Annotated in this window: 54 protein-coding genes (1 of these 54 only partly in view); 17 read left to right on the top strand and 37 right to left on the bottom strand. The window is 71.2% G+C overall.

Annotation, left to right across the window (positions count from 1 at the left end; translation table 11 throughout):
• The 7 genes from AB0F70_RS19925 to AB0F70_RS19895 all read right to left on the bottom strand — a co-directional run.
• On the bottom strand, positions 1-383 hold a 383-nt coding region (locus AB0F70_RS19925; protein WP_357452094.1), incomplete at its 3' end, for a hypothetical protein.
• Between the two features lie 279 nt (positions 384-662).
• Entirely contained in the window at positions 663-1,424 is a 762-nt protein-coding gene (locus AB0F70_RS19920; RefSeq protein ID WP_357452091.1) for an ABC transporter permease, read from the bottom strand.
• Positions 1,425-1,435: 11 nt separating this feature from the next.
• Positions 1,436-2,272: an ATP-binding cassette domain-containing protein gene (locus AB0F70_RS19915; protein ID WP_357452088.1), complete on the bottom strand. Its 837-nt coding sequence runs from the start codon at positions 2,270-2,272 to the stop codon at positions 1,436-1,438.
• Positions 2,273-2,429: 157 nt separating this feature from the next.
• Entirely contained in the window at positions 2,430-3,272 is an 843-nt protein-coding gene (locus AB0F70_RS19910) for a DUF4097 family beta strand repeat-containing protein (RefSeq protein ID WP_357452085.1), read from the bottom strand.
• Positions 3,273-3,375: 103 nt separating this feature from the next.
• Positions 3,376-3,948, bottom strand: a complete 573-nt coding sequence (locus AB0F70_RS19905) for a histidine kinase (RefSeq protein ID WP_357452082.1) — start codon at positions 3,946-3,948, stop codon at positions 3,376-3,378.
• A gap of 117 nt (positions 3,949-4,065) precedes the next feature.
• Positions 4,066-4,734: a response regulator transcription factor gene (locus tag AB0F70_RS19900; protein ID WP_357452079.1), complete on the bottom strand. Its 669-nt coding sequence runs from the start codon at positions 4,732-4,734 to the stop codon at positions 4,066-4,068.
• Positions 4,731-5,921 carry a histidine kinase gene (locus AB0F70_RS19895; protein WP_357452076.1) on the bottom strand — a complete coding sequence of 397 codons (1,191 nt, stop codon included), beginning with the start codon at positions 5,919-5,921 and terminating at the stop codon, positions 4,731-4,733. Before AB0F70_RS19895 ends, AB0F70_RS19900 begins: the two co-directional genes overlap by 4 nt.
• A gap of 168 nt (positions 5,922-6,089) precedes the next feature.
• Between AB0F70_RS19895 and AB0F70_RS19890 the strand changes: the two genes are divergently transcribed.
• The 8 genes from AB0F70_RS19890 (at position 6,090) to AB0F70_RS19855 (ending at position 17,818) form a co-directional block, all read left to right on the top strand.
• Positions 6,090-6,785, top strand: a complete 696-nt coding sequence (locus AB0F70_RS19890) for an ABC transporter ATP-binding protein (RefSeq protein ID WP_357452073.1) — start codon at positions 6,090-6,092, stop codon at positions 6,783-6,785.
• Positions 6,782-8,065 carry an ABC transporter permease gene (locus AB0F70_RS19885; protein WP_357452070.1) on the top strand — a complete coding sequence of 428 codons (1,284 nt, stop codon included), beginning with the start codon at positions 6,782-6,784 and terminating at the stop codon, positions 8,063-8,065. Before AB0F70_RS19890 ends, AB0F70_RS19885 begins: the two co-directional genes overlap by 4 nt.
• Positions 8,066-8,215: 150 nt before the next feature.
• On the top strand, positions 8,216-9,406 hold the full coding sequence (locus AB0F70_RS19880; protein ID WP_357452067.1) for a zinc-dependent alcohol dehydrogenase: 1,191 nt from the start codon (positions 8,216-8,218) through the stop codon (positions 9,404-9,406).
• 174 nt (positions 9,407-9,580) lie between these two features.
• Positions 9,581-11,002 carry a BadF/BadG/BcrA/BcrD ATPase family protein gene (locus tag AB0F70_RS19875; protein ID WP_357452064.1) on the top strand — a complete coding sequence of 474 codons (1,422 nt, stop codon included), beginning with the start codon at positions 9,581-9,583 and terminating at the stop codon, positions 11,000-11,002.
• A 73-nt stretch (positions 11,003-11,075) separates the two neighbouring features.
• Positions 11,076-12,104 carry a DUF4037 domain-containing protein gene (locus AB0F70_RS19870; RefSeq protein WP_357452061.1) on the top strand — a complete coding sequence of 343 codons (1,029 nt, stop codon included), beginning with the start codon at positions 11,076-11,078 and terminating at the stop codon, positions 12,102-12,104.
• A gap of 74 nt (positions 12,105-12,178) precedes the next feature.
• Positions 12,179-13,756 (top strand): DUF3375 domain-containing protein, encoded by a 1,578-nt coding sequence (locus AB0F70_RS19865; RefSeq protein WP_357452058.1) that lies wholly within the window; start codon positions 12,179-12,181, stop codon positions 13,754-13,756.
• Positions 13,749-14,453 carry a DUF4194 domain-containing protein gene (locus AB0F70_RS19860; RefSeq protein WP_357452055.1) on the top strand — a complete coding sequence of 235 codons (705 nt, stop codon included), beginning with the start codon at positions 13,749-13,751 and terminating at the stop codon, positions 14,451-14,453. The genes AB0F70_RS19865 and AB0F70_RS19860 overlap by 8 nt, the downstream gene beginning before the upstream one ends.
• Positions 14,450-17,818: an SbcC/MukB-like Walker B domain-containing protein gene (locus AB0F70_RS19855; RefSeq protein WP_357452052.1), complete on the top strand. Its 3,369-nt coding sequence runs from the start codon at positions 14,450-14,452 to the stop codon at positions 17,816-17,818. Before AB0F70_RS19860 ends, AB0F70_RS19855 begins: the two co-directional genes overlap by 4 nt.
• A gap of 29 nt (positions 17,819-17,847) precedes the next feature.
• On the opposite strand, the gene AB0F70_RS19850 is transcribed toward AB0F70_RS19855, so the two are convergent.
• From AB0F70_RS19850 to AB0F70_RS19830, 5 genes are all read right to left on the bottom strand, one after another.
• Positions 17,848-18,543: a M15 family metallopeptidase gene (locus AB0F70_RS19850; RefSeq protein ID WP_357452050.1), complete on the bottom strand. Its 696-nt coding sequence runs from the start codon at positions 18,541-18,543 to the stop codon at positions 17,848-17,850.
• A gap of 84 nt (positions 18,544-18,627) precedes the next feature.
• The gene (locus tag AB0F70_RS19845) at positions 18,628-19,734 is read right to left on the bottom strand and encodes a HAMP domain-containing sensor histidine kinase (RefSeq protein ID WP_357452047.1); all 1,107 of its coding nucleotides are present in this window, start codon (positions 19,732-19,734) and stop codon (positions 18,628-18,630) included.
• Positions 19,735-19,759: 25 nt separating this feature from the next.
• On the bottom strand, positions 19,760-20,440 hold the full coding sequence (locus AB0F70_RS19840) for a response regulator transcription factor (RefSeq protein ID WP_357452044.1): 681 nt from the start codon (positions 20,438-20,440) through the stop codon (positions 19,760-19,762).
• A gap of 103 nt (positions 20,441-20,543) precedes the next feature.
• The gene (locus AB0F70_RS19835; RefSeq protein ID WP_357452041.1) at positions 20,544-21,251 is read right to left on the bottom strand and encodes an SDR family oxidoreductase; all 708 of its coding nucleotides are present in this window, start codon (positions 21,249-21,251) and stop codon (positions 20,544-20,546) included.
• Positions 21,248-22,471, bottom strand: a complete 1,224-nt coding sequence (locus tag AB0F70_RS19830) for an MFS transporter (protein ID WP_357452038.1) — start codon at positions 22,469-22,471, stop codon at positions 21,248-21,250. The genes AB0F70_RS19835 and AB0F70_RS19830 overlap by 4 nt, the downstream gene beginning before the upstream one ends.
• A 131-nt stretch (positions 22,472-22,602) precedes the next feature.
• Here AB0F70_RS19830 and AB0F70_RS19825 point away from each other — a divergent pair, with 131 nt between their 5' ends.
• Complete coding sequence (locus tag AB0F70_RS19825; RefSeq protein WP_357452035.1) at positions 22,603-23,073, top strand: helix-turn-helix domain-containing protein; 471 nt, start codon at positions 22,603-22,605, stop codon at positions 23,071-23,073.
• An 8-nt stretch (positions 23,074-23,081) separates the two neighbouring features.
• Here AB0F70_RS19825 and AB0F70_RS19820 read toward each other — a convergent pair whose 3' ends face one another.
• The 9 genes from AB0F70_RS19820 to AB0F70_RS19780 all read right to left on the bottom strand — a co-directional run bounded on the left by AB0F70_RS19820 (position 23,082) and on the right by AB0F70_RS19780 (position 33,916).
• Complete coding sequence (locus tag AB0F70_RS19820) at positions 23,082-23,729, bottom strand: GntR family transcriptional regulator (protein WP_357452032.1); 648 nt, start codon at positions 23,727-23,729, stop codon at positions 23,082-23,084.
• A gap of 75 nt (positions 23,730-23,804) precedes the next feature.
• Positions 23,805-25,574, bottom strand: coding sequence for an ABC transporter ATP-binding protein (locus AB0F70_RS19815; RefSeq protein WP_357452029.1), 1,770 nt, complete (start codon positions 25,572-25,574; stop codon positions 23,805-23,807).
• Positions 25,575-25,683: 109 nt separating this feature from the next.
• Positions 25,684-28,029: a PQQ-dependent sugar dehydrogenase gene (locus AB0F70_RS19810; protein WP_357452026.1), complete on the bottom strand. Its 2,346-nt coding sequence runs from the start codon at positions 28,027-28,029 to the stop codon at positions 25,684-25,686.
• Between the two features lie 63 nt (positions 28,030-28,092).
• Complete coding sequence (locus AB0F70_RS19805; protein WP_357452023.1) at positions 28,093-29,106, bottom strand: ThuA domain-containing protein; 1,014 nt, start codon at positions 29,104-29,106, stop codon at positions 28,093-28,095.
• Positions 29,107-29,213: 107 nt separating this feature from the next.
• Entirely contained in the window at positions 29,214-30,020 is an 807-nt protein-coding gene (locus AB0F70_RS19800) for an ABC transporter ATP-binding protein (protein ID WP_357452021.1), read from the bottom strand.
• Entirely contained in the window at positions 30,010-30,753 is a 744-nt protein-coding gene (locus tag AB0F70_RS19795) for an ABC transporter ATP-binding protein (RefSeq protein ID WP_357452018.1), read from the bottom strand. The genes AB0F70_RS19800 and AB0F70_RS19795 overlap by 11 nt, the downstream gene beginning before the upstream one ends.
• A complete protein-coding gene (locus AB0F70_RS19790) occupies positions 30,750-31,802 on the bottom strand; it encodes a branched-chain amino acid ABC transporter permease (RefSeq protein ID WP_357452015.1) in 1,053 nt (350 codons plus the stop codon). Before AB0F70_RS19790 ends, AB0F70_RS19795 begins: the two co-directional genes overlap by 4 nt.
• Positions 31,786-32,670, bottom strand: coding sequence for a branched-chain amino acid ABC transporter permease (locus AB0F70_RS19785; protein WP_357452012.1), 885 nt, complete (start codon positions 32,668-32,670; stop codon positions 31,786-31,788). Before AB0F70_RS19785 ends, AB0F70_RS19790 begins: the two co-directional genes overlap by 17 nt.
• A gap of 4 nt (positions 32,671-32,674) precedes the next feature.
• Positions 32,675-33,916, bottom strand: coding sequence for an amino acid ABC transporter substrate-binding protein (locus tag AB0F70_RS19780; RefSeq protein WP_357452009.1), 1,242 nt, complete (start codon positions 33,914-33,916; stop codon positions 32,675-32,677).
• 126 nt (positions 33,917-34,042) lie between these two features.
• Between AB0F70_RS19780 and AB0F70_RS19775 the strand changes: the two genes are divergently transcribed.
• Positions 34,043-35,143, top strand: a complete 1,101-nt coding sequence (locus AB0F70_RS19775) for a LacI family DNA-binding transcriptional regulator (RefSeq protein ID WP_357452006.1) — start codon at positions 34,043-34,045, stop codon at positions 35,141-35,143.
• Here the strand turns inward: AB0F70_RS19775 and AB0F70_RS19770 are convergent.
• The 4 genes from AB0F70_RS19770 to AB0F70_RS19755 form a co-directional block, all read right to left on the bottom strand.
• Positions 35,080-36,417 (bottom strand): sialidase family protein, encoded by a 1,338-nt coding sequence (locus AB0F70_RS19770; RefSeq protein WP_357452003.1) that lies wholly within the window; start codon positions 36,415-36,417, stop codon positions 35,080-35,082. The two genes, AB0F70_RS19775 and AB0F70_RS19770, sit on opposite strands and share 64 nt — an antisense overlap.
• An 86-nt stretch (positions 36,418-36,503) precedes the next feature.
• The gene (locus tag AB0F70_RS19765; RefSeq protein ID WP_357452000.1) at positions 36,504-37,295 is read right to left on the bottom strand and encodes an alpha/beta hydrolase; all 792 of its coding nucleotides are present in this window, start codon (positions 37,293-37,295) and stop codon (positions 36,504-36,506) included.
• A complete protein-coding gene (locus tag AB0F70_RS19760; RefSeq protein WP_357451997.1) occupies positions 37,292-37,804 on the bottom strand; it encodes a PadR family transcriptional regulator in 513 nt (170 codons plus the stop codon). Before AB0F70_RS19760 ends, AB0F70_RS19765 begins: the two co-directional genes overlap by 4 nt.
• Positions 37,805-37,880: 76 nt before the next feature.
• Complete coding sequence (locus tag AB0F70_RS19755) at positions 37,881-39,257, bottom strand: serine hydrolase domain-containing protein (RefSeq protein WP_357451994.1); 1,377 nt, start codon at positions 39,255-39,257, stop codon at positions 37,881-37,883.
• Between the two features lie 133 nt (positions 39,258-39,390).
• On the opposite strand from AB0F70_RS19755, the gene AB0F70_RS19750 reads away from it, so the two are divergent.
• From AB0F70_RS19750 to AB0F70_RS19740, 3 genes are all read left to right on the top strand, one after another.
• The gene (locus tag AB0F70_RS19750; protein ID WP_357451991.1) at positions 39,391-40,116 is read left to right on the top strand and encodes a TetR/AcrR family transcriptional regulator; all 726 of its coding nucleotides are present in this window, start codon (positions 39,391-39,393) and stop codon (positions 40,114-40,116) included.
• Positions 40,117-40,562: 446 nt separating this feature from the next.
• A complete protein-coding gene (locus tag AB0F70_RS19745; RefSeq protein ID WP_357451988.1) occupies positions 40,563-40,895 on the top strand; it encodes a hypothetical protein in 333 nt (110 codons plus the stop codon).
• Between the two features lie 263 nt (positions 40,896-41,158).
• Positions 41,159-42,430 carry an ATP-grasp domain-containing protein gene (locus AB0F70_RS19740; RefSeq protein ID WP_357451985.1) on the top strand — a complete coding sequence of 424 codons (1,272 nt, stop codon included), beginning with the start codon at positions 41,159-41,161 and terminating at the stop codon, positions 42,428-42,430.
• Between the two features lie 86 nt (positions 42,431-42,516).
• Here the strand turns inward: AB0F70_RS19740 and rpmF are convergent, their stop codons facing one another.
• The 6 genes from rpmF to rpmB all read right to left on the bottom strand — a co-directional run bounded on the left by rpmF (position 42,517) and on the right by rpmB (position 43,936).
• Positions 42,517-42,687, bottom strand: a complete 171-nt coding sequence (rpmF, locus tag AB0F70_RS19735) for a 50S ribosomal protein L32 (protein WP_116674867.1) — start codon at positions 42,685-42,687, stop codon at positions 42,517-42,519.
• Between the two features lie 16 nt (positions 42,688-42,703).
• Positions 42,704-42,871, bottom strand: coding sequence for a 50S ribosomal protein L33 (gene rpmG, locus AB0F70_RS19730; protein WP_357451982.1), 168 nt, complete (start codon positions 42,869-42,871; stop codon positions 42,704-42,706).
• Positions 42,871-43,188, bottom strand: coding sequence for a type B 50S ribosomal protein L31 (locus tag AB0F70_RS19725; protein ID WP_357451978.1), 318 nt, complete (start codon positions 43,186-43,188; stop codon positions 42,871-42,873). The genes rpmG and AB0F70_RS19725 overlap by 1 nt, the downstream gene beginning before the upstream one ends.
• 16 nt (positions 43,189-43,204) lie before the next feature.
• Positions 43,205-43,327: a type B 50S ribosomal protein L36 gene (gene ykgO / locus AB0F70_RS19720; RefSeq protein WP_189671490.1), complete on the bottom strand. Its 123-nt coding sequence runs from the start codon at positions 43,325-43,327 to the stop codon at positions 43,205-43,207.
• Between the two features lie 67 nt (positions 43,328-43,394).
• Entirely contained in the window at positions 43,395-43,700 is a 306-nt protein-coding gene (gene rpsN / locus AB0F70_RS19715) for a 30S ribosomal protein S14 (RefSeq protein WP_357451973.1), read from the bottom strand.
• Positions 43,700-43,936 (bottom strand): 50S ribosomal protein L28, encoded by a 237-nt coding sequence (rpmB, locus tag AB0F70_RS19710; RefSeq protein ID WP_129787203.1) that lies wholly within the window; start codon positions 43,934-43,936, stop codon positions 43,700-43,702. The genes rpsN and rpmB overlap by 1 nt, the downstream gene beginning before the upstream one ends.
• Positions 43,937-44,065: 129 nt before the next feature.
• On the opposite strand from rpmB, the gene AB0F70_RS19705 reads away from it, so the two are divergent.
• Positions 44,066-45,352 carry a GTP-binding protein gene (locus AB0F70_RS19705; RefSeq protein WP_357451966.1) on the top strand — a complete coding sequence of 429 codons (1,287 nt, stop codon included), beginning with the start codon at positions 44,066-44,068 and terminating at the stop codon, positions 45,350-45,352.
• 73 nt (positions 45,353-45,425) lie between these two features.
• Here AB0F70_RS19705 and AB0F70_RS19700 read toward each other — a convergent pair whose 3' ends face one another.
• The 4 genes from AB0F70_RS19700 to AB0F70_RS19685 form a co-directional block, all read right to left on the bottom strand.
• Positions 45,426-45,941: a GNAT family N-acetyltransferase gene (locus tag AB0F70_RS19700; protein ID WP_357451963.1), complete on the bottom strand. Its 516-nt coding sequence runs from the start codon at positions 45,939-45,941 to the stop codon at positions 45,426-45,428.
• A gap of 62 nt (positions 45,942-46,003) precedes the next feature.
• A complete protein-coding gene (locus AB0F70_RS19695) occupies positions 46,004-46,648 on the bottom strand; it encodes a hypothetical protein (protein WP_357451960.1) in 645 nt (214 codons plus the stop codon).
• 40 nt (positions 46,649-46,688) lie between these two features.
• The gene (locus AB0F70_RS19690) at positions 46,689-47,348 is read right to left on the bottom strand and encodes a hypothetical protein (protein WP_357451957.1); all 660 of its coding nucleotides are present in this window, start codon (positions 47,346-47,348) and stop codon (positions 46,689-46,691) included.
• Positions 47,349-47,403: 55 nt separating this feature from the next.
• Entirely contained in the window at positions 47,404-48,312 is a 909-nt protein-coding gene (locus AB0F70_RS19685; RefSeq protein ID WP_357451954.1) for a YtxH domain-containing protein, read from the bottom strand.
• Between the two features lie 302 nt (positions 48,313-48,614).
• Here AB0F70_RS19685 and AB0F70_RS19680 point away from each other — a divergent pair, with 302 nt between their 5' ends.
• Complete coding sequence (locus tag AB0F70_RS19680) at positions 48,615-48,956, top strand: hypothetical protein (protein ID WP_357451951.1); 342 nt, start codon at positions 48,615-48,617, stop codon at positions 48,954-48,956.
• A gap of 91 nt (positions 48,957-49,047) precedes the next feature.
• Positions 49,048-49,767 (top strand): ASCH domain-containing protein, encoded by a 720-nt coding sequence (locus tag AB0F70_RS19675; RefSeq protein ID WP_357451949.1) that lies wholly within the window; start codon positions 49,048-49,050, stop codon positions 49,765-49,767.
• 21 nt (positions 49,768-49,788) lie between these two features.
• Here the strand turns inward: AB0F70_RS19675 and AB0F70_RS19670 are convergent, their stop codons facing one another.
• Together AB0F70_RS19670 and AB0F70_RS19665 are read right to left on the bottom strand one after the other, a co-directional pair.
• Positions 49,789-50,451, bottom strand: a complete 663-nt coding sequence (locus AB0F70_RS19670) for a DUF998 domain-containing protein (RefSeq protein WP_357451945.1) — start codon at positions 50,449-50,451, stop codon at positions 49,789-49,791.
• A gap of 85 nt (positions 50,452-50,536) precedes the next feature.
• The gene (locus AB0F70_RS19665; RefSeq protein ID WP_357451942.1) at positions 50,537-51,145 is read right to left on the bottom strand and encodes a TetR family transcriptional regulator; all 609 of its coding nucleotides are present in this window, start codon (positions 51,143-51,145) and stop codon (positions 50,537-50,539) included.
• A 92-nt stretch (positions 51,146-51,237) separates the two neighbouring features.
• On the opposite strand from AB0F70_RS19665, the gene AB0F70_RS19660 reads away from it, so the two are divergent.
• Positions 51,238-51,648: the 5' portion of an aldo/keto reductase gene (locus AB0F70_RS19660; protein WP_357451939.1), read on the top strand. 528 nt of this gene lie beyond the right edge of the window; 411 of the gene's 939 nt are visible here — the first part of the coding sequence; its start codon is at positions 51,238-51,240; its stop codon lies beyond the right edge, outside the window.

Raw genomic sequence — 51,648 nt, 5'->3', positions numbered from 1 at the left:
TCCCTGGTGACGGGAAGTGCGGTCGCCAGGCGGCGCGCGATCGTCATGTCCTTACTCGCCGTAGACGCAGAGATGCCTTCACGGACGCGGAGCCAAGACGTGAACGTACGAGCCATGCCACCGGACCGCCAGGAACCTTCATTCTCGATGCGGGGTAGCAGGGTGTAGCGGACACCGTCCAGGCGGCCCGTGACCCGCCGGATACGCGTGTGCGCGTCAACCAGGCGGCCGATGCTCGGGGCGTCCCACCCGGTCAGTGTCTCGGGATCGGTCAGAGCAGTCAGTTGCGCGGTCGCGGCCTCGATCAGGGCCACCACGTCCTCGATCGAGGCCGCACCGGGCAGGCCGCTGGCGGGTCCGCCGTTCGTCGTCTGATCCACCATGCCCACCACCGCCCATCTCGATCGCTCGCCTCTAGTACTCACTCCCTTAGCGCATCCATTATCTCGAACACTCGTACGCTCCGCACGACGGATTTGAGATCTGTGGATAACTCTCCGGGGCCCAGTGATGCCCGCGACCGTTCCGGAAGTCCGCCACGCAAGGCCCCCGGCCGAGTCCCCAAAAACGAGCGCCTCCCGCGTCCCGTAATAAAAACGGTCCCCGACCGCACACCATCCGGTGCGCGGTCGGGGACCGTGGTCGAGCCCGTACCTACGCCGTCAGGAGATCTTGCGGCGGTACGCGGCGGTGGCGAGGACGAAGGCGACGGCGAGGATGCCGACGCACCACCCCAGTGCCACCCAGATGTCGGCGCCGACCGGCTGCTGGGCGAGCAGGGCGCGGATCGTGTCGACGATCGACGTCACCGGCTGGTTCTCGGCGAACCAGCGCACCGGCCCGGGCATGGTTTCGGTCGGGACGAAGGCCGAGCTGATGAAGGGCAGGAAGATCAGCGGGTAGGAGAAGGCGCTCGCGCCGTCCACGGTCTTGGCGGACAGTCCGGCGATGACCGCGAGCCACGTCAGGGCCAGCGTGAAGAGAGTCAGGATGCCCGCGACGCCGAGCCAAGCCAGCACCCCTGCTCCCGAGCGGAAGCCCATGAGCAGGGCCACGAGCACGACGATGGCCACCGAGACCAGGTTGGCGACCAGCGACGTCAGCACGTGTCCCCAGAGCACCGCCGACCGGGCGATGGGCATGGACTGGAACCGCTCGAAGATGCCGCCCTGCATGTCCAGGAACAGGCGGTAGGCCGTGTACGCGATACCCGACGCGATGGTGATGAGCAGGATGCCGGGCAGCAGGTAGTTCACATAGCTGCCAGTGCCGGTGTTGATCGCGCCGCCGAAGACGTAGACGAACATCAGCATCATCGCGATCGGCGTGACCGCCGTCGTGATGATCGTGTCCGGGCTGCGCAGGATGTGGCTCAGGGACCGCCCGGTCAGGACGGCGGTGTCGCTGAAGAAGTGCTTGCTCATGGTCTCGTTCCTCACTTGTCCGCGCTGACGGGGCTGCTGGTCGGGCCGCCGGCGCTGCCCGCACTGGTGCCGGAAGCGCTGTCGCCGACGACGGCGAAGAACACGTCCTCGAGGGTGGGCTGCTTCTCTACGTACTCGACCTTGGCCGGGGGCAGCAGGGCCTTGAGCTCGGCCAGGGTGCCGTCGACGATGATGCGGCCCTGGTGCAGGATCGCTATCCGGTCGGCGAGCTGCTCGGCCTCGTCGAGGTACTGCGTGGTCAGCAGCACCGTCGTGCCGTTCCGGGCGAGCTCCTTGACGGCTTCCCACACCTCGATGCGGGCCTGCGGGTCGAGGCCGGTGGTCGGCTCGTCGAGGAAGATGATCGGCGGGTTGCCGATCAGGCTCATCGAGATGTCCAGCCGGCGCCGCATGCCACCCGAGTAGGTGGCGGCCTTGCGCCCGCCGGCCTCTGTGAGCGAGAACCGGGCCAGGAGGTCGTCGGCGATCTTGCCGGGGTTGGCCAGGTGCCGCAGCTTGGCGACCAGGACCAGGTTCTCCCGGCCGGTCAGGATCTCGTCGACCGCGGCGAACTGGCCGGTCAGGCTGATCGACTCCCGCACCTCGGCGGCCTGTGTGGCGACGTCGTACCCGTTCACGCTCGCGCTGCCGCCGTCGGCCTTGAGCAGGGTCGACAGGATCTTGATGACCGTGGTCTTACCTGCGCCGTTGGAGCCGAGCAGCGCGAAGATGCTGCCACGCTCGACCTGGAAGTCCACGCCCTTCAGGACGTGCAGGTCCTTGTACGACTTCTCGACGTTCTGCACGCGGATCGCGGGCTCGCGGCTCCGCTCGCTGTTCGTGCTCATGTTCTTCCCTTTCTGGGCGGGGTTCTGGGGATCGATTTTTGGGTAGGGGGTAGCCAGGGAGGTGGTTCGGGTTCTTTCTCGGGCCGACGACGCCGGTCCGGGCTTCAGGTCAGGCGGGGCTCACGCGCGCCCGGTGCTCAACGAAGTTCGGGGAACCTCAGGGCCGCCGGACGATGACGTCGCCCCAGCCCGTGCTGGCGTGGATCTCCGCGGTGGCCTCGTTCTCGACGGGGCCGTCCGTGGGGGTGAGCTGGTTGCGGACGGTCCCGTGCTCGGAGGCGATGTCGAGCCAGGCGGCGGTGCCCTCTGGCACGTCGACCTCGATCGAGCCGTAGGACGTCGTGAGCGTGACGCTGCCCGACTCGACGCGGTCGACGCGGATGCCTGCATGCGCCGACTTCACGGTGAGGGCGCCGTGGACGCGGCCCACGGTGATCTCGGAGTGCGCCCCGACGACGTCCAGCGTTCCCGTCACGGACCCGACGGTCGTCGTCCCGTTGCTGGCGCGGACGGTGCCCTCGCCGGAGAACTCGTTGATCCGGACGCCGCCGGCGCTCACCTTCATGGAGGTGGGTCCGGTGGCCCGGCCGACGACGACGGACCCGGCGGAGACCTTGAGGTCGAGCCGGGCTGCCTCGTCGATCCGGACGTCGCCGCCGTTGAGGGTGAGGTCGACGTTGCCGAGCCGGCCCTCGGCGTACAGGGAGCCGGCCTTGCCGCTGAGGTGCGAGCCGATCGGCAGCTCGATGTTGACCTTCGCGCCGCCGGCTGCGAACGGAAGGACGTACTGCTTCCAGGAAGACGGGTAGATGATCGTGACGGCGTCACCGTCACGCCCGACACGGGTCTCCTCGGCGGCGCGCACCGAACCCGACTTGGCGGGGTCGGCGGGCTCGACGGTCACGACGACGTCGTCGCGCTCCGAGGCGATCACGTGCAGGTTGCCGAAGGGCACGTCCACGATGACCGGGACGGGGCTGGCGGCGGGGAAAGTGGGCATGACGGCTCCAGGTGAGGACAAGGGCGGGAACGCGAGGGGGCAGCGGACGGGCTGCGAAGATGCGGCGAGAGGAGTGGTGTCGGAGTGGTGTCGCGACGGCGGGTCAGCGCACCCAGCCGGTGAGGCGGTTCCCGCTCGGCAGCCCGGGGCCGGGCTGCGGGGCGGGGCGCCCGGTGGGCTGGTCGAGCGCGGCGGCGACCGCGCGCACCAGCCAGGTGTTGACCGAGACGCCGTCGCGGGCGGCGGCGGCCTCGGCCTGCGTCTTGAGGTGGTCGGGCAGGCGCAGGGTGGTGCGCGTGGTGGCGCCCGCGTCGGCGTCGGCGGACGCGATGCCTGCGGACCCGGCGAGGGCGGACGACGGTGCCGACGTCGCAGCGTGCTCGGCGACGGCGGTGGGCCCGGTGGTGGGCACGGCAGCCGCGGGTGCGGCAGCCGCGGGTGCGGCGACGACGAACTCGGGCTCGCCGCCGCGCAGCCGCACGTCGACCGAGCCGGGTGCGAGCTCCGCGGAGATCTCGCCGGCCGCGGCGGACAGGGCCTCGAGCAGCACGAGCCGTGCGGCGGCGTCCAGCGGGGCGGTCAGCCGGCCGGCGATCTCGCGCACCTCTTCCCCGCCCGCGGCGGCCGCGGTGGAGAGCTGGCGCTGCAGCTCGTCGACATATCTCGTGAGGTCCATGACCCCACTATGACACCACTCGTGGTGTCAGTGCAAGAGTCGTGACGTCATTCGCGACACCAAAGCGGCGCCACGTGGTGTCACAGAGATAGAACCGCAGGTCAGCGGCGTGCCGCCTCAGCGACCACCCGGCTGGACGAGCCCGTTCTCGTACGCGGCGATGACGAGCTGCGCGCGGTCGTGCGCGTTCAGCTTCGTCATGACCCGGTTCACGTGCGTCTTGGCGGTGTGCGGAGAGATCGCCAGCAGCTCCGCGATATCGGCGTTGGAGCGGCCGGTGCCGACGAGCGCCAGCACCTCCGACTCGCGTTCGGTCAGGTCGTGCAGCGCCCGCGACGGCTCGCTGGTGTGCAGCCGCTCGGACCGCACGTACCTGTCGATCAGCGTCCGGGTGGCGACGGGGGAGAGCAGGGCATCACCCCGGTGGACCGCCCGGATCGCGGCGGCGATGTCGTCCCGCTCCGCCCCCTTGCCGATGAAGCCGCTCGCACCGGCACGCAGCGCGCCGACTATGTACTCGTCCTCCTCGAACGTCGTCAGCACGAGCACCCGGACCGCCGCGAGGTCCGGGTCCGCGCAGATCTCGCGCGTCGCGGCGATGCCGTCCAGGCCGGGCATCCGGATGTCCATCAGCACGAGGTCCGGACGGCGCTCGCGGGCCAGCGCGATCGCCTCGTACCCGTCCGCCGCCTCCCCGGCGATGGTCAGACCGTCGCTGTGCGTGATCAGGTCGGCGATCGCCGAGCGGATCAGCGCCTGGTCGTCGGCGATGAGCACGGAGATCACGGGCGGCTCCCTCGTCCGGGGGTGGGCAGGGCTACGGGGGTGGGCAGGTCCGCGTCCAGCGCCCACGAGCCGACGCCGGCCCGGCCGTGGGTGAGCGTGCCGCGGACTGCCTCGACGCGCTCGCGCGCCCCGACGAGGCCGTGCCCTGCGGCGGCACCCGTGACCCGAGTGGGCACGGGGTTGACCACGGTGAGGTGCAGCCGGTCGGGCAGGTACTCGAGCACGACGTGCGCACGGTGCTCGACGCCGTGCTTGTGGGCGTTGGTGAGCGCCTCCTGGATGACCCGCAGCGCGACGACGTCTACCGCGGCGGGCAGCTCGCGCGCCTCGCCGAGCCTGCGCACCGTGACGTCGAGGCCGTGCCCGCGGAACTGCCGCAGGATGTCGTCGAGCTGGGCCAGGCCGACCGGTACAACGCCCGGCCCAGTACTCGGCGAGCCGGGGTCGCGCAGCGTGGCGAGCAGGTCGCCGGTCTGGGTGAGCACGGTCCGCGAGGCCTGGCGGATGACGGCGAGCGAGTGCTCGGCGTCGTCGGGCCGCTCGCGCAGGGCGGAGCCTGCGACGCCCGCGTGCAGGTTGATGACGGCGATCTGGTGCGCGACGGCGTCGTGCAGGTCGCGGGCGATCGCTAGCCGGTCCTCCGCGACGCGCTGGTTGGCGAGGGCCTCCCGCGTCGCCTCGGCGCGCTCCGCGCGTTCCGTGATCGCCACGAACTGTTCGTGCTGCACGCGGACCAGGTCGCCCAGCGCGCCGAACAGCAGGATGAACAGCAGGTACTGCATGCCGCCGCGGCCGACGGCCACGGCTCCCGCTATCGCGACGAGGACGGCGGTGGGGATGGTCAGCCACAGGGCCTGCCGCCGGGTCAGCGCGCGGCTTGCGGTGAACGTGGCGATCGCGGCGGCGAGGACGACGCCGGGGTTGAACAGCTCGAGCGGCACGGCGACCCAGACGATGCCGACGGCAGCCGCGACGGTCGCGACGGGCAGCCGGCGGCGGAGGAGGAGCAGCGCCGCGGACACCACGGCGATGATCGCGAGACTGCTCTGCCAGTCCGGGGACTGGTCCTCCCGGACGGGGAGCGCGCTGGCGCAGACGACGGCGACCGTGGCGACCGCATGGCCGGCCCACGCGGGGGCGCGGTGGTGGAGCGGAGGGCCGAACGGCACGTCATCGCCTCGTGGCATCTGCCAAGCATCTCGCACGCCTTCTCCGGGCGCGTCCCGCTCAGGGGGTATCCCGGAGTACCACCACGGCGGTACACGAGAGTCACCGCAGGGCCGATTCGCGCGGCGTCGTCGTCGCCGAGAGTTGGTCACGTCAACAACTCCGGCACCACGAGAGAGGCGGCCGACGTGGTCTCCCCACTGCTCTCCGTCAGCAACCTGCACAAGACATACGGCTCCGGCCCCAGCGCCTTCGAGGCGCTCAGGGGCCTGGACCTGGACATCGCCGAGGGCGAGTCCCTGGCGATCATCGGCAGGAGCGGCTCGGGCAAGTCGACGCTCATGCACCTGCTCGCGCTGCTCGACCGGCCGACGTCGGGCAGCATCACGCTCGACGGGACGGACACGTCGAAGCTCTCCGCCAAGCAGCTCAACCAGACCCGCAACAGCGCCTTCGGGTTCGTGTTCCAGCAGTTCTTCCTCAATGCCCAGGCGAGCGTGCTGGACAACGTGACCCTGCCGCTGAAGATCGCCGGCGTGGCCCGCCGCGAGCGCCTCGCCCGCGGGATGGCGGCCCTGGCGCAGCTCGAGCTGGACGACAAGGCCGACAACAAGGCGAACGACCTGTCCGGCGGCCAGAAGCAGCGCGTGGTCATCGCGCGGGCGCTGATCAACGAGCCGCGCGTGATCTTCGCGGACGAGCCGACCGGGAACCTGGACACCGCTACGGGCGCCGTCGTCGAGGACATCCTCTTCGACCTCAACCGCAGGCGCGGTATCAACCTGGTGGTCGTCACGCACGACGAGGACCTGGCGTCCCGCTGCGACCGCAGCATCTTCATCCGCGACGGCCTGATCGCCGCGCGCGAGGCGGTGGCGGCATGAGGAGCGTCGACATAGTCTCCACCGCGTTCCGGAACGCCTTCCGGTCCAGGCTGCGCACCAGCCTCACCGTCCTGGCGATCTTCATCGGGGCGTTCACGCTCTCCCTGACCAACGGTCTGGGCACCGGCATCAACCAGTACATCGACGACACGGTCGCCTCGGTCGGCGTCGACGACGTCATGACGGTCACCAAGGCCAGCGACGAGCAGCCCGCCGAGGGCCCCACCGAGTACGACCCGAACCAGATCGAGGTGGAGAACGGCCCGCCCGGCCAGACGGCCACCGCGCTGACCGACGCCGACATCGACACGATCGCCGGTATCGACGGCGTGGAGAGTGTCGAGCCGAGCAAGAGCGTCATGGTCGACTACGTCCAGCACGACGACGGGACGAGGTACCAGCTCTCCGTCGCCGAGTTCGTGCCGGGGATGCGGCTCGAGCTCGCGGCCGGCGAACAGGTGGACCTCGACGCCGCCGAACCCGAGCTCGTGCTGCCCGAGAGCTATCTGGAGCCGCTGGACCTCGGTTCCGCGGCCGACGCCGTCGGGCAGAGCGTCGTCCTTGCCGTCACCGACGCCACGGGCGCACAGGTGACCACCGAGGCGACGGTCGTCGGCGTCGCCGAGCCGGGCGTGATCACCATGGGCGGTGCGATCCCGAACGACGTCCTCACGCAGGAGCTCTACGACCTGCAGACCACCGGGGCGCCCGAGGCGGAGACCACCCGCTACGCGCAGGCCTCGGTCTCGTTCGACACCTCGGGCGGCGCGACGGAGACGGAGGCCCTGCAGGACCGCCTGGCCGACGCCGGTTTCACCGGCAGCACGCTGGAGGACCAGCTCGGCACGATCACCGCCGTCATCGACGGCATAGTGCTCGTGCTCAACGGGTTCGCGGTGATCGCGCTGGTCGCGGCCGGTATCGGCATCATCAACACGCTGTTCATGGCGGTGCAGGAACGGACCCGCGAGGTCGGGCTCATGAAGGCCATGGGGCTCTCCAGCGGCCGCGTCTTCTCCCTGTTCAGCATCGAGGCAGTCGTGATCGGGCTGGCGGGCAGCGCGCTGGGTGTCCTCGGCGCGGTCGGTGCCGGGCAGCTCGTGAACGGTGTGGCGGGAGACCTCCTGGCGGACCTGCCGGGGCTGACCCTCATCGCCTTCGACCCGGTGAGCATCGCGACGGTGGTGCTGGGTGTCATGGCCATCGCGTTCCTGGCGGGCACCCTGCCGGCCCTGCGCGCGGCACGCCAGGACCCGATCTCGTCCCTCCGCTACGAATAGTCCCCACCCACCCCACCCGTTGAGTGCTGGGTATCTGTCGAATCTGACCCCTCAGATCGACAGATACCCAGCACTCGACGTGTGAGATGCGGGTGGGGGCGGCCGGTGCCAGCGTGGATGGATCCCACGACACAGACCGAGGAGCGGACGATGAGAGCACTCACGTGGCAGGGCCGGGAGCACGTCAGCGTCGAGACGGTCCCCGACCCGCGGATCGAGGAGCCGAACGACGCGATAGTGCGCGTGACCTCGACGGCCATCTGCGGGTCCGACCTGCACCTGTACGGCGTGCTCGGTGCGTTCCTCGACTCCGGTGACGTGCTCGGGCACGAGGCGATGGGCGTCGTCGAGGAGGTCGGCCCGCTGGCGGGGAACCTCCGTGTCGGCGACCGCGTGGTGGTCCCGTTCGGGATCGCCTGCGGGCAGTGCTGGATGTGCACGCACGGTCTGCAGTCGCAGTGCGAGACCACGCAGGTCACCGCCGAGGACAGCGGCGCGGCGCTCTTCGGCTACACCAAGCTCTACGGGCAGGTGCCGGGCGGCCAGGCGGAGTACCTCCGGGTGCCGCAGGCGCAGTACGGCCCTGTCGTCGTGCCGGACGACGGCGCGCCCGACGAGCGGTACCTGTACCTCTCGGACGTGCTGCCCACCGCGTGGCAGGCGGTCGAGTACGCGCAGGTGCCCGACGGCGGTTCGGTGGTCGTGCTCGGCCTCGGACCGATCGGCCAGATGGCGGCCCGGGTGGCCGCCCACCGCGGCGCCGGGCTCGTCATCGGCGTCGACCTGGTGCCGGAGCGGCTGGCGATGGCGGCCAGGCACGGCGTCACGGTCCTCGACTCCGAGCGCGACGACGTCCTGGCCGCTGTCCGCGACCTCACCGAGGGACGCGGCCCGGACGCGGTGATCGACGCCGTCGGTATGGAGGCGCACGGCTCGCCGGTCGCCGAGACCATGCAGAAGGCTGTGAGCTTCCTGCCGGACGTCGTCGGCAAGCCCCTGACCCAGCGCGCCGGCGTGGACCGCCTCGCCGCGCTGTACGCGGCCATCGACCTGGCGCGCCGGGGCGGCGTCATCTCCCTCTCCGGCGTGTACGGCGGCGTGCGGGACCCGCTGCCGATGCTGCGGCTGTTCGACAAGCAGGTGACGATCCGGCAGGGACAGGCGAACGTCCGGCGCTGGACCGACGAGCTGCTGCGGCTCGTGGCCGACCCCGCCGACCCGCTCGGAGTGCTCGACCTGCGGACCCACCGCTGGCCGCTCGAGCGCGCCGCCGAGGCCTACGCCATGTTCCAGCGCAAGGACGACGGCTGCGTGAAGGTGGTGCTCGACCCGGCGGCCTGAGCGGCTGGGGCGACAGGACCGTCAGGCCTGTCCTTACCCTGGTCCGCTCGCTCTCCGTATGACACTCCACGCATCGCGGACAGGGTGATATCGAGGCACTATGACCCCGTGCCGATGGTCACTGGACAACAACATAGAGCTGAGACCCCCGGAGCAGACGCCGGGGTAGCTGGTGTGGACATCGGCGGGACGGGGTCGCGCCTACGCGTCGACAACGGACGGCCCGGCGGGGTCTACGAGCTCACGGGCCCGCCCGCGACCATCGTGAACGGGCGCTCGACGGTGCCCGACGTGGTGCGGGGCCTCTGCCGCGACTTCGCTACCGAGTTCGGCGGGCGGCCCCGGGTCGCGGCCGCCGCCGTCGGGATGCGGGGGTTCCGCTCGCAGACGCAGTCGGGGAGCCTGGACCCGAACCGCGTGCACGACATCCTGGCCGAGGAGCTGCGCACCGACTCGACAGCGGTGTCGAGCGACGCGGTCACGGCCCACCTGGGTGCCCTCGGCCCCGGACCCGGCGCCACGCTCGCCGTCGGGACCGGCGCCGTGGCCGTGGCCTGCGACGACGTCGGCAGATGGCACCTCGCGGACGGCATGGGGCCACACGTGGGCGACAACGGCGGCGGCGCCTGGATCGGCCGGCGCGGGCTCGACGCGGCAGCCCGGTCGATGGACGGCCGCCGGATGGGCGCGTCGCCCGGCCTGGTCCAGTCCGCCGAGCGGCACTTCGGCCGGCGCGAGCAGTGGACGACCGTCAACGACGTCTCCCTGTTCGCCGGGTTCGCGCCGCAGGTCATCCAGGCGGCGAGCCGCGGCGACGCTGCATGCCGCGAGATCCTCGACGAGGCGGCCCGGTCCCTGGCGGACGGGTTGTGCGCGGTGCTGAACCACCCCGGCGTCGAGCCGATCGCGGTGACCACGGGGAAGCTCCTGATGCATGCGCCGTCGTTCCGGTCGATGGTGCTCCAGCAGCTCCTGGAGAAGCGCGACGACGTCCGTGTGCAGCCGAGCGCCGGGCTGCCGCTCGACGGCGCGCTGAGCCTGGCCAGGATGCTCGCCGCCCACCCGGCCGTCGTCCGGGAGCACGTACCCCTGATGGCGGTCCGGATCGGTGCCGCGGACTGGCTGGAGGACTCCATCACCATGCCACGCGTGGTGCTCCCGGTCGTCCGGCCGATCCGCGCGGAGAGCGAGCCCACCGCCTGGGCCGTCGAGATCCGGTCCGACTTCGAATGGTCCGCCGACCAGCTGCTGGAGGACGTCGTGGGACCGGCGACACCCACCGCCGCCGTCGTGCCGCTGACCGGAGCGCGCCTCGTGGTCGGCCGGGCGTCGCGCAGCCGCGGCGTCGTGCCCGACATCGTGTGCGAGGACACCGGCGTGTCCCGCAGGCACTGCGAGATCAGCTGGGTCGACGGCGGCTGGAGCGTCATCGACCTCGGCTCGGCCAACGGGACCTACGTCGCCCCGCGCGGCGAACCCGTCCCCGCGGAACCGCTGCGGTCGGAGGAACGGCGCTGGCTGTCCGACGGCGACCGCATCTATGTCGGCGGCTGGACCTGCCTGACGGCGCGGGTCGTGACCGCGAACGTGCACTGAGCCGGAGCGCGGGTCCGCCGAACTTCGGCGGATTCACCTGGACCGCTCCCGGCACTGCTCCTAGGTTGGCGGCATGTCCGGAATCGAGCTCGCCCGCGCGTACTGGGACGACGTCGTCCGCCCGATCCTCGACCGGAAGCTGCCCGGCGTACCGCGCGCCGCCGGGCGGCTCGGCACCGGCTCGGACGTGCTGGGGCTCGACGACGAGACGTCCCGCGACCACGACTGGGGGCTGCGGCTTACCCTGCTGGTCCCGGCGGACCAGGTGGTCGAGGCCGACCGGGTGCTGACCGCTTCGCTCCCGGCCTCCTTCCGGGGAACGCCGACGGCCTTCCCGTTCACCTCAGACATGACCGTCCGGCACCGGATCGAGGTCATGGCGCCGGCCCAGTTCGTGCGATCGCGCACCGGTCTCGACCTCGCGGGCGGCGAGAACAGCGCTCTGCGCATCACCGACTGGCTGTCGCTCACCGGCCAGTCGGTGCTGGAGGTCACCGCCGGGCCGGTGTTCGAGGACACGTCCGGCGAGATCACCACGCTGCGCGACCGGCTGACCTGGTACCCCCACGACGTGTGGCTGCACGTCCTGGCGGCGGACTGGACACGGATCGCGCAGGAGCTGCCGTTCGTCGGCCGCACCGGGCAGCGCGGCGACGACCTCGGCTCGCGGCTGATCGCGGCGCGGCTGGTCACGGCGCTCGTCCGGCTCGGCTTCCTGCTGGAACGGCGCTGGCCGCCCTACCCCAAGTGGGCGGGGACCCTGTTCGCGCGACTGCCCGTCGCGCCGTCGGCGGGCGGACCCCTGGCGGGGGCGCTCGCGGCGCCGACCTGGCAGGAGCGGGAAGCCGCCCTGCACGCGGCGTGCGAGGTGCTGCACGAGCGGCAGCGCGCCGTCGGGCTGCCCGCGCTGGACGGGGCGGCCTGCGAGCCCTTCTACGACAGACCCTTCACCGGGCTGCGTGACGTCGCGGGGGTGCTGCGCGCGGCGGTCACGGACCCGGAGGTGCGGGCGTTGGCGCACCGCGGGGGAGTCGAGCAGTGGGTGGACGACGTCGGGACGCTCACCGACGCGGAGATGCGGCGGCGGCTCGCCGCGTCCTGACCGGCCGGCTGTGAACGACGAGCTGTGGATTACGGCGCGGTGAATGTCACCGGTCCGACGTACTCTGACCGGCGATGATTACTCGTGCAGAGGGTGCGTACCTTGGCGCGCTCCGGGCCTTCCAGGAGCCGATGCTGGACCTGCTTCACCGCAGGTACGCGCCGCTCGTCGTGTCGCTGTTGTCCCTGGTGTTCACGCCCGAGCGTCCGACGGTCCCGGTCGCGGAGGCGCACACCGAGATCGGTGATGCGCTCGACCAGCTGCGCGCGCAGGGCCACGAGCTCAACGCCGACGGCACGCGCGCCATCCCGCTCGGCAGCGCGCGGGAGCTGTGCAGGCAGTGGTCCGACGTCGGCTGGCTGAAGCGCCAGATCGTCGACGGGGACGTCGAGGTCTACCAGCTCTCGGCACATGCGGTCGGCGCGCTCGAGGTGGCCGGGCGGGCCGGCGGCGCCCGGGCGCGGGTCTCGGAGTCGCGGGTCCGGACGCTCCTGGACGCCGTGGAGCGGCTGGCGCAGGACGCCGACCCGGACGTGGCGGTCCGCATGGCCCGCCTCCAGGCGCAGATCGACCGGCTGCAGGCCGAGCTGCTGCGGCTCGACAGGGGCGGGGAGGTCGACCAGGTGGCCGACGAGGAGCTGCTGGAGGAGGCGGAGAACGTCCTGCACCTGGTGCGCGAGCTGCCTGCGGACTTCGCGCGCGTGGCGGAGTCGATCAAGGCGATGCAGCGGGACGTGGTGACCGCGCTGCGCCAGGACGAGCGGCCCTCCGGCGACGTGCTGCGCGAGTACCTGGAGCGCGGCGAGCAGGTGATGACGACCACGCCGGAGGGCCGGGCCTTCGCCGGGGCGCTGCGGCTGATCGGTGATCCGCAGCGGATCGACGAGCTGTCGCTCCAGCTCGACACGGTGCTGCGCCACCGCTTCACGGGGCGGCTGGCGGGGCAGCAGCGTGCAGAGCTGCGCGACGTCGGACGGCGGATCGAGCAGGGTGTCGCCGAGGTCATCAAGGCTCAGCGCCAGGCGTCCCACGTCATCACCACGCAGGTGCGCAACCACGACCCGCTGCGCGACCGGCAGGTCGACGAGCTGCTGCGCGAGGTGATGATCAGCTTCCAGGCGTGGATGCCGACGACGCGCCGTGGCCAGGAGGTGGACCCGTTGCGCAGGCTGCCGGTGGCGGACGTCGCACACCTGCGCCAGTCGACGAGCGACCTGAGCCCGCCGCAACCCCCGGTCCCGCTGCAGGCACCGGACGACGGCGCGGACACCGACCTGGAGGACGGCGCCCGCGAGTGGGGCGGGCCCCACTACGCGGAGCTGCGCGAGCATCTCGCCTCGTTCGCGGGCGCGTTGACCGGCGACGGCGGTCGCGCCGACCTCGCCGCGGTGTTCAGCGCCGCACCCGAGTCGATCCGGCGGCCGGTGGACCTCCTCGGCCTGCTGGAGCTCGCGGACCACCAGGACATGACCGAGACCGACCAGGTGGCGGTGGTCGAGGCGATCCGGCCCGACGGCACGCGGCGGCGGTTCGCGTTCGGCGGCGTCACGGTGCGGACGGCGCTGGATACCGAGCAGGACACGAAGCAGGGCACCGAGCTGGATACCAAGCTGGACACCGAACGACGCACGAAGGACTACGCACATGAGTGAGACCGCCGTCGAGGAACACGTCGCAGAGACCGACGGCGAGGCAGAGACCGACGGCGGGTTCATCGAGCCGGTGCCGATGGAGGAGGATCCGGAAGGGCTGTTCGCCGGCGACTCCGGGACGCTGGACGCCGCGGTGCGCCGGGTGCTGGTGCGGCTGCTGCGGGGCAGGTTCCTCGTCGCGGACCGCAACCGGGCCCAGTGGCGGGTCCTCCTGGAGAACCAGCAGCTGATCGAGTCCCGGCTGCACGACCTGTTCATCCACCTCGTCGTGGACCACGACCGGGGGATCGCGTACAAGAAGCAGGTCCGCCCCGCCGAGCTGGACGTCCCGATCCTGCTGAAGGACGACCCGTACACCCGCGCCGAGACGCTGGTCCTGGTCCATCTGCGCACGGTCTTCCAGCGCGAGCAGGGCGCGGGGGAGTCCTCGGCCCGGGTGGACGTGGAGGAGGTCGAGCAGACGGTGCTGACGTTCTTCGACCCCGACGACAAGAACCTGGCCGCGCGGCAGACGGAGATCCGCACCGCCGTGCGGCGGCTGGAGAAGGAAGGGCTCATCGAGGAGGAGTCCGAGGGCCGGTTCCGCGTCACGCCGCTGGTCGAGATAGTGCTCAGCAACGAACGGCTCGGCGAGCTCCGGGAGTGGCTGCGTACGCAGAACGAGCAGAACCAGCAGAACCAGGAGAACCAGCGATGACGATGATCGACACCCTGTTCGGGATGATCCCGGCGGCGTCGACCGGGCAGCAGTGGGTCGCGCGTGATCTCCAGCTGGTCAACTGGGGCGGTTACGACGGTCACCACCAGGTGCGGCTGGCCACGACGGCGACCCTGCTCTCCGGCGGCTCCGGCTCCGGTAAGTCGACGCTCATGGACGCCTACATCGCGCTCCTCATGCCGCACACCACGCCGTTCAACGGCGCGTCCAACGGCAGCGTCGTCGGGCGGCCGCGCGGCAAGGACCAGCGCAACATCCTGTCCTACGCACGCGGCAAGATCGACGAGTCCCGGACCGACGACGGCACCCGTCAGCGCGTGCTGCGGGGCGACGGCCGGGACACCTGGTCGGCGATCGCCATGACCTGGGTGGACCAGTCCGGCACGAGCTTCACCGCCGTCCGCGCCTGGTACGTCCCGTCCGCCGCGCGCACCCTCGAAGAGGTGGTCCCGCTGCGTGCCACGTGCGACGGCGCCTTCGACCTGCGGGGCCTGGAGCGGGCAGCCGCCCAGCGGCTCGCCCGCACCGAGCTCACCGCGGCCGGGCTGACGTGCTTCGACACCGACCGGGAGTTCACGGCGCGCCTGCACTCGACGCTCGGCATCGGCGCGTCCGGCGACGGCAACAAGGCGGTGGCACTGCTCGGCCGCATCCAGGCCGGCCAGCAGATCACCACCGTGGACGCGCTCTACAAGGCGATGGTCCTGGAGGAGCCCGAGACCCTGGCCAAGGCGGACGAGGTGGTCGAGCACTTCGACAAGCTCGCCGGCACCCGCGAGCAGATGATCACGGCCCGCCAGCAGGTCAACGCGCTCTCCCCGATCCGCGGCTACCACGCGGCCATCGAGGGTGCGGTCGAGCGGCTGCGGGTCATCGACGAGATCGGTTCCTTCGCCGACGCAGCGTCGCCCGCGGCGCTGTGGCGCAACGGACGGCGGCTCGGCCTGCTGCGCGCCGTCGAGCACGATCTGCAGGCCGAGCACCGCGCGGCACTGGGGCGCGCCGAGGAGACCAGGGTCCGGATCACCGCTGCGAAGTCCGAGCTGGACGGCGTGCTGGAGACCCTCCGCGCATCGGGCGGCGACCGGCTGGCCACCGCGCAGCGTGAGCTGAAGGGCGTCGACTCGCGGCTGGCCGAGGTCGAGCGTGCCCGCGGCCGGCTGGACGACGCCCTGGGCGTGCTGGAAGCGGAGGCGGGTTCGGAGGCCGAGTTCTCGGCCGTGGCCGCGCGCGCCGGTGCGGCCCTGGCCGACGTCGGCACGAAGAAGGCCGCGCGTGACACGTTCGGCGAGGCGATGTCGGCCAGGAACGCCGCGCGTGCCGAACTAGCTGAGCTCGAGGCCGAACGGTCGGCGGCCGCCGACCGGCGCGGCAACATCCCCGATCACCTGCACCGGGCGCGCGCCACGCTGGCCGAGGCCGCCGGGCTGACCCCCGAGGACCTGCCCTTCGTGGGCGAGCTCCTGGAGGTCCGCACCGAGTTCGAACCCTGGCGCGGGGCCTTCAACCTCGCGCTGGGCGGCTTCGCGACCAAGATGCTCATCGACACGGCGCGCATCCAGGCCTTCCGCAAGGCGATCGACGCGGTCCCGACGTCCACCCGGATCCGGTTCGAGGGCGTGCCCACCGGGATGCGCGACGAGCTGGGCGTCGACACGCGGACCCTTCCCGGCCGGCTCGACGTCCGCGGCGGCCCCTTCGCCGGCTGGCTCAAGCACGAGCTGGCGCAGCGCTTCGCCTACGTCTGCGTGGACACCCCGGGGCAGCTGGGGCAGCACAAGATGGCGCTCACCCGGTCTGGCCAGCAGTCCGAGGGCTACCGGGGCGCGCACGGCGGCAACCTACGCTCCAACGTGCTGGGCTTCACCAACGGCCGCGCGCTGGCGGAGCTCGACGAACGCATCGCCCAGGCACGTGAACGGCTCGCCGAGGCGGAACGCCGTGTGGCGGACGCCGACGCGCGCCTCAACCGGCACGACGACGAGCTCGCCGCTTACCGCACGGTCAGCGGCCTGACCTGGGACGAGGTGGACGTCGCCGCCGTCGAGGCGGAACGGTCCCGCTGGATGCAGGTCATCCACGAGGTCACCGCGGGGAACCCCGAGATCACGCGCCTGCGGGACCAGTCAGGCACGCTCGAGAAGCAGATCGACGCCTTCAACCAGGACCTCGGCAAGACGACGGCGCGCGCCGACGCGCTGGAGACGCGCTGGACTGCCGTCACCGACGACGTCGACGCCGCCCAGCAGGCGCTCGACGACGCCGAGGCGGCCGAGGTCGCCGTCGGGCCGGAGCAGGGTGAGTACCTCGACGCGCTGTTCCGGGCCGCCGACCTCGACGCCACGAGCGGTGGCGCGGCGGCCGCGGCAGCACTCGAGGCGTTCGACGGTGCGCTGCGGCAGGCCACCGAACGGCTCAAGGCGGACCGGGAGGTCGCGCAGACGGCGCTCGGCACCGCCCGGGACGCGCTGCGCCGGACCTTCGAGAACTTCCACGAGCGCTGGCACGACCCGAACCTGGGGACGGACCCGGAGGAGTCCTTCGGCGACTACGACCGGATCCTGACGGACCTGGAGACCAGCGGGCTCCACGAGCTCGAGACGGACTGGCGCAACAGCCTCCTGCGCCTGTCCGGGAACGACCTCACCGACCTGTACCGGGCGCTGGCCGGCTCGGTCCGCGAGATCAAGGAGCGGATCGGCCCGGTCAACGACATCCTCGCGAACCTCCCGTTCGCCGACGACGCGCACCGCCTGCGGATCGACGCGCGCGACAACCAGTCCACCGTCGTCGGGTCGTTCCGCAAGGAGCTGCGCAACCTGCGCGATTCGCTGACCCGCGAGGCGACGGACGCCGAGCGCGAGCGCCGGTACCTGCGGATGGCCAAGGTGATCGACCGGATCCGGCGGAACGCGCCCGACTTCGCCGACCTCGTCGACGTCCGGCGGCACGTGCGGCTCAGCGCCGAGAAGGTCGACCTGGACGGCAACCACGTCGCGCACTACGACGGCATCGGCGAGAAGTCGGGCGGTGAGTCCCAGGAGCTCGTGGCGTTCATCGTCGGCGCGGCGCTGCGCTACCAGCTCGGCGACGCCGGGGCGGAGCGGCCGCGGTACGCGCCGGTGTTCCTCGACGAGGCGCTGATCAAGGCCGACGCCCGGTTCACGGGACGGGCCGTCGGCGCCTGGCGCGGTCTGGGCTTCCAGCTCATCATCGGTGCGCCCAACGACAAGTACAGCGCCCTGGAACCGCACGTCGACATGAAGTACGTGGTCCTCAAGGACGCCTCGGGCCGGTCCCGGACGAAGGCGGTTGCGGGGGTGGCGGAGCCCGCCGGTCAGTAGGTCGGCCCCATCGGGTGAGGAGCAGCGGTTCAGCCTGCCGCGTCCTTCAGCATCGGCGGGCAGGTGCCGCCCGGCTCGGTGAGCAGCTCGAAGTGCCAGATCTCGTTCTCGTACACCTGGCACAGCCCGTAGTCGGTGCCGTGCTGGATCATCCAGTAGTCCGCCTCGGTCGGCCCGATGTCGACGGCCTTGCCGCCGATGTGCCTGGACTCCTCGGGCGTGGCGACTTCGCGGCGGGCTGCCTCCAGGCTGCCGTGCTTCCGGACCGCCGCGTCCAGCAGCCCCTGCTGGTAGGCGGTGCTGCGCCAGCCGCTCGTGATCCAGAAGTCGATGTCGTCGGCCGCCGCGTCGGCAGCGGCCTGGCGGACGGCGTCGGCGAGCGCCGGTTCGAGGCCCGTGATGGCGGGGAGGTCGTCGTCGAGCGTCGCCACGCCGTCGGGGATCTCCCCGCCGTCCACGCCGGTCGGGCCGGACGCCGTCGTGCCCTGGTCCAGGGCGTCGTCGACCGCCTGGATGACCGGCGAGTCGGCGCGGTCGAGCAGGGGATAGACGCCGAAGAGGGTGGCCAGCAGCACTGCGGCCACCATGAGCACCGCCGGCATCCGGCGGCCACCCGGTCGACGGCGGGCGGGGGCGCCTGCGTGCGCGGGAGGAAGCTGCGCGGGAGGGAACTGCGCGGGAGGGAGCTGTGCAGGGGGGAGCTGGGTGAGGTCCTGTCGAGTCATGTCCCCAGCCCATCGCGGAGGACGTTGCCAGGGTGTCTCCGTTTTTTGATACACGCCCGATACACCGGGCGAGGACGGGCACGGTCACGCCCGCAGAGCGGCCCCCTGGGCGTGCATGACGGGCAGCTGGACCGTTACCCGGAGCCCGCCGTCCGCCCGGGTAGCGAGGGTGAGGGTGCCGTCGTGCGCGCCGGCGATGCTCTTGACGATCGCCAGCCCGAGGCCGACCCCCGCGTGGTCGCCGCGTACTCGTCCGGTGCCACGCTGGAACGGTTCGGTGAGGGTCGAGACCAACTGTGGCGTGAGCTGCTCCCCGGTGTTCTCGACGGTGAGCGCCACCGTTCCGGCCCGGACGCTGGTGGTGACCCGGACGCTGCCGCGCTCGGGGAGGTTGTGGACTATCGCGTTGTGGACGAGGTTGGTGGTCAGCTGCAGCAGGAGCGCGTACGAGCCGAGCGTGGGGGCGACGTCGCCGGAGGTCTCGATGGTGAGGCCGTGCTTCTCCGCCAGGGGTAGGAGGGTCTCCGTGGCTTCCTCCGCGATGAGGGACAGGTCCACGGGCTCGCGGGTGAAGGACCCCTGGTCGGCGCGGCTGAGCACGAGCAGCGCCTCCGTGAGGTCGATGGCCCGCGTGTTGACGTACCCGAGGCGGTCGATCAGCTCGTCGGTGTCGCGGTCCGGATCGTTGCGGGCGACCTCGAGGAGGGTCTGGGTGATCGCCAGCGGGGTGCGCAGCTCGTGGGAGGCGTTGGCGGCGAATCTCCGCTGTTCGGCGATGTGCGCCTCGAGCCGCGCGAGCATGGCGTCGAACGTGTCGGCCAGCTCGCGGAACTCGTCCTGGCGGCCCTCGAGCTGGATCCGGTGGGACAGCGACCCGGTCGTGCGGCGTGCGGCGTGGGTGATGCGGCGCAGCGGGCTGAGCATGCGGCCGGCGAGAACCCACCCGCCCAGGAGCCCGAGCACCAGCAGCAGCGCCAGAGCCGCCGTCGCCCGCGGGAAGAAGGCGCGCGCCAGATCGCCCTGGTTGGGGATGAACACGGATCCGAGGCCGCCGGGTGCCGAGCTCCCGGGGGCGTAGGTCTGCTCGGGTACATAGCGCAGGAGGAAGACCCACACGACCCCGAGCAGCAGGACGCCGGTGACCATGAGGAACCCGGCATAACTGAGGGTCAGCTTGAGGCGGACGCTCATCCCGGGCTCCCTGCCCGCATGCTCCCTAGCCATGGTCGGCGCCAGGTCCCGTGTCGATCCGGTAGCCGACGCCGGGCACCGTGGCGATGATCCACGGCTCGCCGAGCCGCTTGCGCAGTGCCGAGACGGTGATCCGCACCGCGTTGGTGAACGGGTCCGCGTTCTCGTCCCAGGCTCGCTCCAGCAGCTGCTCGGCGCTGACGACACCGCCCTCCGCCGCGACGAGTACCTCGAGGACGGCGAACTGCTTCCTGGTCAGCGCCACGTAGCGGCCGTCCCGGTAGACCTCCCGGCGGAACGGGTCCAGCCGGAGCCCCGCGAGCTCGCTGACCGGGGGCCTGGTGTGCCCGCGCCTGCGGTCGAGCGCCCGCAGCCGCAGCACGAGCTCGCGGAGCTCGAACGGCTTGGTGAGGTAGTCGTCGGCGCCGAGCTCGAACCCCGAGGCCTTGTCGTCTATCCGGTCGGCGGCGGTCAGCATCAGGATCGGGATGCCGCTGCCGGAGGCGACGATGCGCCTTGCGACCTCGTCACCGGACGGGCCGGGGATGTCGCGGTCGAGGACCGCGAGGTCGTAGGAGTTGATGCCGAGCAGCTCCAGGGCGGAGTCGCCGTCGCCGGCGATGTCGGCGGCGATGGCCTCCAGCCGCAGTCCGTCCCGGACGGCCTCGGCAAGGTAGGGCTCGTCCTCCACGATCAGCACGCGCATAGGGAGACCCTAGGCTGTGCGCGCCGGAGACGGCCGGACGCCCGACGCCGTCGTGCCGGGTGCACACCGGCGGCGTCGGGCGAGCGCCTGCCCGCCGTGCGCGTCAGCCCGCGGCCTGCAGCTGCGGGTACAGCGCCGACAGCGGCCCGGACAGCGCCTGCTTGACCTGGCGGCTCGTCTCGTCCGCGAGCACCTCGGGCTCGCCGGCCTCCAGCCCGTCGTAGATCGCCGCGACGATGTCCCGCGGGTCCTCCTTCGGCACGTCGAGGGCGGCGATCATCGGGGTGTCCGTGTAGCCGAGGTGCGCGCCCAGCAGGTGGGTCTTCTGGTCCAGCAGCTCCACGCGCAGCGCGTTGCTGAACGACCAGAAGGCGGCCTTCGTCGCCGAGTAGGTGCCGGTGGCGAGCCAACTGAGCGCGGAGTGCACGTTGATGACGCCGCCGCCGTCGTTCCGGGCCAGGACCGGCGCGAACGCCTGGGTGACCGCGAGCTGCGCGAACACGTTGGTCTCGAACACCGAGCGGACGGCGTCCAGCGGCGTGCTCAGGACCGGCTGTCCGGAGTCGGAGATACCCGCGTTGTTGATCAGGACGGTCGTGTCGGCGGCCTGCTCGGCCGCCGCGGCGATCGAGTCGGGCGAGCTGATGTCCAGCGCCAGCGGAACGACGCGCGCGTCGTCCCACTCCCGGGGGGTGCGGGCGGTGGCGTAGACCTTGGCGGCGCCGCGCTGGAGGGCTTCGGCGACGAACGCGCGGCCGAGGCCGCCGTTCGCGCCGGTGACCAGGACCACTGCGTTCTTGAGGGTAGTCATCGTGACGAGCTCGCTTTCATGAGGTTGTCGTGCGAGGTGGTGGCTTGCGAGGTGGGCAGGGCAGGGGCCGCACCGGGCGCGGACGCCCGGGAACGGACGGTGAGGAGGGCGGCGAGCGTGAGCGCGACGACCGTCGCGCTGCCCGCGACCAGCGCGGTCTGCAGGTCGACGGCGGTGCCCAGGGCGCCCACCCCGAGCGCGACCACTGCCTGGACGAGGTAGGCGACCAGGTAGGCCGACGACGTCGTCGCGGCCCGGTGCTCGGCCGGCGCGCTCTGGGTGACGAGCGTGACGCCGCCGGAGAAGAGGAGGCTGTAGCCGGCGCCGCCGACCAGCGAGTACAGGACGAGGAACGGCATCGAGTGGGTGGCGCCCGCCGTGACCATCAGCGCCTGCCCGGCCACCGCGGCGAGCGCGCCGAGGCGGAGCGCCGTGGTGGCCCTGAGCCGCCCCGCGAGGAGTGCGACGACGCCGATCGCCGCGGCGGAGATGGCCAGCACCGCGCCGTTGACGAAGGCGTCGTCGGAGCGCACGGTGTCGCGCGCGAACTGGGCGCCGACGCCGAGGAAGATCGCGCCGAGCGCGTAGGCGGCGGAGACGCCGAACGTCCCCGCCAGGAACGGCAGCCGGCGCTCCGGCACGGCCAGCCGCCGCGGGCGCCATCGGCCCGCGGTGGTGCGTGCTCGGCCGGGCAGGGAGCGGGGCAGAGCGCGGGGCAGGAACCAGACGGCGAGCACCGCGACGACGATGCCCGCGAGCAGGACGCCGTAGGCGGAGTGCAGCGGGCTGGGCCCGAACTGCACCGTCGCGCCGCCGACGAGCAGGGCAGTGATGATGCCTACCGAGCTCGCTCCGGCCGTGATGGCGCCTGTGCGCTCGCGGACGTCGTCGCGTCCCGCAGACGCGATGACGCTCGTCGCGGGGCCGAGGCTGAGCCCCACCCCGACGCCCATGAGCGCGCGGCCGGTGAGCAGGAGTGCCAGGTTCGGCGCGAGCAGGAAGGTGAGGGCGCCGAGCCCCAGGAACCCGAGGCCGGCGAGGATCGCGTTCCGGCTGCCCACCGTCTCCGCGAACCCGCCGAGCAGGAGCAGTGTGCCGATCAGCGCGACGGGGTAGGCGGCGAACACGGTGGTCGTGACGGCGGTCGTCAGGTGCCACTCGGCCGCGTACGCCGGATAGACGAGCGTCGGCGCGGCCGAGGCCCAGAGTGCGAGTGCCACGGCTGACGCCGCGGCCCAGCGACTGCCCCGCGGCGCCCAGGTGAAGGCCATCGGAACTCCCATCTGAGTTGGAAATGCCAACTTAGCAAGTCTAAGTTTGGATTGACAACTCAGGTGGGTAGGATGTGGGCATGAGCACAACGCCCCGCGAACGCAATGCCCGCTGCTCTGTGGCCAGGAGCCTGGACGTACTGGGGGAGAAGTGGACGCTGCTCGTCGTCCGGGAGGCCTTCTTCGGGGCGACGCGGTTCGCGGACTTCCGCGCGCGCCTTGGGGTTGCCCCCGATGTGCTGACCGCCCGGCTGGAGACGCTCGTCGAGGGCGGCGTGCTGGCGCGCCGGCCGTACCGGGACGAGGGGCAGCGGCAGCGCGAGGAGTATGTGCTCACCGAGGCGGGGGCGGAGCTCAAGACGATCCTTGCGGCGTTCGTCGCGTGGGGCGACGTGCACCGGCCCTCGGGTTTCGGGCCCTCGACGGTCTACGTCGACCGTGACACGGAGGAGCCGGTGCGCATCGCCTTCCTGACCGACGACGGGCGGGAGCTGGGACCCGAGGAGGTCTCGGTCGCACCAGGGCCGGGGGCGCTGAGCCGCTCGGCGTGACCCGTCGGCTACTCGACGGCCGGCAGGGCGCTCCACACGCCCGCGGCGACACCAGCCGCACGGTCTGCGTCACCGGCAGCACACGCCTCGATGAGCTCGTCGTGCCGGTCGGCGGACGCGCTCCCGGCCACCGACGAGAAGGCCAGGCGCTCCGCCCGGCGTAGCACCGGCGTGAACTGCTCCAGCACCGTCGCCAGCGCCCGGTTCGAGGCGACGGAGACGGGGACGTCGTGCAGCGCGTCGTCCGCGACCAGGGCTGCCTCGATGTCGCCCTTCTTGATGGCGGCGCGGAACCGGGTGTTGGCCTTGCGCATCGTGTCGAGGTGAGCCTCGGTGAGGTGGGGCACGGACTCGCGGACTGCCAGCTGGTGCATGGCCGCCACCACGTCGCGTGCCTCGCGGACCGTGCGCTCGCTCAGGGAGCTCACCGTGGTCGAGCGGCCGGGCTGGGCCGCGACCAGCCCCGCTTCCGCGAGCCGCAGCAGCGCCTCGCGCACGGGGGTGCGGCTGACGCCGAGCCAGGCGGCCAGGTCGCCGTCGCGCAGCTGTTCGCCGGGGGCCAGGGTGCCGTCGACTATCGCTTCGCGGAGCCGGTGATAGACGTCGTCACGGAGGAGGCGTCGGTCGATCACCGGGGTGTTCCGGGGGATGGGCATGCAATATATTGCTCCGCCTCCAGGAACAACTGCAAGCCGCCGCACGCGCCACCACCAGCTGACCGGACGGCTCGGCTAGCCCGCCTGCGTCGCGTGCAGGGTCGCGTAGCGGCCACCGCTCGCGACGAGCTGGTCGTGCGTGCCCTGCTCCACGATCCGGCCGTGCTCCAGCACGACTATGCGGTCGGCCTGGCGGATCGTCGACAGGCGGTGGGCGACCACCAGCGTCGTCCGACCGCGCATGAGGCGGCCCAGCGCCTCCTTGACGAGCAGCTCCGACTCGGTGTCCAGGGCGCTGGTCGCCTCGTCGAGCAGGAGGATGCGCGGGTCGCGCACCAGCGCGCGGGCGATCGCTATGCGCTGCCGCTGCCCGCCCGAGAGCCGGGCACCGCGTTCGCCGACGACGGTGTCCCAGCCCTTCGGCTGGGCGTCCACGAAGTCCAGCGCGTTGGCGTCCCGCAGCGCGGCGCGGACGACGTCGTCGGGCGCGTCCGGGAGGCCGTAGGTGACGTTCTCGCGGATGGTGCCCTCGAACAGCACCGACTCCTGCGGGACCACGGACACGTGGCGGCGCACCGTGCGCAGGTCCAGCTCCTGCGCGTCGGCGCCGTCGACGAGCACCCGGCCCGACGTCGGGCGGATGAAGCCAAGCACCAGGTTGAGCAGCGTGGACTTGCCCGAGCCGGACGAGCCGACGAACGCGACGGTCTCGCCCGCCGGGATCGTGAGTGTGACGTCGTGCAGGGCGTCGTCGTCCGAGCCGGGGTAGCGGTGATGCACGTGGTCCAGCGCCAGCTCGCCGCCGACGGCGTCTACGGTGCGGCGGCCGGCGTTCTCCTCGAGGTCGGGCTCCTCCAGGACCTCGGCGATCGAGCGCACGGACTCCATGCCGCGCGCCGTGACCGGGATCAGCATGAGCAGCTGGGTGAGCCCCTGGGTGAGCAGCGCGAAGTAGCTCGACAGCAGCACGACCTCGCCGGGCGTGACCGGCAGGAACCCCGTGAGGGAGAAGATCGCGGCCAGGGCGAGGCAGGTGACGCCGAGCAGCTGCATGATCACCCAGGACAGTGATGCGACCCGCCCGTTGAGCATGTCGAGGTGCAGGCCCGCGCGGCGGACGCCGTCGGCGCCGTCGGCCAGGCGGTTGACCGCCGTCTGCTCCAGGCCGTGCGCGCGGGTGATCGGGATGAGCGAGGCCATCTCGCCCACGCGGGACGCGAAGCCCTCGACCTCGCGGCGGAAGTGCTCGTTGCGGTCCCGGGACCGGCGCGCCGTCGCCCAGCGCATGCCGAGCGCGAGCGGCACGGCGAGCACGTAGACGGGCAGGAACTCGGGGACCTTGAGGGCGGTCATGGTCAGGGCGCCCGCGAGCACCATGAGCGACGAGAGCAGCGGGTGCGTGACCTGCTGGAGCATCACCTCGATGTTCTCGACGTCGCGCACGACCTTGGACTGCACCACCGACGAGCTGGCGCGCGTGTGGTAGCCGATCGACAGGCTCTGCAGGCGGGCGGCGAGCGCGTTGCGCAGGCCGGCGCCGGTGTCCCGGACCACCGTCATGAAGTTGCGGGTGTAGACGAGGTGGTTCGGGAAGTTCTGCAGGAGCAGCGCGGCGGCGATCGCGAACCAGACGAGCACGTCGCGCACCGGTCCGCCCGTGGCCACTATGTCGATGACGGACGCCGTGACGACCGGCAGGAACCACATCGGGACCTCTTTGAGCGTGAACGCCCCGATCGCCACCGACATGCGCCCGGGCCGCCGGGCGAGCAGGCGCAGGACGGACCGTGCGGGCCGTGAGCTGTCGATGCGGATGGGGGCGGTAAGCGCTTTCTCAACAGCCATGCCGCCATGCTATGGCCGGGGCCGGAGAAGTCCGCCTCGATCAAGCGGTTACGCATGCTCCGGGGCCCGGAACCATGCCCAACCGCTTGATCGAGGCGGACCTTCACGGCTAGCGGGTCATCAGGGTGTATTGCATTGCCACCTCGCGGGGCGTGATCGCGCGGTCCAGGAGCTGGATCGTGTCCATCGTGCAGTTGCAGGGGTTCCGCTCCTGCGTGTCCTGCGGGAAGCTGCCTCCGATCTTGATCCCGCGGGGCGTCGTCGCCGAGGCGCCCGTGCCGTCCACCTGCCACGGGTCGCCGTCGACCACGTAGAAGCCCGGAACGCGCTCGCCGTTGCGGTACAGCGCCATCCGACCGGTCGTGTAGTCGAACGTCGCGGCCAGGTGCACCCACTCGTCCTGCGGCAGCAGGGTGCGCCAGTCCTCGTGCGCGGCGAAGATCTGCGACTCGCCGCCGTCGAGCCGCCGGCCGAGCGCGACGAGCCGCAGCTCGCCGTCCACCTCGATGATCTCCAGGAGGGCGCGCACGGCGTGCCCGTCGGAGTTGCCGCTCAGCACGCCCGCCAGGCCGACGGCGCCGTAGCGGTCGTCAGGGTCGGCCGTCGTCGTGTTGAGGCTCGGGTTCTGGCCGGTCATCCGGACCCAGCCCAGCACCGTCATCCCGTCCACGCCGCTCAGGGCGGACAGGGTGCCCACCCCGGCGGCGTTGTACACGCCGGCCTTCCAGTCGTCGTTGCCCGCCGCCAGCGGGTTCACCTGGCCGAGCTGTATCGAGTTGTTGCTGCCCGGGTAGGCGCCCCCGGCGACGCGCATGTCCTCGCCGCCGTTGATGAGGTTCAGATACGTGCGGGACGCGCCGCGGTCGATCTCCACCGCGCCGTCCTGCTGGAACGGGTGCTCGAAGTCGTAGAAGCTCACCGAGTTCCCCCGCAGGGAGCGGGGGACGTCCTGCGGTACCGGTGCGCGCACCGTGTCGACGACCTTCCAGATCTTCCCGTTCGCCTTGGCGATCAGGTACAGGTCGCCCGCCCGGTCGCGGCCCATGCGCAGGTCGGCCCGTTCGTCGCCCGTGAAGTCGGGCATCCGCTTGCGGGTGCCGTCGGTGTCGTAGAGCGCGAGCTCGTACATCTGCGCCTCGGGGCCGCCGCGCCGCATCCGCGACTCCTCGGCGTAGAAGACCCGCCCCTCGACCAGGTCCGTGAACAGGTACTTGCCGCTCAGCGCGGGCAGGTCGGTCCCGCGATAGACGAACCCGCCGCTGATCGCGTAACCGCTGTCCGACGTGCAGGGCCAGCCAGGCGGCGGGTCGTGGTCGTAGGCCACCACGGGATAGGTGAAGCCGAGGTCGGCGTCGTTCTCCGGCAGCGGGTAGAGGTTGCAGCGGTCGGCCGCGTCGAAGACGTACTTGCCCTCCCGGTCGCCCCAGCCGAAGTTGTCGCCCGCGCGCACGTCGTAGACGGCCTCGATCGCGTGCTCGCCGATGTGGCCGAGGAACATGCGCGGCTCAGCGTGCCGGGCCTTCCGGTCCCAGCTGAACCGGTGCGGGTCGCGCATGCCGACGGCGTAGATCTCGCCCAGCGCGCCGGCCGTCCCCACGAACGGGTTCGACGGCGGGATGCCGTACGTCCCGCCCGGCCCGTCGGTGCCTGCCGGGTCGATGCGGAGGATCTTGCCCGCCGGTGTCCCCATGTCCTGCGGGATACCCGTGCCCACGCCCCGGCCGCCGTCGCCCACGGCGAGGTAGAGCAGGCCGTAGTCCTCGCTGCCGGGCCGCGCCGTCGGGTTGAAGTCGATCTGCTGGATCGCGTGGACCTGCCCGGCGAACCCGAGGCGCAGCACCTCGCGGCTCGTCCCCGAGAACGTGTCGGACGCCGGGTCGTCGGCCACCCACTCGGTCACCACCGAGTGCAGGAACGTGGGAACCTGCGGCGGGTACGTAGTGGGGTCGGACGGTGGCCCGGCGTTGCCGGGGCGCTCGGTGTGCACCGTGTAGAACGTGCCGTTGTCCTCGAAGTCCGGGTGGAACGTCGCGAACCCGAAGCCGCTGCCCATGCCGCGCCCCGAGAAGAACTCCGGCGCGAACTCGGCAGCCACGTCCAGGTAGACCTGCGGCTCGCCGTCCTCCACGAAGTACAGGGGACCGTTGAGGTCAGGCACGTACGTGCGGCCCGACCCGTCGGGCAGCTCGCCCAGGCCGTTGATCCGGGCGTGCCGCATCAGCCGGCGGTCGACCGGCGCCGGGATCGGCTCGGTCTTGGGGAACTGGGCGTACTCCTCCAGGACCAGACCCAGCGTGGACTGGATCTCCTCGGGCGCCGGGTCGGTGATCGGGCCGGGTTCGGCCGCCGCGGTGGTCATCGTCGCCGTGGTCAGCCCGGTCAGCGCGGTAGCGGTGATCGCCATCGCGGCCACCGCCGACCGCCATCGTCTGTTGCTTGTGGTGCCTCTGCTCATGGTGCCTCCAGAACGTCGTCGTCGTCATCGCGGAGTGCGTTGTGTTGGTCGGGCGCAGGAGAACTACCGGCAGAACGGCCGCGCCCCGGCAGCGCTGAGGATTCCGCCCACCACGTGCGTCTCGAACGACTCGGCGCCCGCGAGGGCCGAGTCCTCGGTCCAGGCGGCCGGGTCGTGGCCGAGCGTGGTGACCCATGCGCGTCCGCCGTCGTAGTACTGGCACCACGAGACCGGGTGGTCGTCCAGGTGCCCGGGGTGGCCGTTGAACCCGGTGTGGTCGCCGATGGTCGCGGTGTCCACCTCGGCAAGGAACCGCACACCGGTGGGGAACGGTTCGAGGTGGTACCACTCGTCGCGGAAGTCCCACCGGCGCGGCAGGTCGCGCGTCGAGGCGTCGCGCCGGTCGACGGTCACCACCTGCCCGTCGCGGTGCGGCCCGTGGTCGTAGAAGTTGGCCCCGCCGAGCAGGCCCTGGAACCACGGCCAGTGGTACATCGCGCCGAGCGTGTTGTGGATCGCGACGAAGCCGCCGCCCGACCGGACGTACTGCAGCAGCGCGGTCTGGGACGCGTCGTCGAGCATGGTGCGGGAGTTGCTGAGGAAGACGACTGCGTCGTACGGCGCGAGCTTGGCCGGGGCGTCGAGCTGGCGCACGTCCTCGGTCCAGTCGACGTCGAACCCGTGCTCCTGGCCCCAGCGGATCACGGCGTTCTGCGCGACGTGCGTCGACGTGAGCGGCGGGTTCATCCCCGCGGGCAGCAGCGGCCCGAGGTGCGCGTGCCGGGAGCTGCCGGTCGCGGTGAGGACGAGCACGCGCACGACGCCGTCGTCGTGGCGCGGCAGGTCCCAGTCGTTGTAGCAGTCGGGGTCGACGCCCCGGCAGACGCCGTGGTCGGCGAGCTTGTCGCGGTAGGGATCCTGGCGGCCCGCGGACGACGACGCTGTCGCGCCGGACGAGCCCCCGCCGATGGCGGGCGTGAGATGCAGCCCGGCGAGCAGCGCGGCCAGGATCGCCAGGCCGAGCACCACCTGTCCGGCACTGCCGAGCGACTTTCCCAGGGCGGATCGAAGCGACATGACAGTTCTCCTTTGAACGGCCGGCAGTCGGTCCTGTCTCGTTGAGTGCGGGGTATTCGCCCTTTCACGGGGCGCAGAAGGGCGAATACCCAGCACTCAACGGTGGGTCAGGCGGCCTCCTTCGGGCGGCCGCCCAGGTAGAGCTGGGCCAGGCGCGGGTCGGCGAGGAGATCCGGGGCCGGGCCCGTGATGTGGACGCGGCCCAGGTCCAGCACACAGCCGACGTCGGCCGCCTCCAGCGCCCGGCGCGCGTTCTGCTCGACCAGGAGCACCGCCGTACCGGCGTCGCGCATGCGCTGCACCTGCTCGAACACGATGGCCGTCGCCTTGGGGTCCAGCCCCATCGACGGCTCGTCCAGGAGGACGACCTTGGGCCGCACCATGAGCGAGCGGGCGAACTCGACCTGCTTCTGCTGCCCGCCCGATAGCGCACCCGCCAGCGCCGACCACCGCTCGCCGACCAGGGGGAACAGCCCCGTGACGAAGTCGGTGCGCTCGGCGACCAGCGCCTTGTCGCGCACCGTGTAGGCGCCGAGCAGCACGTTCTCCGCGACCGTCATCTCGGGGAACACGCTGTGCCCCTGCGGCACGTGGGACAGCCCGGCGGCCAGGAGCTGCTGCGGGGTGCGCCCGGTGACGTCGACGCCGTCGACCACCACGTGCCCCGAGCGCGGCTTGAGCATGCCGCTGGCGACCTTGAGCACCGTCGACTTGCCGGCGCCGTTCGGCCCGACGAGGCAGACCACGCTGCCCGGCGCGACCGTCACGGACAGCCCGCGCAGCACGAGCGCGGCGCGGCCGTAGCCGGCCTGCACGTCGGTCAGGCGCAGGAGGGGTTCGACGGGGGGCTCGACGGCGGGCTCGACGGCGGGCCTGCCGTCGGGCAGGGCTCCAGGTGCTGGTTCAGACGCCAAGGTATGCCTCCAGGACCAGGGGGTCGTCCTGCACGACGGCGGGAGCACCCTGCGCGATCGGCCGCCCCCTGTCGAACACGACCACGTTGTCGCTCAGGCCCATGACGAGCTCCATGTTGTGCTCCACGATGATGAAGGTGCGGCCCTCGGCGTTGAGCTCCCGCACGAGATCGGCTATACGGTCCACGAGCGCCGGGTTCACGCCGCCGGCCGGCTCGTCGAGCATGATCGTGCGCGGGTCGCCCATGAGCACCCCGGCGAGCTCGAGCAGCTTCTGCTGGCCGTAGGAGATGTCGCGCGCCTCGGCGTGCTCCAGGTGGTCGATGCCGACGCGCGCCAGCAGCTCGCGCGCCCGCCCGACGTCGGCGGCGTTGCGCGAACCCCGCAGCCGCTGCAGCAGCCCGTGCGGCTGTACCGCGACCAACATGTTCTCCAGCACGGTGAGCCGGGGGAAGATCCGGCAGAGCTGGAAGCTCCGGCCGATCCCCGACCGGGCGATCCGGTGCGGCGGGAGCCCCGTCACGTCGCGGCCCTGGTAGGTGACGGTGCCGGAGTCGGGCTTGATCATGCCGGTGACGCAGTTGAAGAACGTCGTCTTGCCGGAGCCGTTGGGGCCGATCAGGGCGTTGATCCTGCCCTCGTGGAAGGCGACGGAGGCGCCGTCGATCGCGCGGACGCCGCCGAACGACTTGGTCAGGTCGTGCGTGGTCACCGAACCAAGGGACGTGCTCATCGGGCTGCCTCCTCGCGCTGCTTCGCCAGCTCCTCGGCGCTCTCCTCGCGGATCGACGCCGCCCCGCGCCGCCGGTTCAGGGCCGAGGTCAGGGCCGGCAAAACGCCGTCGGGCATGAACAGGACGACCAGGCCGAGCAGGATGCCCGTGGCGACCAGGTGGAACTGCGTGTCGCCGTACTGGGACTTGAACACCTCTACCGCGTACCCCACGACGACGGCTCCCAGCAGCGGCCCGAAGAGGCTGCGCACCCCGCCGAGCAGCGACATGAGCACCATGTACGTGCCCACGAGGATCGAGAACTGGAAGATCGGGTCGAGGTAGCCGAACCACAGCGCGTACAGGCCGCCGCCCAGCGCGGTGAAGAACGCGCTCACCACGAGCGCCGTCAGCTTGTACGCGAACGTGGGCACGCCCAGGGCCTGCGCCTTGTCCTCGTCCTCGCGGATCGCCTTGAGCCCGGCGCCGAGCCGGGACCGCTCGATCGCCCACCAGGTCAGCAGCGCCAGCGCGAGCAGCACGGCGTGCAGGTAGAAGAACCGCTCGTGCTGCTCGGGCCGCAGCACCTCCGTGCCGAACGGACGCGGCACCCGCAGCCCGTTCGAGCCACCGGTGAACGTGTGCCAGCTCTGGAACGTGAGCTGGAGGATCAGCACCAGCGCTATCGACGCGATGACGAACGACGCGCCGCGCACCCGCAGCGACGCGATGCCCACGGGGATCGCTATGACGGCGACGATCACACCGCCCACGAGCAGCGCGAGCCACGGGTTCATCCCGGTACGGAGGATGAGCAGCGCCGTCGCGTAGCCGCCGAGGCCCGAGTAGGCGGCGTGGCCCAGCGAGATGTACCCGGTGAACCCGCCCACGAGGTTCCAGGACGTCGCGAGCACCGCATAGCTGAGGATCACCACGCCGACGGACAGGATGAACGGGTCGGGGGCGAGGGACGGGAACAGGAGCACCACGGCGACGAGGGCGAGCAGGGCGGCGATGCGGGCCACGCGCGCCGTCGTCGGCCCCGCCTTGAGATCAGAAGCGTTGGGCAAGGCGACCTCCGAAGAATCCCTGCGGACGGATCATGAGGGTCACGAACAGGGCCAGGTAGAAGACGGTCTGTGCCCAGGTGGTGCCGAGCGGCACCTGCAACAGGCTCGCGGCCACGCCGAGCAGGAGGGCCGCTATCGCGGCCCCTGGGATGCTGCCCAGCCCGCCGACGACGATGATCGCCATCAGCGGACCGATCCAGTGCCAGTGCAGCGACGGGTAGATCGTGTAGTCGAGCGCGAGCGCCGTCCCGCCGATCGCCGCCGTCGCGAGCCCCAGCCCGAAGCCGAGCCCGGCCACGCGGTCGGTGTTGATGCCGACCAGCCGCGCGGCCTCGGGGTGCTGGGTGGTCGCGCGCAGGGCCCGCCCGAACGACGTCTTGCGCAGGATCACGTACAGCGCCCCGAGCGAGAGGGCCGCCAGGGCGAACGCGATGAGCTTGACGACGGCGATGCTCACGCCGAACACCTCGATGCTCGTGCCCGAGTACGCGAGCTGGACGCGGCGCTGCGTGCCGGTCCAGACGAACCCGAGGAGGCCCTCGATGGTCAGGGCCACGGCGAACGTCAGCAGCACCGACATGGTGGTGAGGCTGATGGGCCGCAGCCGGGACACGAGGAACCGCTGCATCCCGTACCCGACGACGAAGAAGAGCGGCACCGTGATGACCAGCGACAGCAGCGGGTCCAGGCCGGAGGTCTCGTGGAAGAACCAGGCGAGGTAGGCGCTAAGGATCAGGAACGCCGAGTGGGCGATCATGACCACCCGCATGACGCCGAAGTACAGCGTCAGGCCCGCCGCCAGGAGGGCGTAGAGCCCGCCCAGCAGGATGCCCAGCACCAGGCTCTGCGCGAACAGGGCACCGGTCATGCGATCACCACTCGGGCTTCGGGTGGACGAGGTCGGCTTCCTTGACGTCGTCGGGCAGCACGATCTTGATCTCGCCGTCGACGTACTGCTGGATGAGGTGGGCGCTCTGCGGGCGGCCCTGCGCGTCCCAGCTCAGCGGTCCGACCACGGTCTCCACCTCGTTCTCGTGCAGCCAGTCGATGAGCTGCTGCTGGCACTCGGGCGAGGGGTCGGCGCAGCCAACGGCCTCGACCGCCGCGGCGACGACCTGCCCGGTGGTCCAGGCGTTCGCCTCGTCCTCGGCGGGCGGGGCGTCGTGCTCGGCCGTGTAGGCCGCGACGAAGTCCTCGTTCGAGGGGTAGGGCGCCGTCGTCGTGTAACCGGTGGGCGCGAGGATGCCCTCGGTCTTCTCGCCGATCGCGGCGGGGAACTCGGCGTTCGTCGGCGCGCCGGAGATCGCCGCCATGTCGGGCTGGTAGCCCTGCTGCTGCAGCGCGACGACGAGGTTGACGCCGTCCTGGTACTGCGACCCGACGACGAGCAGGTCTGCCTCGGAGTCCGCGATCTTCGCGGCGATACCGCTGAAGTCGGTGGTGTTCGGCGGGTAGACCTCGTCCTCGACCACCTCGATGCCCTCGGCGGCGAGCTTGTCCCGCAGGCCGTACGCGGTGCCCTGGGCGAACGGGTCGTCCATGGAGGCGACGGCGACGGTCTCGGGCCGTTCGTCCTCGGGCAGGGCAAGGATGTATGCGGCGAGGTGGTCGTAGTGGTCGTCGGCGATGGCCGGCGCCGCGTAGAAGAGGTTGTCGAACCCCTGCTCGAACACCTCGGCGGCGGCCCCTGCGGGCTCCACGAAGAGGAAGCCGTAGTCCTGTGCCACCTGGGCGGCGGGAATCACGAGCCGGGTCGAGAACGGCCCGAAGACGAGGTCGACGCCGTCCTGGTTGATCAGCCGCTCGTAGTCCGAGGCGACCCGGTCCGCGTTGGACTGGTCGTCGACGACGATCAGCTCCACCTGGCGGCCCAGCAACCCGCCGTTCTCGTTCACGTGCGCCGCCCAGGCCTCGTAGCCGCGCTGCACGCCCTTGCCGGGTTCCGCGAAGTCCCCGGTCAGCGGCAGCGAGACGCCGATGACTATCGGGTCGTCGGGGCCGGCGGACTCGCCGCCCTGGCCACCACCCCCGCCGGGGCTGGCCAGACAGGCGGACAGGGTAATAGCCGTGGTCGCGGCGATAGCCGCTACCGTCAGGCGTCGGGTTGCTCTCATGGTCCACTCCCTTGTGGCAAGCGCTTCCGTAACCGCTTACGGCACTCTAGGAACTGGGACGCTGGGTGGCAAGGGATTTGGCACCGTCCATTACGTATCCGTGCTCATGTCTGGCGAGGAGATCTGATGCGGAAGCACACCGCCGGGCTGCGCCTGGTCGACGTCGCCGAGCAGGCCGGGGTGTCCATCGCCACCGCGTCGCGCGCGCTGTCCGGCGCGGCGGGCGTGTCCGAGGCGCTGGCCGAACGGGTGCGGGCCGTGGCGCGCGACCTGGGCTACGTCGCGAACGTGCACGCGCGGTCGCTCGCGAGCGGCGCTAGCCCCGGCGTCGGGCTCGTGGTGCACGAGATCGGCGACCCGTACTTCGCCGAGATCGCCAGCGGCGTGCTCGAGGTCGCGGGTACGCACGGGCGCATGGTGCAGATCTGCCACACGGGCCGCGACCCGTTCACCGAGGTGGCGCAGCTGCGGGCGCTCGTGAACGCCCGCGTCGGGATCATCGTCGTCGCGGGGTCCGGGCACCTCGACCGTGACGTGCAGTCGCGGATGAAGGCCGAGGTACAGGCCTTCGAGTCGGCCGGCGGGCGGGTCGCCGTCATCGGCAGACATCCTCACCTGGGCGTCGACGCCGTGGTACCGGCCAACGTCGAGGGCGGCCGGGCGATCGCCGGGCACCTGCTCGGGCTCGGGCACCGCCGCATCGGCATCGCGGCCGGCTCACGCATGCTCGCCACCATGGCCGACCGCCTCGACGGCGTCTCGCGTGCGCTGGGCGAGCACGGGCTGACGCTCGACGACCTGCCCGTGGTCGAGGCGGAGTTCACGCTCGACGGCGGCAAGGAGGCCGCCCGTCGCATCCTCGACGAGCACCCGGACGTCACGGCGATCCTCGCGCTCAACGACGACATGGCGGTCGGCGTGCTGTCGGTGCTGGGGGAGCGCGGCGTCGCGGTCCCCGGCGAGGTCTCGGTAACGGGGTTCGACGACGTCACCGTGGCAGGGCACCTGTCGCCCGCCCTGACGACGGTGCGCCTGCCGATGAAGGACATGGGACGTCAGGCGCTCGAGCTCGCGCTCCTGCCGCGGGCCGCGCGCCCCCGCCGTCGGACCGCGGAGCAGGAGCTCATGGTGCGGGCCTCGACGGCGCGGGTGGGGGCGATACGTCAGGCCCGGACCAGCCAGCCCGGGTTGAACCGGCGGAGCACCACGGCGCACGATGAGTCGTAGTTCAGGTCATTCTGCGAGGGGTTGTCGACCTGTACCCTGCGCGCCTCGACCAGAGCGAGAACGATGCCACTACCGGTCGAGGTCAACGCCGAGTAGCCGCCCTCACGCAGGTTGCCGACGAGGTCTCCCTGGCTCGCCAGCGGGTCGTTGCTCAACGGCCTCTGATAGAGCTTCCATGTCTCACCGTCGTCGGCGCTCGCGCGTAGCGTCATCGCATAGCGGTTGTCACGTGTCGAGCTGTTGGAGTTGAGGTGGATGAGGTGGGGCTTGCCACCGATCGTGTGGGAGATCTGAGCGCCATGGCTGCCCGGGTCGATGATCTGCGTGCGCCAGTGTTCCGCGCCGAACATCTGCCAGTCACCCGGGTTCCCGATGGCGACGCGACGGGCCATGGGGAAGCCCCGGTCGAGCTCCCAGTTCGTAGCGCGATAGTTGAGGATCAGTTGCCCGTCGGAGCGCTCCGCGACGGTTCCCTCGCCGTAAGGGTGCGGACGATTCCCCGCCGCGTTCACGTACAAGCCGTTGGGGACGTCGTGATTGGTCCAGTCCCCGGTCGGTTCCTTGATGATCAGGCGTCCACGCGCCGGGACCACCAGGCTGCCGTCGGCGCGCTGGATCCCGTTGCCGGGCCCGATGAAGTCGTTGCCGGTCCCTGGTTGGTCCAGGTCGGTCCGCGCCATCGGGGCGGTCCAGCTGGCACCGTTGTTGTCCGACGTCGCGAGGTGGACCTTGGGATCTATCTCGATGAGCTCTCCGGACTGGCGACGCAGCATGAAGCAGTACAGCCGGCCCGTGGTCCGGTCATGGACCAGCGTCGGGTTGGACCAGCAGTCGAGGCTGGCCCCGGCAAGCACCGTCGCGCCGCTCCAGGTCAGCCCGGAGTCCGTCGATCGGCGCATCAGCAGGTTGAAGTTTCCGCTGGCATCGAGATTGTCGTTCGGCCGGCCCTCCACGATCGCGATGACAACGCTCGTGCCCGGGATCGCGAGGATCGCGGGGATCCGGCACGAGTGGTAGTTGCCGCCGCCGCCCTCCTTCGGGATGGACGAGGCTCCCGCCTGCGCGTCCCCGAAGAGCATCTTGCTCTCCATGCCGTCAGGGTCGAGGGCGAATGCCCGCTGCGGGGACGCCACCCCCGCTCCGGTGAGTCCGATCGCAGCAACACTGGCCGCTCCACCAAGAAACATCCGACGCGACAGCGTCATGCCCCATCCCTCACAGACTTCATAGGAAGACGCCGGCTCGGCAGGTTCTGCCCGGTCGGCCGGGGTCAACGGTGCTCCGGGCCTCCAGCACCGTCAAGGAATGACCGCTCAGGCGGCGGGTGAACTTTCGGCCGAAGCGGGCCCGTCCCATCTGCTCAGATGCGTGCTGCACCGACCGGGAGCAGCGCGGGGGAGGGCTGGCCTGTCGCCAGCCAGTGGGCAAGCGTTTCGTGGAACAGCTCGGGGTTCTCGACGTCCCAGACGTGGTGCATCCCTGGTGCGAGCCGCGCCACCGCGTGGGGCACGCGGGAGGTCACCTCGTCCAGCGCGTCCCGGATGACACGAGGCTCCTTCTCGCCGACGATCGCGAGGACCGGTCCGGTGAACCGGCGGAGACCGTCGAGGTCGCCGGCCGGGACGCCGTCGTAGATCTCCGGGACCATCCGGCGGATCGAGTAGCGGTCGATCCCGACTCCTGTCGTGACGAACTGGTCGATCGAGTCCGGTGGCAGGCGGTACACCCTTGCCATCGTCTTCCAGTACCCGGGGAGGCCGAAGAGGCGCATCTGCGCCAGCCCGGCCCGGCGGGCGAACCCGCGCACACCCTGCAGGATCGCTCCGGTCACGAAGACGCTCCGGATCACGTCCGGGTGGCGCGCCGCGAGGGCGGTCCCGACGACGCCGCCGAGCGACAGCCCGACCACGTGGGCCCGACCATCGTGGCCGCGCTCGCGGACGAGGTCGGCGAGCTCGTCGGCCGTCGTCGAGAGGTCGACCCAGGGATGCCGTGCCGACGCGCCGAACCCCGGCAGGTCCGGGAGGAGGGAGTGGTGGTCGGGGAGCGCCTTGGCCTGCTCGGTCCACGACCAGCCGGCGACGCTGCCGCCGTGCAGGAACAGCACCGACTCGTCCGCGTCGGGGTGGTGCTCGGTGAGCTGGATGTTCACAGTGCGGCCTCCAGCTCGTCGAGCCACGTGAGCTCGGCCTGGACCTCGAGGATCCCCTTGCGCAGCGTCGCCGACCGGAGCCGGGCGGACAGGTCGCCGTCCACGACCGGAAGGTTCTCCAGCGTGGCGAGCAGATGATGCGCCGAGTCCCGGCGCTCCGCGAGGAGCGCCCGGACCAGCTCGGGGTCGCCCTCCCGCCCGACGAAGAAGAGCTTGCCGAGGAACGGCTCGCGGGGCTTCTCGTCGGGCAGGGGGGACCGCAGCCACTCGGTGAGCCTGGTGCGGCCGCCGTCGGTGAGCCGGTGCTCGCGGCGGTCGGGCCTGCCGGCCTGCGGCACGACGCGGACGTCGACGAGGCCGTCCTGCTCGAGCCGGGTGAGCGTGCGGTAGATCTGCGACTGGTCGGCGGACCAGAAGTGGGCGACGGTGCCGTCGAACGCCTTCTTGAGGTCGTAGCCGGTCATGGGGCGCAGGTCGAGGAGGCCGAGGATCAGGGCGTCGAGTGCCATGCCGCATACCCTACAACACATATATGAGACAGTGCATATATGGGTGGTGCCGATGTGCCGCGGGGCCGGCGAGCGGTCATGCGACCTTGGGGCCGCAGCGCATGCCGATGTAGACGCAGGCCGTACCGTCCGGCAGCGTGGAGAAGACGACGGGGATGTAGTCCTCGCTGAAGGCCGCGCCCACCCCGGTGCCGGCGAACACGGTCTCCGTGACCGGCACGAGATCGCACTCCAAGGGCTCCGAGAAGTCCTTCATGCCGCCGACGAACTCGTACACCAGGCGGCCCGCGCCGTCCCGCTCGGTCACGGTGATGACCACGCCCTCGCGCTGGTAGGTGCCGACGAGTGGTCCGTAGTCCACGGTGGGCGGCTCGGCCGGCGGTGCGAAAGGTTCGGGCATCGTCACCCCGGCCAGCTCGGCGAGAAGATCCCGGAAGAGCGCCGCGTACAGCTCGCGCGCTCCGCCGCCGTTGGTCAGCAGCGCCACCGCGACGCCCGCCGACGGCACGACGCGCAGGTAGGCGTACTGCCCGATGGAGGCGCCGTCGTGCCCGTAGCCCTGGACGCCGTCCCAGTCGTACAGGGTCCAGCCCAGGCCCCAGCCGTCCGCGCTGACCGTCCACTTGTCGGGGGAGTCCACGACCCTGTGCTGCATCAGCGCGACCGTCTCCGCGGCGAGCACCCGTGTGCCGTCCTGCGCCACGCCGCCGTCGAGGTGCAGGCGCGCGAGCCGGGCGAGGTCCCCGGCGCTGGCGATGACCCGGCCGTACGGGCCCGCCGAACGCGGCATCAGGTCCCAGGACGGCGCCGGGTCCGGGTCCTGGCCGGCCTCGCCCAGGTGGCCCATCGCCGCACGGAACCGGAGGGCCTCCTCGGGCAGCGTCATGGTGTGCGTGAGGCCGAGCGGGGTCAGGAGCAGATCCTTGAGCGCCTCGTCCCAGACCTTGCCGGTCACCACCTCGATGATGCGGCCGAGCACGTTGTAACCGACGCTGCTGTACGAGATCGCCGTGCCCGGCGGGCAGTCGAGCGCCACGTCCTTCGCTGCCTCGACGTACTTGGCCAGGCAGTCGTCGCCGCGTCCGCTGTCGTGGTTGAAATCGCAGGTGAGGCCGCTCGTGTGGCTGAGCAGCTGGCGTGTGGTGATCGCCTTGGTCGCCTCGGCGTCGGCCACCGAGAACTCCGGGAGCACCTCGACGACGGGAGCGTCCAGGTCCAGCTCGCCGGCCTCGACGAGCCGCATGATCAGGGTGGCCGTGTAGACCTTGGCGATCGAGCCCATCTGGAAGACGGAGTCGGTAGTGGCCTCCACGCCCGTCCCGCGGTGCAGCACGCCGCTGGCCAGCTCGTGGACCGTGCCGTCCACGAGGAGTGCCAGGGATGCGCCGGGGACGTGGTGCTCGGCGCGCAGTGCGTCGAGGCGGGCCTGCCAGTGGGCGAGGTTCTCAGTCATGTTCATTGCTCCTTCGATGCGTACGACGTTCCTCGAGGTGAACACTGTACGCACGGCGTAACGCTGTACGCAAGCAGCGTACGGTGTCCGCTAGTCTGTGGTCGAAGAGGCGCGACGAGAGGAAGTGGGCTGCATGCCGGTCGACCCGAAGGTGCCCGGATCGGTGTGGACCCGTCCGGGCCGCCCGCAGCGGGAACAGCTGACACGCGAGCAGATAGTGGCCGCCACGATCGAGCTGCTGGACGCCGAGGGCGTCGGGGAGCTCAGCATGCGCAAGCTCGGCACACGCCTGGACGCCGCCGCGACGTCGCTCTACCGGCACGTCGCCAACAAGGACGAGCTGATGGAGCTCGTGGTGGACGACATCTACGGCGAGCTCGAGATCCCGGTGGCCGGCGGGCCCGCCGACTGGCGTGCGGCCGCCACCCGCGCCGCGTCCGACCTGCGGGCGATGGCCCTGCGGCATCCGTGGATCGCCCCTGAGCTCGGTCAGGCCGGCCTGACTCATGTCGGCCCCAACACCATGCGGGTCTCCTCGGAGCTGCTCGCGCTGTTCGAGGCGGCAGGCTTCCCGGCGCAGGAGAAGGACCGGGCGATGGGGACGCTGATGGCCTACGTCATCGGCATCGCGACCTCGGAGGCTGCGTACCTCTCGCTGATCGCCCGTAGCGGCAGGACGGAGAGCGAGTGGGTGGCGGACCAGCGACCTCGCTTCGACGAGGCGTCCCAGGAGCACCCGCGGCTGCGCGAGGGGGGCTCCGCCCAGCAGGACGTGGACCCGAAGAAGATCCGCGACGACGACTTCGCGTACGGGCTCGACCGGATCCTGGACGGCCTGGCTGCGCGGCTCGACGCCTGAACGACTCCGCGTTCCCGCCGGACAAGCCTGGGCTCGTACCCGACATCGGCGAGGCCTGGAATGGCGAAAGCAGTCTATTTTGACTGGTTTAGGCCTTCTTTGATTCGCATCTGAGTGAGACAGTCACGCCGTTGAGAAGTAATCTGGGGGCTAGAGAAGGCGGGGCCCTCGTTCGGGGCGTCGCCTTTGTGCTTCCTTCGCCCTTCACAAGGACTTCAGTGCCGATTCCCCGCAAACCCGCCGCAGACCCGCCCTTTGCGCGCGATAGCCACGTGTTCGTCGACTAGTCGAAAGATCGGTCATTCCTGTTTGCGGCTGTGGTGGTCGCGCCGCACGCCGTCCACGTCCTGCGAAGAGATCTACGTGCCGCTCGGCCAAAGGGTCGTCGGGATATCCACTTCAACGGTGCCCGGCCAGACCTGCGCGACGAAGTCGTACGAATCCTCGTGGGACACGAGGTCAGTTCTGTCGTGTTCCGCGCGAAGTCCGCCAAGGGTCGCAACCCTCGGGAGGACTGCGTTCGTGCGACGGCGAGGTTCGCCGTCTCGATCACTGCGCATTCCGTAGTGCTCGACCGGGACGAGAGCCTCGAAGCGCGGGATCGACGTTGGCTCTTCCAGGAGCTGCACAAGAGCGGAATCCGCTACGACCACCTGCACCGCCACGAAGAGCCGCTTCTCTGGGCAGCGGACGCGATCGCCTGGTGCTGGCAGCGCGGCGGTGCCTGGAAGGACAAGGTGCGTCCGCTCGTCATGCGGACGACGGACCTGTCGTCCTAGACAGCGCGAAGCCCGGGTTACCCACCTGATGGGTAGGCTCCCGGGCTCACTTCTCGGGGCTATTGCCCCTCGCACCACTAATAGTACTGTTTCCGGCCCGCGTGACAACCGATGAGGGCTGGACCGCTGGCCGATCACGAGGCCGGTCGTACTTTTCCACAAGCATCGCCGGATGGACGAGAACGACCCGAGGATCCGTGGCAGGCTGTGCGCCATGTTGAGAACGACTATCGTTCGCGCCCGCCTCGACGGAGGGTGCTGACGTGGCGAACCTGCTCATGATCGAGAGCTGGCTGCAGTCCACGGGCCTCATGCTCCCGCCCCTGCTGCGTGACGGCGGCCACCGCTACGTCCTGGTGACCCGCGACCCCGACCTCTACCGCCTGCCCGACGGCGAGCCCCATCCCGTCCTGGCGCTCGCCGATGAGGTGGTGGTGGCGGAGACCAACGACGACGCCGCGCTCGTCGCCGCGGCCAGGGCGGTTGCGGGTCGGCAGGGGATCGACGGCGTGCTGACCACCTGCGACTACTACCTGCCGGCCGTCGCGCTCGTCGCCGGGGAGCTGGGCCTGCCCGGCGCGCCCGCCGACGTCCTGCACACCGCCACGCGCAAGCATCTGGTGCGCCAGGTGCTCGCGGCCAAGGGTGTGCCGGACGTGCCGTACGCGGTGGCGTCCACCTGGGCGCAGGCGCACAAGGCGGCCGCCGATCTCGGCTATCCGCTGGTGGTCAAACCCGTCGACATGAACTCCGGGACCGGTGTGCGCAAGGTGCACGACGAGGCCGGGCTGGCTGTCGCCTTCGCCGAGGCGACGGCGCCCGAGCGCAACACCCGCGACCAGCCGCTGGAGCGGCTCGCGCTGCTCGAGCGTGTGCTGGAGGGGCCGGAGTACAGCGTGGAGTCCGTGACCAGGGACGGCGTCACACGGGTGCTGGGCATCACCGCGAAGTCCGTGGCGGAGCCGGGCGTCGAGGCCGGGTCCGGGTTCGTCGAGTCGGGGCACCTGTTCCCGGCGCCGCTCCCGCCCGACGAGCGTGCCGCGATCGAGCGCCACGTCGTGGCGGTGCTCGACGCCGTCAGGCTCACGCACGGGATCAGCCACACGGAGGTGCGGGTCACCGCCGCCGGGCCGCGCCTGATCGAGCTGAACCCGCGGCAGGGCGGCGGCTACATCTTCGAGCTCGTGCGTCTCGTGACCGGGTTCAACCCGCTGCAGGTGCTGGTGGACCTGGCGCTCGGCCGGGAGCCGGTGCCCGGGCCCTCGGTCGCGGCCAGCGCGGCGGTGACGTTCCTGCTGCCGCCGTCCGACGGCGTGGTGCGCGCGGTGCTGGGCGCTGAGCGCCTGGCCGAGGACGACCGCGTGGTCGGCTACGAGACGCCGTCGGCGGGCCGCGAGGTGCGGCCCGGTGACAACAACGAGCGGATCGGCCACGTGCTGGTTGCGGACCCGCGGGGTCAGGACGCGAAGACCTGGGCCGACGAGCTGGCGGCAGGCCTCGACGTCCGGATCGACACGATGGTCGCTACCCGCTGACCGAGCGCTTCGTCGCGTGCACAGCAAACGCCCCGGCGCTGAGCGCCGGGGCGTCGTGCGTGGTGCGTAATGTCAGTCCGGGACGATCAGTCCGGGACGATCAGGCCACGCCGGACGGCGGGGACCAGCCGGGCCGGGACCTTCACCTGGCGTCCGTCCACGGTGGTCACCGGGACGAGCTCTGGCACCTGGGCCTTCCACTGCGAGCGCCGGGCTCGCGTGTTCGACCGGGACATCTTTCTCTTGGGGACCGCCATGACGGCCTCCTTTCTGTCAGCGCTCCTCGCGGAAGTCCACGTGCTTGCGGATCACGGGGTCGAACTTGCGCAGGATGAGCCGGTCGGGGGTGTTGCGGCGGTTCTTGCGGGTCACGTAGGTGAAGCCCGTGCCCGCCGTCGAGCGCAGCTTGATGACCGGTCGGAGGTCAACGCGTGAGGCCATCAGTTACCGCCCTTGCTGTCGTCGGTGCTGTTGTCGGTGCTGCTGTTGCCGTGCTTGGCGTAGCGCTGGCGGAACTTCTCGATGCGGCCGGCGGTGTCGACCACGCGGGCCGAGCCGGTCCAGAACGGGTGGCTCTCGCTGCTGATCTCGATGTCGACCACGGGGTACGTGTTCCCGTCGGACCACTCGATGGTGGCCGTCGGGCGGCCCGGTCCGCCGGCGGTGTCACCGGCGAGCGTCGAGCGGGTGAGGAACGTGTAGCCCGCGCTCGTGTCCCGGAAAACCACTGGGCCGTAGGTGGGGTGGATGTTCTTCATGACAGGCTCCTCTCGCTCAGCCCTGGCGCGCCTTCCAGCGCGGGTTGAGCTTGTTGATCACGAACGTCTTGCCGTGCCGGCGCACTACCTTCGCGCCGGGCTTGTTCTTCAGGGACCGCAGGGACGCGCGAACCTTCATGTGTCACTCCTTCGATGTGGGGGCCTGGGACCTGTGATCGGCGCTCCGGTGGGTCGCCGGCCGGTCGTCACCAGCTGGACTTCGTCACCCCGGGCAGCTCGCCCCGGTGCGCCATGTCGCGCAGCCGGATGCGGGACAGGCCGAACTTCCGCGAGTACGCGCGGGGCCGGCCGTCGACGATGTCGCGGTTGCGCAGCCGCGTCGGGCTGGCGTCGCGCGGCTGCTTGGCTAGCTCGCTGACGGCGGCGGCGCGCACCACGGCGTCGAGCTTCAGGTTCCGGATGATGCCGCGCAGCTCGGCGCGTCGCTCGGCGTACCGGGCGACCACCTCGCGACGTCGGGCGTCGGCGGCGATCTTCGACTTCTTGGCCATCAGACCTTCTCCCCTCGGGCAAGGATCTGGGCCACGACCACGTCGATGCCCTTGCGATCGATGGTCTTGATGCCCTTGGCACTCACGCGGAGCGTGACGTTGCGGCCGAGCGACGGAACCCAGTAGCGCTTCTTCTGGATGTTCGGGTTGAACCGGCGCTTGGTACGCACGTGGGAGTGCGAGACCGAGTGGCCGAAACCTGGCACGGTGCCCAGCACCTGGCATCTGGCTGACACATGACCTCCTGCTGTTGCGACGGCGACATGGCCGCCGCGTGTGAGAACGGTTCTCATAACGCGCTACAGTGAACCAGAACTGAGAACGGTTATCAATAATTCCCGGCTGGACCGGGGCGAGGAGGCAGCATGTACCGAACCGGCAAGAACCGCGGAACCATCCCGGTGAGCGTCCTGGCCACCACCGATCCGGTGCTGCGCGACTCCGCGCTGTTCGGCCTCCTCATGGACGCGCCAGGGGTCGTCGCCGTGCGGCACGACATCCACGCCGACCACCTGCGCCGCGTCGTCCTCGACGCAACCGGCGTCATCGAGGACGTGATCGTGCCGCTCGAGCACGCCTGCCTCTCGTGCGCCGTCCGCGAGGACGCCGTCCCCACCATCGCGCGCCTCGCCCGCGACGGCCGCTGGGCCCAGGTGCTGCTCGCCCTGCCCGTCAGCGCCGAACCGCTCCCCGCCGCCCGCGCCCTCGCGATCGCCGCGGAACCCGGGGGAGCGCTGGACCACACGCGTGTCGCGACGTCCTTCGCCGTCGTCGACCTCGACGCGCTCCAGCAGGACCTCTTCGGCGACGACACCCTCGTCGAACGCGGCCTCGAGCTCACCGCAGACGACGAACGCTCGGTCGGCGAGGCGCTCGCGGCCCAGATCGAACAGGCGGACCTGATCGTGACGAGCTCGTCGTCGACCGCGCCCGCAGCGCCTGCCGGGCCGTCATCGCTGGTCGAGCCTGTCGAGACCCCCTCCGCCGAGACCCCCTCCGCCGAGACCCCCTCCGCCGAGACCCCCTCCGCCGAGACCCCCTCCGCCGAGACCCCCTCCGCCGAGACCTGGTCCGCGACGTCCTCCGGCCTGCTCGACCGCCTCCGCGGCGCCGGGACGCGGCGCGTCGACGGTCTGCACGCGCTCTCGGCGTCGCACCTCGCCGCCGCCACGCACTCGCCGGCCCGTGCCGAGCGCCGGGCCCACCCCCTGGGCGCGGTGGTGTTCAGCGGTCCCGGCGGTCTGCCCGGCGACCGGAGCTGGACGCTCGAGCTGCGCTCGGCGCTGCCCTTCCACCCAGAGCGGGTGCTCGACCACATCGAGGAGCTGAGCGCGGGCGGCCTCCGGGCGCGTGGCGTGTTCCACGTCGCCGACCGGCCAGGGCTCGCCTGCCTGTGGGACGGCGCCGGCGGGCAGCTGGCCTTCGCGGACCTGGGGCCCTGGTCGGAGGTGTGCGCGGGGACGATGCCGCACACCCGGATAGTGGTGGTCGGCGTGGCCGACGACCGTGGACTCGGCCTGGACGACGAGCGGGAGCGGCTGCGCGATGCCTTCCACGCCGCGCTGTGCACCCCCGAGGAGGTGGCCGCCGGCGTCGAGTGGCTGTGGCGCGAGGACCACCTGGCCCCCTGGCTGGGCGCCCGCTCCGTCTAACCCTCCGCTGAGTGCTGGGTATTTGCCCTCTCGGAACGTTCCGACAGGGCAAATACCCAGCACTCAACGGATGTCAGCGGGGGGAGAGGTAGGCGGCAGCCTGCGGGCGCGCGCCGGACGGGTCCGTCCAGCTCGCCGGCCCGGAGGTTACGCGGGTCCAGCCGAGGCGTTCGTAGAGGCGGACGGCGGGGCCGCCGTCGTCGACGACGTCGAGGACGAGCCGGCGTCCGCGGCGGGGTGGCAGGTCCTCGACCCGCTCCAGGAGGGTGGTGGCCACGCCTGTGCCGCGGGCAGCCGGGGTGACGAACAGGCGGCTGACGCCGGCGAGGCCGGTGACCGGGACGTTGGCGGCTTCCGCGAGCTCGGCGGCGTACTCGACCTTGCCGCCCTCGACGATCATCACGTGGCCGACGATCTCGCCGTCGGCCAGGGCCACCCAGGCGCCCAGGGTGCCGTCGGGCGTGAGCCAGGCGATCGGGTCGTCCGGCCAGACCATCGGGTAGCGGTCGCTCTCGTGGACCAGCCGCAGTGCGTCCGCCACCCGGTCGAGGTGGGCGGCGTGGCGCGGGGCGATCATGAGGGCGGGCACGGGGCTCAAGGTATCTGACGTCGATTGCGCCGGTGTTGCGTGTGTCGTGGTGGACGCCCCGCTTACGCGGCCACCGCCCGGGCCAGCACGGCGAACGTCGGATCGGCGTCGATCCGCTCCGGCGGCTGCGGCTTGTCGAGCTGTCCGGCCCGCAGGCGCCACGCGCCCTGGGCGTCGATCTTGACGGCGGCCGTCCGAACCGCCCCGCTCGACCCGGTCACCTCGATGCTTCCGCCGAACGGACCGCGACCAGCCTTCTCGAACCCCCCGCGCACGTAGCCGGCCGCCGCCTGCTCGACAGGTAGGCCAGGTTTGACCGGGCAGACGATCCACAGCCCGTGCGGCGCGGGTTCGAAGAACACCGTCCCGTCGGGCGCGGACACGAACACGGCGACGGCCTTCTTGTCGCCGATCACCGCGACCGCCTCGATCCACGTCGTCGCCGTGCCGCAGATCCCGGCGAGTGCCGCCGCCTCGTTCACCGGCCGGAGTCCGTCGCCGCTGGTGTCGACCTGGCCACGGGCGATCAGCGTGCTCATCCCGATGCCGACGGCGGGGGAGTCGGCGCCCACCGCGGGCAGGTGCAGCATCTCGCGGGTGCGCAGCGCGGCCTCGGAACCGGTCGCGGACAGGATCGCGGTGACCTCGAACCCGGTGAACTCCGTCACGATGTCCCGGAGGTCAGGCGGGGCGGTCTGGTTCGTCATGAGCTACCTCTCGTCGTGCGCGCTCGTGCGGCGGTCGTCGTCACGCCAGGCTTGACGCGAGCACCTGGAAGGTCGGGTCGGGACTCGTGGGGGCCGGTTCCGGGATGTCGCCGCCCGGGCCGCTCGACACGCTCCAGGACTGGTCGTCGGCCACTGTGACGACGGCCGACCTCGTCGTGCCGTCGCTGTTGATGACCCGGACGGCGCCGGCGAACGGCCGGTTCTCCGACAGGCTGCCGAATGCCGCCGCGACGAGTCGTGACCCGATCACGGGCAGCGGGTCCTCCTGCGGCATCGGCCAGACGTACCACACGTCGTACGGGCGCGGCTCGAGCAGCAGCGTTCCCGTGCGGGAGCGGACCAGCGCGGCGACCTTCGTCGCGTCGTCGGTGGACCCGATCGCCTCGGCCCACTCCTCGCCGTCCATCAGGATCGACGCGATCTCGTTCACCGGACCCTGCGGCGCGAGGCGCCCCTCGACCACCTGGGCCATACGCCGGACGAGCAGCGATCCGACCCCTGCCGTGGTGACCGGCGAGTTGAGGCCGTCAGAGGGCAGGCTGAGCAGGACACGGGCCCGATCCGTCGCCGCGTTACGGCGCATGGAGACGAGGGCGAGGAGCTCGACCGAGGCGAGATCGATCCGGGCGCCACCGCCCTTCGTGCCGCCCCCTGGTGCCTCGACAGTGATCTCGGTCATCGTCATGCCCTTCCTCCGATGCAGCCTTCACGCCCTAGCGTGCCTTGTCCGGTCATTACCAGAGCCCGAGCAGGTCACCGGCACCGTCCACCAGGTCGCCACCGGCGTCGACGACGTCTCCCACGAGTTCACCGGCCGAATCGACCGCGGAATCGGCGACGTCCGCGATGTCCTCCGAGAGTTCGGTGTCGGAGGAGGAGTTGTAGAGAAGACCAACCGCACTCGTGTCGACCAGGTTCTGCGTGAGCGGACGGTGCGACGTGCGGTCGTTGACGAGGGATGCCACGCCCCAGAATATTCCCCCGATGGCGAAGGCCGGTGCGGCCAGCCCGCCGAAGAACGTACCCCCGGCGAGAACCGCCTCGACCGCCCCGTCACCGGCGCCGTACAAGTTGTCGGATCCGCCTTCGCGCAGGAAGTCGAGCCCCGAGTCGATGGCCTGATATCCGCCGGTCACCAGACTGACGGCGGTGAAGATCGGGCCGGCAGCCTTGAAGGGATCCATCCAGCGCATCGCGTCCGCGCCGAGTCCGCCGATCGTGGCCGACAGGCCCAAGGAATCGACGAGTTTCCGGATGCTGTCCGGCAGGTCGGGGACGGAGCTGCGCCAGTCGGACTCGCCGCCCCAGCTCCCGCCGCCACCACCACCGCCGCCTCCGCCTACGCCGCCTCCGCCGCTGCCACCGTTCAGATTGGCCGACGTGGTCTCCTGCTCGTCGGCGTTCCTGCGCAGGGTATCCACGACCGCGGCCAGAGCCTGAGCCGACGCCGCGATCGAGGGACCGTGCGACCCGTACCACTCGTCCCGGAAGCTCTCGGCGTCCGGGCCGCTCCACTGCTCCGGGACGGGCATGGCGGACTCCACGGCGCGGACGGCGCCGTCCAGCACCTCACCACCTCGGGTGATGCGATCCGCGAGCTGCCGCAACGCCTCGATGTCGGCGCCGTACATGTTGCCGCTCATCTGCGTCTCCCCTTGCTTCGCAGCCCCTGATGCCCGGTGAATCACCTGTGACCCACCGGTCACTTGAAGCGCATCCAATCAGATATTTCAGCCAGGAGACATGAAAGTGTTCCCTGGTGCGCCAGGCGACGAGCTGGACCATCCACTCAGGTCGGCGCCGCGCACCAGCGAACGGGCCTTCCGCGAGGGAGGCCCGTTCGCTGCGCCCTTGAACGGAAGGCTGCACGACGACGCCGCGGATCTTGTCGCGCCGTCGTTATTGACCTCGAAGTGAGCGGCAGGATCGTGCCAGGATCCGCCCTATGAAGACGGTGACACTGTGGCGGCCGACCGGGCCTACGGAGCTGGCCCTGGTCGAGGAGGCGAGCTGGCGCGCCTGGCCGCAACGCCTGCCGGACCAGCCGATCTTCTACCCGGTGCTGAACGAGGACTACGCGACCCGGATCGCACGTGACTGGAACGTCAAGGCGAGTGGCGTCGGGTACGTGACGCGGTTCGACGTCGTCAAGGAGTTTCTCGACCGGTACGAGGTCCAGCAGGCCGGTGGTCAGACGATCCTCGAGTACTGGATCCCCGCGGAGGACCTCGACGAGCTCAACGAGAACATCGTCGGCCGGATCGAGGTCGTGGCGGAGTTCCGGTGATCCGTGCGCGTGCGTGGCGGCGTCTCGGAGAAATGGGCGCACTGAGGAAAAGGCCTCGATATGCCCCGACCGCGTGTGCCAGGGTCGTCCCATGTTGATCGCTCCCGAGCAGCGCCTCCTCGACGCGGCGCTCGACACCGCCTCCCGCCTCCCGGTGGACGGCACCTACCTGAACACCGTCGCGTCCGCGGTGATGGACGTCCACGGCGACATCTACACCGGCGTGAACGTCTACCACTTCACCGGCGGCCCGTGTGCCGAGCTGGTCACGCTCGGGGTGGCTGTGGCCGCTGGGGCCGGCCCGATCGCGCTGATCGTCGCGGCAGGTGACGAGGACCGCGGCCTCATGCCCCCGTGCGGACGATGCCGCCAGGTCCTGTTGGACCAGCAGCCGGACTGCCGCGTCATCGTGCCCGACGGCGACGATGCGACCTCGGTCCCGGCTCGCGAGCTGCTTCCGTACCCGTCCCCGCACCCGGACGCCAAGCCGCCGCGCCTGCTGTGGTTCAGCGCGAGACACTGGGACAACGTGGTCGACGGCGTCAAGACCGCCACCACCCGCTTCGACGACCCCGCGGTGCCGGGGCCAGCCACGTTCCTGTTCGAGTTCGACGACCGGTACCGGTCCCTCCCGGGGGTGGTCGAGTCCGTCGAGCAGGTCCGCTTCGCCGACATCACCGACGCCCAGGCCGCCCTGGAGGGCTGCACCGCCGACGAGCTGCGCACGGCGCTGCGGACCTACTACTACCCCGGGATCGTCGACGACGACATCGTCGACTTCGTGCAATTCCGGGTTCTCGGAAAGGGCTGACGGTCGTCTGCGCCCGGGCGGCTATGGCGCGTCGATCGCGACGGTCGCGTTCATCCGGGACCAACGGGCCAGCGCCGCGATCGCCACGACGTCGAGGATCACGACGCATCGCTCGACCAGGCCGAGCGCCGAATCGGTGAGCGCCCCTGGTCCGCTGTCTGCCAGGAGAACCACGGCGAACGGCACCACGCAGGCCATGGTCAGGCCGGCCACGACGCCGACGGTCCTCGCGTGCGAGCGCCAGCGGGACTCTCCGCGATGCCGCCACCACAGCAGCGCGCAGAGCGCGGGCAGGCTGACGAAGTTCACGACGGTGCAGAGCATGTGCACGGTGCCGAACCAGGTGCCCGGCCCTCCGGCAGGGTCCTTGAGGAAGATGGTCAGGCCGAGCAGGCTGAGACACCACAGCGCCAGGAGCGCGGTCGCCACCGGGCGGGACCGCAGCAGTCCGTCCCGCACCCAGTGCGCACCCAGCAGCACGACGGCGAGGTTCGCCCCCAGCAGGGCCAACGTATAGGCCACGCCGGGTATCGCGGTGCGCACCGGGTACTCGGACATGAGGTCGCGGACCGGGTCCACCCCGCCGGAGCCGGGCAGCAGATGCACGCCGACCAGGGTCACGAGCGCCGCCCCGGCCAGGTAGAGCGACTGTCTCGGGTGCGGGCGCGGCGGCGTGATCTCCATGGCCCCGAAACTAGGTAACGAGCACCCGGCCCAGGAATGGTGTTCGCCGCCGTGTTCGGGTGGGGTTGTCCTCCGTCGGCAGCCTTCAGACCTGGGGCCGCAGCGCGGCGAAGCTGCGTTCGAGCAGCTCGGAGATCGTGGTGTCGTCGTCGACGTTCGCCCAGGTGGTGAACGCGACGTCGAGGCAGGCGAGCGCCGCCTGGACGATGATCTCGGCGCGGAGTGCGGTGTCGTCGTCGTCGGCCAGCCGGGCGGCGACGAGCGGGACGAGCATGCGTCCCCACAGCTGATGCTTCTCGAGGTTGCGGGCCCGCAGGGACGTGGTGCTGACGAGCACGCGCATGGCCACCTTGCCGCGCTGGACGCGGCCGTTCTGCTCCAGGAGGCCGACGAACGCCACGAAGGAGGCCAGGAGCGAGTCCCAGACGGGCTCGTCGGCGGGGCGGGCCGCGAAGGCGTCGCGCACGAACTCGCCCCACTGCTCGGGCTCGCCGACGACGACGTCCTCCTTGGCGGGGAAGTAGCGGTGGAACGTGCGCCCCGACATGCCCGCGGCGGCGGCGATCTGGTCGACGGTCACCTGGTCGAAGCCGTGCTCGGCGAACAGGTCGAGCGCGATCTCGGTGATGCGTGCGCGCATGGCGTCGCGGCCTATCTCGCGCAGGCTCGGGCCGCTGTTCGTCGTGCTCGACATGGCTCAAGACTACCGTCGATGCCATTCATGTCAGTGACTGACAGATATGGCGTATGCTGACAAACGTTGCCTCACAGCTAAGGAGTCTCACCATGGAGACGCGCACACTGGGCCGGCAGGGCCTCACCGTTTCGGCGCTGGGCTACGGCGCGATGGGGACGGTGGCGTTCTACGGGCCCGCCGACGACACAGAGTCGATCGCCACGATCCGGCGCGCCCACGACGAGGGCGTCACCTTCTTCGACACGGCCGAGCTGTACGGCTGGGGCGAGGGGGAGAAGCTGCTCGGTCACGCGCTCGCACCGATCCGCGACGAGGTGGTGATCGCCACGAAGTTCGGCTTCACCGAGACGTACGGGTCCGACTCGCGGCCGGGCCACATCCGCGAGGTGGTCGACAACAGCCTGCGGAACCTGAACGTCGACACCATCGACGTGCTCTACCAGCACATCCCGGACCCGAACGTCCCGATCGAGGACGTCGTGGGCGTGATGAAGGAGTAC

This window comes from Promicromonospora sp. NPDC023805, assembly GCF_040639635.1.
GTDB lineage: Bacteria > Actinomycetota > Actinomycetes > Actinomycetales > Cellulomonadaceae > Promicromonospora.
The sequence above is the reverse complement of the archived record's forward strand: the minus strand, read 5'-3'. Positions and strand labels throughout refer to the sequence as shown.

Excerpts from the sequence above, each read along its gene's own strand:
- AB0F70_RS19665 (WP_357451942.1), bottom strand. The coding sequence starts at position 51,145 with ATGTCGAGCACGACGAACAGCGGCCCGAGCCTGCGCGAGATAGGCCGC.
- AB0F70_RS19855 (WP_357452052.1), top strand. The coding sequence starts at position 14,450 with ATGACGATGATCGACACCCTGTTCGGGATGATCCCGGCGGCGTCGACC.
- AB0F70_RS19785 (WP_357452012.1), bottom strand. The coding sequence starts at position 32,670 with ATGACCGGTGCCCTGTTCGCGCAGAGCCTGGTGCTGGGCATCCTGCTG.
- AB0F70_RS19750 (WP_357451991.1), top strand. The coding sequence starts at position 39,391 with ATGCCGGTCGACCCGAAGGTGCCCGGATCGGTGTGGACCCGTCCGGGC.
- AB0F70_RS19820 (WP_357452032.1), bottom strand. The coding sequence starts at position 23,729 with ATGCCCATCCCCCGGAACACCCCGGTGATCGACCGACGCCTCCTCCGT.
- AB0F70_RS19835 (WP_357452041.1), bottom strand. The coding sequence starts at position 21,251 with ATGACTACCCTCAAGAACGCAGTGGTCCTGGTCACCGGCGCGAACGGC.
- ykgO (WP_189671490.1), bottom strand. The coding sequence starts at position 43,327 with ATGAAGGTTCGCGCGTCCCTGCGGTCCCTGAAGAACAAGCCCGGCGCG.
- AB0F70_RS19775 (WP_357452006.1), top strand. The coding sequence starts at position 34,043 with ATGCGGAAGCACACCGCCGGGCTGCGCCTGGTCGACGTCGCCGAGCAG.
- AB0F70_RS19880 (WP_357452067.1), top strand. The coding sequence starts at position 8,216 with ATGAGAGCACTCACGTGGCAGGGCCGGGAGCACGTCAGCGTCGAGACG.
- AB0F70_RS19725 (WP_357451978.1), bottom strand. The coding sequence starts at position 43,188 with ATGAAGAACATCCACCCCACCTACGGCCCAGTGGTTTTCCGGGACACG.
- AB0F70_RS19865 (WP_357452058.1), top strand. The coding sequence starts at position 12,179 with ATGATTACTCGTGCAGAGGGTGCGTACCTTGGCGCGCTCCGGGCCTTC.
- AB0F70_RS19815 (WP_357452029.1), bottom strand. The coding sequence starts at position 25,574 with ATGGCTGTTGAGAAAGCGCTTACCGCCCCCATCCGCATCGACAGCTCA.
- AB0F70_RS19690 (WP_357451957.1), bottom strand. The coding sequence starts at position 47,348 with ATGACCGAGATCACTGTCGAGGCACCAGGGGGCGGCACGAAGGGCGGT.
- AB0F70_RS19910 (WP_357452085.1), bottom strand. The coding sequence starts at position 3,272 with ATGCCCACTTTCCCCGCCGCCAGCCCCGTCCCGGTCATCGTGGACGTG.
- AB0F70_RS19860 (WP_357452055.1), top strand. The coding sequence starts at position 13,749 with ATGAGTGAGACCGCCGTCGAGGAACACGTCGCAGAGACCGACGGCGAG.
- AB0F70_RS19795 (WP_357452018.1), bottom strand. The coding sequence starts at position 30,753 with ATGAGCACGTCCCTTGGTTCGGTGACCACGCACGACCTGACCAAGTCG.
- AB0F70_RS19685 (WP_357451954.1), bottom strand. The coding sequence starts at position 48,312 with ATGAGCGGCAACATGTACGGCGCCGACATCGAGGCGTTGCGGCAGCTC.
- AB0F70_RS19805 (WP_357452023.1), bottom strand. The coding sequence starts at position 29,106 with ATGTCGCTTCGATCCGCCCTGGGAAAGTCGCTCGGCAGTGCCGGACAG.
- AB0F70_RS19695 (WP_357451960.1), bottom strand. The coding sequence starts at position 46,648 with ATGACGAACCAGACCGCCCCGCCTGACCTCCGGGACATCGTGACGGAG.
- AB0F70_RS19915 (WP_357452088.1), bottom strand. The coding sequence starts at position 2,272 with ATGAGCACGAACAGCGAGCGGAGCCGCGAGCCCGCGATCCGCGTGCAG.
- AB0F70_RS19670 (WP_357451945.1), bottom strand. The coding sequence starts at position 50,451 with ATGGAGATCACGCCGCCGCGCCCGCACCCGAGACAGTCGCTCTACCTG.
- AB0F70_RS19755 (WP_357451994.1), bottom strand. The coding sequence starts at position 39,257 with ATGACTGAGAACCTCGCCCACTGGCAGGCCCGCCTCGACGCACTGCGC.
- AB0F70_RS19895 (WP_357452076.1), bottom strand. The coding sequence starts at position 5,921 with ATGCCACGAGGCGATGACGTGCCGTTCGGCCCTCCGCTCCACCACCGC.
- rpsN (WP_357451973.1), bottom strand. The coding sequence starts at position 43,700 with ATGGCCAAGAAGTCGAAGATCGCCGCCGACGCCCGACGTCGCGAGGTG.
- AB0F70_RS19680 (WP_357451951.1), top strand. The coding sequence starts at position 48,615 with ATGAAGACGGTGACACTGTGGCGGCCGACCGGGCCTACGGAGCTGGCC.
- AB0F70_RS19825 (WP_357452035.1), top strand. The coding sequence starts at position 22,603 with ATGAGCACAACGCCCCGCGAACGCAATGCCCGCTGCTCTGTGGCCAGG.
- AB0F70_RS19780 (WP_357452009.1), bottom strand. The coding sequence starts at position 33,916 with ATGAGAGCAACCCGACGCCTGACGGTAGCGGCTATCGCCGCGACCACG.
- AB0F70_RS19885 (WP_357452070.1), top strand. The coding sequence starts at position 6,782 with ATGAGGAGCGTCGACATAGTCTCCACCGCGTTCCGGAACGCCTTCCGG.
- AB0F70_RS19870 (WP_357452061.1), top strand. The coding sequence starts at position 11,076 with ATGTCCGGAATCGAGCTCGCCCGCGCGTACTGGGACGACGTCGTCCGC.
- AB0F70_RS19845 (WP_357452047.1), bottom strand. The coding sequence starts at position 19,734 with ATGAGCGTCCGCCTCAAGCTGACCCTCAGTTATGCCGGGTTCCTCATG.
- AB0F70_RS19810 (WP_357452026.1), bottom strand. The coding sequence starts at position 28,029 with ATGAGCAGAGGCACCACAAGCAACAGACGATGGCGGTCGGCGGTGGCC.
- AB0F70_RS19760 (WP_357451997.1), bottom strand. The coding sequence starts at position 37,804 with ATGGCACTCGACGCCCTGATCCTCGGCCTCCTCGACCTGCGCCCCATG.
- AB0F70_RS19920 (WP_357452091.1), bottom strand. The coding sequence starts at position 1,424 with ATGAGCAAGCACTTCTTCAGCGACACCGCCGTCCTGACCGGGCGGTCC.
- AB0F70_RS19905 (WP_357452082.1), bottom strand. The coding sequence starts at position 3,948 with ATGGACCTCACGAGATATGTCGACGAGCTGCAGCGCCAGCTCTCCACC.
- AB0F70_RS19675 (WP_357451949.1), top strand. The coding sequence starts at position 49,048 with ATGTTGATCGCTCCCGAGCAGCGCCTCCTCGACGCGGCGCTCGACACC.
- rpmG (WP_357451982.1), bottom strand. The coding sequence starts at position 42,871 with ATGGCCTCACGCGTTGACCTCCGACCGGTCATCAAGCTGCGCTCGACG.
- AB0F70_RS19850 (WP_357452050.1), bottom strand. The coding sequence starts at position 18,543 with ATGACTCGACAGGACCTCACCCAGCTCCCCCCTGCACAGCTCCCTCCC.
- AB0F70_RS19705 (WP_357451966.1), top strand. The coding sequence starts at position 44,066 with ATGTACCGAACCGGCAAGAACCGCGGAACCATCCCGGTGAGCGTCCTG.
- rpmF (WP_116674867.1), bottom strand. The coding sequence starts at position 42,687 with ATGGCGGTCCCCAAGAGAAAGATGTCCCGGTCGAACACGCGAGCCCGG.
- AB0F70_RS19840 (WP_357452044.1), bottom strand. The coding sequence starts at position 20,440 with ATGCGCGTGCTGATCGTGGAGGACGAGCCCTACCTTGCCGAGGCCGTC.